Origin of the sequence: Agreia sp. Leaf283 (assembly GCF_001422485.1) — a bacterium.
Lineage (GTDB): Bacteria > Actinomycetota > Actinomycetes > Actinomycetales > Microbacteriaceae > Agreia.
The window spans coordinates 339,006-393,095 of the sequence record NZ_LMNF01000004.1; the positions used below are offsets into that span (position 1 = coordinate 339,006).

The following is a 54,090-nucleotide window of genomic DNA, read 5'->3' on the forward strand; positions in this document are numbered from 1 at the left end:
AGACATGCGCGTGAGACGTGCGGCGTTACGCCGCGATCAGCTCGGGCCGACCGGCCCACGATCCCGACGGGTTCTCCACGGGAGTCCCGTCCGGCTCGGTTCCGGTCTCGGGGTCGATCTCGTCGGGCTTCGGGGTGTGCTCGGGGCGAGGGTCACTCATCGTCTGCTCCTCCGCCCGATGCCGTGTCGGCACCATCCTGGGGCTCGCTGCCGTCTGATCCCGAGCCATCGGGAATCTCGTCGGCATCCGATTTCTTGGATTCGTTCGTCGTCATTCGTGCTCCTTTCCACACGCGACGTTACGCCTGCGCACTGACTCGGCGTCAGGGGTTGACGCTGTGGGCGCGAATCCGGCGTACGGTCGACGGGGCGCCCCGCGCTCAGCGACAGAAGCACTCAGCGCGACAGCAGCGCCCTCGCGCAGCGCCTCACGAGCGCGCGGTCTGTCGTCAGTGCGAACTCGTAGAGCCCCTCACGATGGCGGGTCGGGTCGATCTCCCGAGCGGTGAGTGCTGCGGCGTAGTCGGCGGTCAGCAGAATGACGTCCCACTCGGCGGCGAGCGGGTCGTCGTCTGCGACGACCACACTGCGGGCCGGATGCGGAAGACCCGCAGACGCACGAGTCGAGTAGGCCGTCAACAGGCATCCGGAACCGACCAGGGCCTCGTAGCGGATTCGAGTCGCGGGCGTGATGTTGTCTTCGGCCTGGAAGGTCGCGAGCAGCACGGCGGAATCGCCGCCGGCCCCGGCGCGCTCCTCGAGGAACGCGCTGACCTGCAGGAGCAATGCGCGGTCACCCAGCTTGACCGGAGCCGCCCCCGCCACCACCTCGAACGGGGTGGTGCCGCCCGGTTCGTCGACGACGTCGAGGGCGTGGCGCCCGCGCGCCGGACGGAGGCGGGTGACTCCGGGGGCCTCGTCTGTCGTCGCGGCCGCCTTGCCGTAGTGCCAGCCCTGGGCGAGGGATGCGCCGAAAGCACGCGCGCGGGTGATGTGCGCGGGCGTCTCGACACCCTCGGCCAGAATGATCGCGCCGCTTCTCTCGGCATAGCCCGCGATCGCGGTCATCGTCATCGCCGCCATACGGTCCGGCTGCCGACGGATGAGGTTCATGTCGAGCTTCACGATCTCGGGTGCGAGCAGTGGAAGAAGCGCGAGAGACGCGGGCTCTGCCCCCAGGTCGTCGATGGCGATGAGGTGCCCTGCGGCCCGCAGCGTCGCGGCGGCGGCCAGAAGGGACCCCGGGTCGGTGGTCAGCGCGCGCTCGGTGATCTCGACGACGAGCGGCGGGGCGCCGATGAGAGCCTGTGGCACGCGGCCGTGGGCCAGACTGGCAGGCTCCACGTTAACGAAGACGGAGTGCGGGGACTCGAGACCCTGGGTCTCGATGGCACGCAGCGCGGAATCGAGAAAGGCGGAGTCGAGCTCTGCCGCCGTGTCGTCTCGGTACGCATCGCGGAGCAGCCGATCCGGAGGCACGGGCGAGTCGTCGAAGAACGCGCGGCTCAGTGCCTCATAGGCCACGACGATCCCTGAATCGATGTCGACCACAGGCTGGAAGTTGGTCACGAGACGGTCGAAACCGAGAGTCTGCATGTGCCCATTAACGCAGTGAGGTGGCCCGGTGCCTAGTCGGGCTTGATATCTCGCGCTCTGAGCGAACGGTCGACACCGGCGCGCTCACCCGGTCGTAGGGTCTCAATCACTCCTCTTTTGAAAGGCTCAGACCATGGAACTGCTCTTCGCGCACGGCGCCCTCGTTCGCGACGGAGCCTGGTGGTGGCAGCCCGCAGCCGACCTGCTCGAGCGGCGCACGGGCATCCGGAGCCGCGCCGTGGCGCTGCCATCGTGCGGCGAAGGCACGGCCGATGGTCTCTCGGATGCCGCCGGCGGGCTCGTCGCCGACGCCGCCGCACTGCGCCGCGAGCTCGACACCGTCGACGAGGCGATCGTGGTGGGACACTCCTACGGCGGAACCGTGATCGCCGAGGCCGGATCGCATCCGGCCGTTCGTCACCTGCTCTACATCTCGTCGTACCTGCCCGACATCGGCCAGGCGCAGGGCATGATCATGAGCGGCGAGTCCGACCCCGTGTCGATCGGCGACAACGGCGACGGCACACTGAGCGTCTCGGGTTACGACGCGACGTCGTTCGGCGGGCGGTTCCTGCAGGATGCCGATGAAGAGACCCAGCGCGAGGCCTGGTCGCGCGTCACGGCTCAGGATGCGACGGCGTTCATGACTCCGACGACGGCGGCCGGATGGCAGGGAGTGGACTCGACGTACCTCGTGTGCGGCGAGGATCGCAGCACCTCGCTCGAGCTGCAGCGCTTCCATGCGGCGCGCGCCACCCGCTCGGTCGAGCTGCCGACGGGGCACCACCCGTTCATCACGCGCCCCGACCTGGTGGTCGACGCGTTGGCGGCGCTGCTCGCGTAGGCCGCCTGCCTCTCCCCTTCGACAAGCTCAGGGAACGGACCGTCGGGCCGTACGTTCAGGCAAGGCCGGGCGACCCGGCATCCAGCGCGTTCTTCAGTGCCTCATTCGCATCGAGCCACTCGGCGGAGTCTTCGTCGGCCCACAGCTCGCTCAATTCGCTCTCGGGCGACGTGGATGCGGCAAGCGCCTCGAGGGCGATGGCCACGAGGGCCGCGTCGGGGCGCCCGACCCGCTGAACGAAAACGCCCACCGATTCGGTGTAGGCGTCGGACTGGGTCGGACGACCAAGGCCGTGGGCGACCACCTCTGCCGCAGCGATCGCAACGACCGCGTCGTCGGAGTCGACCTCGGTCTGCCCGATGACGCGGGTCAGGGCATCACGCACAAAACCCCAGCCGGCCGCGTCGTCGAGGTCAAAGGCCCAGTCGCCGGCCGAGTCGCTTCCGAATGGTTGTCCGCTCCATGTCCCCATGGTTCCAAGATAGAGGCATGACGAACATTCTCGGGATCGATGTCGCCGCCGAACTGCAGCAGGTCGAGAAGCACTGGACTCCGCGGGTCATCGGGCGCGTGAACGACCAGTACATCAAAGTGGCGAAGCTGCTCGGCGAGCTGATGTGGCACGCGCACGACCAGGAGGACGAGATGTTTCTCGTGGTCTCGGGGCGGCTTCGCATCCAATTGGAGGGCGACGAGGAGGTCGTGCTCGACCCGGGGCAGTTCTACGTCGTTCCGCGCGGAGTGCGGCACAACCCCGTGGCCGAGGAGGAGGTCGAGATCGTGCTCATCGAGACGGTGACGACCGCGCATACGGGCGACGTCGTGTCGGAGAGGTCGGTTCCGATCGACCAGCAGCTCGGCACGTTCAGCTGAGGCGGGCTTGGGCTGATTGCGTAGGCCGCTCGCGGCCAGGCGACCGGCGCCAAAAGGGAGGAACCACGCGCATCCGACGCACATAGCGCGTCGATGTGCCAGATCTCCTCCCGTTTGACGTGGAATGGGCGGAGAACAGAGCATCCGAGCCGCATACGTCGCCGGTTGAACGGAACTCCGCCCATTCCGGCGCAACATCGCTTGGCCCTCCCTTCGACAGGCTCAGGGAACGAGGCGAAGCTGCGACGCGGCGCGTGAGGCGGGTACTCGCAGTGCCTCCCGCAGCGCGGCGCAGCGGGGTTAGCGTGGAGTCATGACCGACGCCCGAGACGAAGTGCGCGAGTTCCTCAGCTCGCGTCGCGCGCGCATCACGCCCGAGCAGGCCGGCCTCCCCGTCTACGGAGGCAACCGTCGGGTCAGCGGACTACGCCGCGAAGAGGTCGCCATGCTCACCGGGGTCTCGGTCGACTACTACGTGCGCCTCGAGCGCGGAAATCTCGCCGGCGCATCCGAAAGCGTTCTCGACTCGCTGGCCCGCACCCTGCAACTCGACGACGCCGAGCGCGACCACCTCTTCGACCTGGCCCGCAATGCCGGACCGTCGCGCAAGCCCCGCGCGGTGCCGGCCGAGGTGCGACCCGCCGTGCGGCAGGTGCTCGACGCGATGGCGGATGCCCCGGCCTGGGTCCGCAACGGACGTCACGACATCCTGGCCGCCAACCGCATGGGCCGCGCGCTCTACGCGCCGGTGTTCGACGACCCGCATCGGCCGGTGAACACCACGCGCTTCACCTACCTGAACCCGGCGGCGAAGGAGTTCTGGCGCGACTACGACAAGATCACCTTCGACGCCGCCGCGATGCTGCGCCTCGAGGCGGGGCGCGCCCCGCACGACGAGGCGCTCATCCGACTGATCGGCGAACTGTCGACGCAGAGCGAGCTGTTCCGGCAGCGCTGGGCGTCGCGCGACGTCATGTACCACCGCAGCGGAGTGAAGCGCCTGCACCACCCGATCGTCGGCGACCTCGACCTCAACTTCGAGTCGATGGAGCTGCCCAGCGAACCCGGCCTGGTCATGAACGTCTACACGGCCCCGGCGGGCTCGCCCACCGCCGAGCGCCTCACGCTGCTGGCCTCGTGGGCGGCGACGCAGGATGCGACGGACGCGTCGGCTGTCGACGCCACAATTCATCCCTTCGGATGAGTTCTCGGGAGGTCCTTGTCCTCCGTGTGGATAACACTGGAAGACGTCGGAACGAACGGCATCGGAAACGCTTGTCGTCGGTGATGCGCGGCTCCTAGCGTCTAGCTCTGTCGGCACGTGACGAGCTTCGTTCTTCTGACCTATCCGTCGTCAGCGTACGTCGGGTGCTGCCACTTCGGGTTAACCGAACCGGCAACACCCGACGCGCGGGTGGCGCTACGTGGCAACTCGCGAGGTGAGCAGGGTGCGTGACGTCACTCCTTGCGCGAAATGGTTGCCATCAGAACGTCACCATGACTTTGAGCGCCTCACGGGCATCCATCGCGGCGTAGCCGGCGGGCACCTCGTCGATCGCCACCCGGCGGTCGAAGACGCGGCCCGGGTCGATCTCGCCGTTCAGAACCTGTTGGATGGCGGGCTCGAGGTAGGCGCGAACGGGGGCGGGGCCGCCGGTGAGCGTGGCGTTCTTGCCGAACAGCGAGCCGAAGCCCACGGGCGCCTCCTCGTACTGCGGAACGCCGACGCGCGAGATGATGCCACCGGGGCGCACGATTCCGTACGCCTGCTCGTAGGCGGGCATGTGACCGACGGCCTCGAGCACGATGTGGCTGCCCTCGCCGTTCGTCAGCTGCATGACCTTCGCGATGCCCTCTTCGCCGCGCTCGGCGACGACGTCGGTGGCTCCGAACTCGATGCCGAGGTCGGTGCGCGAGGTGTGCCGGCCCATGAGGATGATGCGCTCGGCGCCCAGCTGCCGTGAGGCGAGAACGGCCGAGAGCCCGACGGCCCCGTCGCCGATCACGGTCACGGTCTTGCCCGCCTCGACACGGCCCATGTGTGCGGCGTGGTATCCGGTGAGGTAGACATCGGAGAGGGAGAGGAGCGAGGCAAGCAGGGCCTCGTCGGCGGTCGACGCATCCGCCCCTGCAACCTTCACGAGGCTGCCGTCGGCCTGCGGAACCCGGGCCAGCTCGGCCTGCAGTCCGGCGGTCTCGGCGGTGGCGTAGAAACCGCCGTGCACGCACGAGGTCTGCACGCCGTCGCGGCAGAATGCGCAGGTGTTGTCCTGGAAGGCGAAGGGCGCCACGACGAAGTCGCCGACCTTGACGAGTGCGACGGCCGAGCCGAGCTCCTCGACGATGCCGATCATCTCGTGGCCCATCGACTGGCCGCGCTCGGAGGCGGGCATGGAGTGATAGGGGTGCAGGTCCGATCCGCAGATGCAGGCTCTGACCACGCGAACGATGGCGTCGGTCGGCTGCTGGATGACGGGATCTGCGACGGTCTCGATGCGAACGTCGCCCGCTCCGTACATGAATGTGGCCTTCATGGGGCTCCTTCTGATCGGGGTCTGGGGGAGGCCCGGCGTCGGGCCCGAATACAGTCAACTCCTCGTTGTCTCGTGCGCGGGAGGGTCTGGTGAAACGGGTAATGGCAGACCCTCCCGCCCCGCATCCGGCCGGCGTAGCGTCGCCGACATGCAGATCGAACCCCAGAAGCCCAGCGTCAAGAATCCGCCCGAGCAGTTCGCCGGAGACGTGTGGCTCGACGTCGTCGCAGCACCGCACACCGACGACCAGCGGATGACCGTGGCGATCGTGAAGTTCGCCCCCGGTGCGCGAACGGCGTGGCATTCGCATGCCCGCGGACAGTACCTGCGCGTGACCCAGGGAATCGCACGCTTCGGCGACCGCGCGGGGAACATCCATGAGGTGCACCCCGGGCAGACGATCTACACGCCGCCGGGTGAGGAGCACTTCCACGCGTCATCGGGCGACACGTTCATGGAGCACATCGCGATGCTCGAGGCCGGCGACGACCCGGTAACCACGACGACGTGGCTAGAGCACATCACGGATGCGGAGTTCAACGGCACGAAGTAGTCAAGTATCCGCGCCCTTTCGGTGCATCCGCTGCCGGACGACCGGGCGCGGATGAGCCGAACAAGCGCGGATACGCGTCGCGCCCCTAGCTTGAGGTGAGCTCTGCGCGGAGGATGTCGGCGCCCGCCGCCAGCGCACTCATCTTGCCCAGAGCCACGTCCCTCGCCAGCGGTGCCATTCCGCAGTTCGTGCTGGGAATGAGCTTGTCCGCATCGACGAACGCGAGAGCCTTGCGCAGGGTGTCGGCGACCTCTTCGGGGGTTTCGACCTCCGAGCTCGCCACGTCGATCGCTCCGAGCATGACCTTCTTGCCGCGGATGAGCTCGATGAGGTCCATCGGCACGTGGGAGTGCTGGCATTCCAGCGAGACGATGTCGATCGACGACTGCTGCAGCAGCGGAAACGACTTCTCGTACTGTCGCCATTCGGCGCCGAGGGTCGCTTTCCAGTCGTTGTTCGCCTTGATGCCGTAGCCGTAACAGATGTGCACGGCCGTCTGTACGCGCAGTCCCTCGGCTGCTCTCTCCAGCGTGGCCACACCCCAGTCCTGAACCTCGTCGTGGAAGACGTTGAAGGCGGGCTCGTCGAATTGGATGATGTCGACTCCTGCCGCCTCGAGTTCTTTCGCCTCCTCGTTGAGGATCGTCGCGAACTCCCACGCCAGCTTCTCTCGGCTCCTGTAGTGGCGGTCGTAGAGGGTGTCGATCATGGTCATCGGGCCGGGAAGAGCCCACTTGATCGGCTGATCGGTCTGCTGGCGGAGGAAGCGGGCATCGTCGACGAACACCGGCTTCTCGCGGCTCACCGCCCCGACGACGGTGGGCACGCTGGCGTCGTAACGGTCGCGGATCCTCACCGTCTCGCGCTGGGAGAAGTCGACGCCACTCAGGTGTTCGATGAACGTCGTCACGAAGTGCTGGCGGGTCTGCTCGCCGTCGCTGACGATGTCGATGCCGCGCCGGAGCTGCTCGTGGAGTGCGACGTTCAGCGCATCTTGTTTGCCCTCGACCAGGCGGTCGCCCTGCAATGTCCAGGGAGACCAGAGGGTCTCCGGCTCAGCGAGCCAGGACGGCTTGGGGAGGCTGCCGGCGATCGTCGTGGGGAGGAGAGTGTTCATGGTCGTCGATTCGTCGTGGGTCATCGGGCGGGTGCGGGGTAGTTGGCGGCCCAGTGCTGCAGCACGCGTCCGTGCGGCTTCACGAAGTGCTCTTCGGTGAACCTGCCCTGCGTGACCGCGAGACGACTGCGCTCCTCGCGGTCGTAGTCGATCTCGGTGCGGGAGTAGTCCTGCTGATCGAGCGTCGGCCTGTAGATGCTCGCCGCGGAGGAGTTCGCGTTGTAGATCTCGGGTCGATAGATCTTCTGGAACGTCTCCATCGTGCTGATCGTGCCGATCAGCTGTAGAGCCGAGTAGTCGTTGAGCAGGTCGCCGCGGAAGTAGAACGCGAGCGGCGCCACGCTGCCCGGCGGCATGAAGTAGCGAACCGTCAGTCCCATGCGACCGAAGTAGTCGTCGGTCAGCGAGTAGTCGTTCTGCTGGTACTCGACGCCGAGGATCGGGTGGTGATTCTCGAGCCGGCGGTAGGTCTTGCTGGTCGAGACGCTGATGCAGATGACGGGCGGCTTGGGGAAGCGCTCCTGATAGGCGGCCGAGTCGAGAAAGTGCTGGAACAGCTTGCCGTGCAGGGTGCCGAACTCGTCGGGCAGGGTGAACTCCGTGGCGCCCTCGTTGGCCGCAGGCAGGAGCACGCTGAAGTCGAAGTCGCGCAGGTACGACGAGAAGTTGTTGCCGACGATGCCCTGGTGACGAACGCCGGTCTGTTGGTCGTTCACGTGGATGTCGAGCACCTCGAGCAGCGGGAACTCCCGGAACTCGCCTCCGTCGGTGAACTGCAACTCGACAGTCACGATCTCGAGCTCGACGATGTAGCGGTCTGCCGTGGGGTTGTCCCAGTGCGCGAGGTCGTTGAATCGGCGGTTGATCATCGTCAGAGCGTTGCGCAGGTTCTGCTGGCGGTGCTCGCCTCGGGCCAGATTGGCGAAGTTGGTCGTGGCCCGGGATTCCTCCGACGGCGTGTAGTCCTCGTCGAAGGGCGCGGTGGAGATGCTGAACGTGAACTCGTTCGCCATGAGTGGCCAATCCAGTGGGGGTGATCGGCCTGGTCGGCCGTGTGGAAGTCGTTGTGTTCATCGTGCACGCGTGAACGGGCTATCGGGTAATTCAAGAGTTTTATGCTGCCCTATAGGCTCTCCCTATGGCTCGACAAACAAGCGGCGTCACCCTCCAACAGCTCTACTACTTCATCGAGGTCGCCGCAGAGGGGTCGATCACTGCGGCGGCCGAGATCCTGTTCGTAGCCCAGCCGACCATGTCGGCGGCGATGAAAGATCTCGAGACCAGGGTGGGCCGCTCGCTGCTCCTCCGTTCCGCCCGCGGTGTCTCGCTCACCACCGATGGTGCGGAGTTCCTCGGCTACGCCCGCCAGGTGGTCGAGCAGGTCGCGCTCCTCGAACAGCGCTACCTCGGTCGGCCGCCCCTTCGGCGGCTGCTCGGTGTGTCGACCCAGCACTACTCGTTCGCGGTCGACGCGTTCGTGCGCATGGTCAGGGGCACCGAGGCGTCTGAATACGAGTTCTCCCTGCGCGAGACGCGCACCTGGGACATCATCGAAGACGTGCGCACGCTCCGCAGCGAGCTGGGCATCCTGTATCGCAACGACTTCAACCGCAACGTCATCGACAAACTTCTGCGGGATTCCGGGTTGATCTTCCGTCCGCTCTTCCTCGCCGAGCCGCACATCTTCATCTCTCGCAAGAATCCCCTTGCCAAGAAGCGCCGCGCGACCCTCGCCGATCTCGCCGACCTGCCGCGGCTGACCTTCGACCAGGGCAACAACAACTCCTTCTACTTCGCCGAGGAGATCCTGTCGACGCTATCGAGCAAGCGGGAGATCCGAGTGTCTGACCGTGCGACGATCTTCAATCTCATGATCGGACTCAACGGCTACACGATCTCGACAGGCATCATCAGCGACGACCTCGACCCGGAGATCGTCGCCGTGCCGCTCGACGTCGACGAACAGATCGAGATCGGCTGGATCGGCCACTCCGCGATCCCTCTGACGGAACAGGGGCAGCGCTACCTCTCCGAGGTGCGGGCCGTCGTCGCCGACTTCGGCGTGGAGCTGGTCGGCTAGCTGGGCGGAACCCATCCGCACCCCGTCGGCGCATCGGCTGCCGGACGGCCGGGCGCCGATGAGCCAAGCCGGCGCGGATGCTCACGGGAGCGCCGCGCGCACCGGCTGGCGCAGCACCGTCTTGAGCTTCTCGGGCCTGGTTCGACGGGCGTCGTTCAGGTAGATCTCGTGGTGCAGCCCGGCGAACGTCAGCCCGTTCTGCGGCATGTACTCGTCGTGCAGTCGCGCCAGGGTCGGGCCCTCCTCGTCGTACGACCCGACGTGCAGAATCTGGATGCTGCGCCCCTCGTCGAGCGTGATCAGTCGCGTCAGCGACAGGGCCGGGTTGGGCTTCTTGACCGCCGAGGCCTCGATGGCGGCGGCCACGTCGTCGTCGGTGATCCACTCGGGCTGGTTGATCAGCGCGGTCCACTGCCATGAGGTCTTGTCGCGCGAAACGAACGCGCTCGGATCGTCGGCGGTCCAGAGGGCCTCGAGCGGGGCGACCACGTAGTCGCGGCCCCGGGCCTTGCTTGCGAACTTCAGCGTGTACGAGGTGGAGAACAGCGCCTCGATGGCGGCCGCGTAGGCGGGAGCCGTGTTCGGGTCGCCGGCGCCCTCGACGGCGAGGTACTTCAGGGGCGGTACGACCACGTCGCTGAACGTCTTCGACGAGGGGGAGTAGAGGGCGGGGTGGTCCTTCTTCACGTCGTACTTCATACCTCGGAGGGTAGTCGCGCGTCGGTGATCTCGATACGCCGGCTCCTTCGTCGCGCGGCTACTCGATCGGCGCGGTAGGGGTAGGTCGCGCGGCTACTCGATGGGGGCACAGGCGACAGATGTCGGCCAAAAAGGTTAGGGTTGGTGAGGTTAGGCGTTCCTAACTTCGACTCATTCCACTCCACACCGCATTGGTTCTTCATGCCCACCACACGCGCCCTCAGCGGCGAGCAACTGGTGCTGCGCTACGGCAACGACGCGGTGATCGACGGGGTATCCATGACGCTCGAACCGGGTCGCGTGACCGCGCTCGTCGGGCCGAACGGAAGCGGCAAGTCGACACTCCTGCGCTCGCTCGCCCGGCTGCATCCGGTCGGCGAGGGCGACGTGACCCTGGGAGCCCGCGACGGGCATCCGGAACGTGCCGTCTCGATGCTGAGCGCCCGCCAGTTCGCTCGCGAAGTGACCCTCTTCTCGCAGTCGCGGCCCGCGCCGCAGGGGCTCTCGGTAGCCGAGGTCGTGGCCTTCGGCCGCCATCCGTATCGCCGCGGATTCGCCGGGCTCTCGCCCGCCGACCGCACGGCCATCGACCGCGCACTGCGGGCCACGGGCGTGCTCGACATGAAGGACCGCCCGGTCGGCGAGCTCTCCGGTGGTGAGGTGCAGCGCGTCTGGCTCGCGGCCTGCATCGCGCAGGAGACCGGCGTCGTGCTTCTCGACGAACCCACCAACCATCTCGACCTGCGCTATCAGATCGAGACCCTCGACCTCGTGCGAGACCTCGTCGACGACCACGGAGTGTCCGTGGGCGTCGTGCTGCACGACCTCGATCACGCGGCCCGCATCGCCGACACCCTCCTGCTCCTGTCGGCCGGGCGCATCCACGCCGCAGGCGACCCGCGCGAGGTGCTGACCACGCAGAACATCAGCGAGGTCTACGAGATCGCCGTCGAGGTCACGCTCGACGAACGCACGAACCGGCTGCGCATCGATCCCGTCGGCCGCCATGCGGCGCGCACCTCCTACCCAGCCCCGACCCCCACCCGAGAGGACCATTCATGATCCGCCCCCGTTCCATCGCGACAGCAGCCGCAACGCTCGCCATCGCCGCCCTCGCCCTCACCGGCTGCGGCACGACCACCGTCGACGACAGCGGCGCACCCGTTGCCGAAGCCACCTCCGACGCCTGCGCATCCGACACCACGACCACGTCGACCGGCCCGGTCTCGCTGACCGACGGCGTCGGCCGCACAGTCGAGCTCGACAAGCCCGCCGAGCGCATCGCCGTTCTCGAATGGCAGCAGATCGAGGATGCCCTCACCCTGTGCGTCGCGCCCGTCGCGGTCTCCGACTCGGCCGGGTACGCCACCTACGTGAGCGCCGAGACGCTGCCCGAGGGCGTCGTCGACCTGGGCACGCGAGGCGAGCCTGACCTCGACGCGCTGTACGCCACGAACCCCGACCTGATCATCATCGAGGCGTTCAGCGCCGACGACGAGCTGATCGGCACGCTCGAGGAGCGCGGCGTTCCCGTGCTGGCCACCATCGGAGCCGACGGGGCCGACCCGATCGGCAACATGAAGACCGTGTTCTCGATGATCGCCGAGGCCACCGGGCGCGAAGACCGCGCCGAGCAGGTGCTCGACGAGTTCGACGCGCACCTCGCCGACGCCAAGACCGAGGTCTCGTCCGTCGCCCTGCCGACCACCGACTTCCTCTTCTTCGACGGCTGGGTCGAGGGCGGCAACGTCGTCATCCGCCCCTACGGACAGGGCGCCCTCTTCACCGCTCTCGGCGAGCAGCTCGGCCTGACGTCGGCGTGGACCGACGAGATCGACGAGGCCTACGGCAGCGGAGGAGTCGACCCGGCCTACGGCCTCGGCCAGACCGACATCGAGGGCCTCACCGCCGTCGGCAACGCGAACCTCTTCTACTCGGCCGACGAGGGCGCAGACGGCTACGTGTCCGAGTTCGAGAAGAGCCCGATCTGGACCTCGCTGCCCGCCGTCACGGAGGGCCGCGCGCACGCGTTCCCGTCGGGCGTCTGGGGAGCCGGCGGCCCGCTGTCGAACCAGCAGGCCATCGACGCCTACGTCGACATCATCACGCAGCAGGGTTGAGCACCGCCGTCCGGGTAGCGCGCGCGAGACCCTCCGTCGGCCTGCGCGGCGCGGCGAGCGGGGCGGCCACACTGGCCGCCCTGCTGCTCGCCGTCGTGGTCGTCGGGCTCTGGCATGTCACGCAGGGAACCTCCGGCGTCGACATGTGGGGTCTCATGCGGCTGCTCGGCGGCGCACAGGAGACCGTGGGCGGTGTGCCGGTCGGCGACGTGCTGACCGGCTCCCGCCTGCCGCGCCTCTTCGCCGGGGTCGCGGTGGGCTTCGCCCTCGGCGTTGCCGGAGTGCTGTTGCAGGCGATCAGCCGCAATGCCCTCGCGTCGCCCGACACCCTCGCGGTCACGGCCGGCTCCTACTTCGCGCTCACCGCGGTCGCGGCCTTCGGCCTCTCCGTTCCCCTGTGGGCCTCGAGCGGAGTCGCCTTCATCGGGGGCCTGCTCGCCGCAGCCGTCGTGCTCGGCCTCGCCGGAACATCCGCCGGCACCGGCACCACCCGGCTGATTCTCGCCGGCTCGGCCATCGCGCTGGCCCTCGATGCGGCGACCGCCATGCTGCTCATTCTCTTCAAGGAGAACACCACAGGCCTCTACGCCTGGGGAAGCGGCTCGCTCGCGCAGCTCAACATCGATGCCTCTGTGCGGGCGGCCCCCGTGATCATCGTGGCGCTCGCGGCCGCGCTGCTGCTCTCGCGGCGCCTCGACGTGCTCGGCCTGGGCGATGACGCCGCGTCGTCGCTGGGTGTGCCCATCCGGTCGACCCGCGTCGTCGCGGTGCTCTGCGCGGTACTTCTCACGGCGATCTCAGTGACGTTGGCCGGCCCGATCGCTTTCGTGGGCCTCGGCGCCCCGGTGCTGGCCCGCCTGCTCGCCGCGCGCATCCGGGTGCTGAACCGTCACCTCTTTCTCATTCCCGCCACCGGGCTCGTCGGCGCGCTGCTGATTCTGCTGGCGGATGCGACGCTCCGCGCGATCCTCGGTGCCGAGGGCGCCGCGGCGATTCCGACCGGCGTGCCCACCGCCCTGCTCGGAGCCGTCGTGATCGTGGTGCTCGCGCGCCGTCTGCGCGACTCCGGGCCGATCCGCCTGCCCCCGCAGGCCAGGGCCGGGCTGCGCTCGCACCGCCGCTATATCGTCGCGCTCGTCGTGGCCGCGGTTCTGCTCGCGGTCGCCGTCGTCGTCGGCCTGCTCGCCGGCAGCCTGTGGCTGCGCACCGGCGACATCGGCCTCTGGCTGCAGGGCGTCGCCCCCGATCTCGTGGGCCGGGCGCTGGATGAGCGGCTTCCGCGCGTGGCCGCGGCGGTTCTGGCCGGTGCGGCCCTCGGGCTGGCCGGATGCGTGGTGCAGAGCACCGTGCGCAACCCGCTCGCCGAGCCGGGCATCCTGGGCATCACCGCCGGCGCCGGCCTCGGAGCGGTGATCGTGGTCACGTCTCTGGGTGGAAGCCGCCCCCTGCTCGTCGTGATGGCGGTCGTGCTCGGCCTCGCGACCTTCGCCCTGATCACGGCGCTCGCCTGGCGCGGCGGACTGCTGCCCGACCGCTTCGTGCTGATCGGCATCGGCTGCGGCTACGGAATCAGCGCACTCACGACGTTCCTGCTGCTTCGAGCCGACCCCTACAACACCCCGCGCATCCTGACCTGGTTGTCTGGAACGACCTACGGCCGCACCTTGCCGGATGTCGCGCCCGTGGCCGTGGCGCTCGTCATCGCGATTCCGCTGCTGCTCGGCATGCGGCGTCAGCTCGACCTGCTCGCCATCGACGAGGACACCCCGCGCATCCTCGGCGTACGGCTCGAGCGCACGCGGCTCGGGGTGCTCGCGCTCGCGGCGGTGCTCGCGGCGGTCAGTGTCGTCGCGATCGGCGCTGTCGGATTCGTCGGCCTGGTCGCGCCGCACCTCGCCCGTGCGCTCGTCGGTTCGCGGCACAGTCGGGTGATACCGGTGTCGGTGGTGCTCGGTGCTGTGCTCGTGTGCGTCGCCGACCTGCTCGGGCGCACGCTCATCGCGCCGGCGCAGGTTCCCGCCGGGCTCATGATCGCGCTGATCGGGGCGCCCTACTTCGTGTGGCTGCTGAGGCGCTCGCGCTGATCGGCGATTTGTCGTCTCGATCGACAAACGACCTGCAGTTGACATGCGCTCATTCACACCCCACACTCGTCATATGAAGCGCTTCATCGGCGTCTTCTGCCAATCACATGAAGCGCTTCATGCGCTCGTTTCAAGGAGGAAACATGATCACAGCACGAAGGGCTCGCAGGCGGAACCTTTCCATCGTCGCTGCAGTGGGAGTGGGCGTCATCGCCCTGACCGGCTGCTCGGGCGGCGGCGCATCCAGCTCGAAGGAATTCACCTACCTCGGGCAGACCCAGAACACGGCGATCTCGGGCACCCTCGACATCCTGGCGAAAGACCAGTGCGCGGCCGCCGAGAAGGCGGCCCCGCTGAAGGCGGATGCCATCGACGGAACGACCTGGGACCAGCAACTGCAGCTGCTCGCCGGCCAGGACGCGCTCTCCGACATGAGCATGGCTGGCGGCACGCCGTCGCTCATGCAGGAGTTCATCGACTCCGGAAAGGTGCTCAACCTCTCGGAGACGTTCGAGAAGGAGGGGCTCGAGGGCCGCGTTCTTCCGGCAGCCGAGTCGACGATCAAGGCGCTGTACGGGGGCGGCGACCTCTACGCGCTGCCGACCGAGTTCAACATCGAGGGCTTCTGGTACAACAAACAGCTTCTCGCCGACAATGGCATCGAAGCTCCGGTCACCTGGGACGACCTCGTCGACGCCGCGGCCACCCTCGACGCGAACGGCGTGCAGCCGTTCGTCGCCGCGGGCAAGGACGGTTGGCCGATCACCCGCCTCGTAGGGGACTACATCGCGCGTGACCTGGGCCCGGACGCCCTGCAGAAGGTCGCCGATGGCGACGCGTCGCTCACCGACCCCGAGTACGTGGCCGCAGCCGACGCCGTCGCGGAGCTCGGAACCGAGGGCTACTTCGGACCGGCCGCGGGATCGATCGACTACAACACCGCGCTCAATCAGTTCCTCACCGGCGGCGGAGCCTTCTTCTACATGGGCAGCTGGGCGCTCGCTGCCTTCAACGACCCGGAGCAGAACAAGATCGGGGTCGACAACATCGGCTTCGCTCCGTTCCCGGCCGTCGAGGGCGGCGCGGGCAGCATCGACCAGGTTCCCGCCAACGTGGGCATCCCGGTCATGTTCACCGAGAAGGGCTACGACGACGACGTCGCCCAGTGGCTCGACTGCGTGACCGCCAACTATGGAGACGTGGCACTGAACGAGTTCGGCCAGGTCACCGGCTTCGTCGTGAACAACCCGCCCGCCGACCAGCCGGCCCTCACGCAGGAGGTGCAGGACATCATCGCCGACGCTCCGAGCAGTGTGCTCTGGTTCGAGGCCGCGTTCACCCCTGAGGCGACGTCTGTCAGCCAGAAGAACGGCGGCGGGCTCGCATCGGGCACGCTCACCGGAGAGGCGTTCATGAAGCTCGTGCAGGACGCGAACAACTAACCCTCTTCACTCACCCGAAGCGAGGGTGGAGTCGCCGTCGACTCCACCCTCGCATCTTGGACAAAAGGCAGCACCACCCATGGAAAGACTCCTCGGCAACCCGCGTGCCGTACTCGTGCTTCTCGGCCCCGCACTGCTCGTGTACTCGCTTGTCATGCTCATCCCGATCGTGTGGTCGCTCGTCTACACGGTGTACGAGGGCAACGCGGTGAGCGGCTTCGAGTTCGTCGGCATCGACAACTTCGTGCGCTTCTTCAACGACCCCACCGCCCTCGAGGCCGTCGGGTTCACCATCCGGTACGCACTCATCCTCACCGTGCTCCAGGTCGTGGTCGGATACGCCCTCGCGCTGCTCTACGTCTTCTACCTGAAGAAGGCATCCTCACTGGTTCGCACCCTCGTCTTCTTCCCCGTCATCCTTCCGACCGTCGCCGTGGCGCTCCTGTTCCGCCGATTCTTCGAGGCTGCTCCGACCGAGGGGCCGATCAACTCCATCATGGAGTTCGTGGGCCTCAGCACCTTCGACTGGTTCGGCCAACCGGATGCCTCGTTCTGGGTCATCATCATGATGGATCTCTGGCGCTCGATGGGGTTCTATGCGGTTCTGCTCTATGCCGGAGTCGTCGAGATCCCCGAGGACATCATCGAGTCGGCCCGAATCGACGGCGCTGCCGGCTGGCGTCTTGTACGCCACATCATCCTGCCGCTGTCGCTTCCTGTTCTGCTGTCGGCAACGATCTTCAGCATCAACGGCACTCTCAAGGTCTTCGATTCGGTCGTGGCCCTGACGAACGGCGGCCCGGGCACGTCCACGACGCCACTGACCGTGTACATGTTCCAGACCTCCTTCAGTTTCGGCCAGTACGGCTACGGCAGCACGGTCGCCCTGATGCTCACGGTGATGTGCCTGCTGGTGACGATCTTCATCTTCCGCGCGTCGCGCCGTGACCTCACGAGGAACGAAAAATGACCACTCTCGCCGTCACTCCCTTTCACCGTCGGTTCCGCACCTTTGTGCGCCGCCTTCCTGTGTACATCGGCGTCGCCATCCTGCTCATCATCGTGGCGTATCCGTTGGTCTGGCTGCTGCTCGGGTCGTTCAAGCAGCAGGACGAGTTCCTCAGCGAACCCTTCTGGTCGCTGCCCCGCAGCTGGAGCTTCGACAACTACGTCGAAGCGTTCGTGGGAGGCGGTCTCGGCAAGTACATCCTCAACAGCGTCATCGCTGTCTTTCCCTCGATGTTCCTCATCCTGCTCCTCGGCACTGCTGCAGGTTTCGCACTCGAGGTCATGGTCTGGAAGGGCAGGGGTGCCGTTCTTCTCGTCTTCCTCGCGGGTGTGATGATCCCGCTGCAGATGATCCTGCTGCCGCTCTTCACCATCTACTTCAACCTGCACCTCACCGGTACTCTCTGGCCGCTGATCATCACCTACACCGCGACGGGCCTGCCCCTGACGGTGTTCATGATGGCCACCTTCTTCAGGGCGGTGCCGCGCGAGATCTTCGAGGCCGCCACCCTCGACGGCGCGAACATCTACCGCATCTTCTGGTCGGTCGGGATACCGCTCGTGCGCAATGCCCTCTTCACGGTCGCCCTGGTGCAGTTCTTCTTCATCTGGAACGACCTGTTGATCGCGCTGACGTTCACCAACAGCCAGGACCTGCGCACGATTCAGGCAGGCCTGCTCAACTTCACCGGCCAGTATGGCGCGGTCGACTACGGCCCGATGTTCGCCGGCATCGCCGTGAACGTCGTCGGAACCCTCGTGCTCTACCTCTTCCTCAACCAGAAGGTCATGAAGGGCCTGACGGCTGGATCGGTGAAGGGATGAGCGCCCGAGTGACACGGCTGCGCGCGGAGCACCGCCGCGAGGCCTCGGGCCTCGGAACCGCCACGCCGCGGCTGTCGTGGTGGGTGGATTCCGCGTCGGAAAGCTCCCTGCTCTGGACGGAGTTCGAGAAGACCACGGTCGACGGGCTCGTGAGTACGGCGCGTGTGGTGGGGGCGGAGCAGGTTCTCGTCGACTGGCCGTTCGCGCCCCTTGCCTCGCGGGAGATCGTCGACGTTCGAGCGCGCGTGGGCCTGCATGGCGGCACGGTCGGGGACTGGAGCGACTCGCTCCGCCTCGAGACGGGACTCCTGCGCCGTGAGGACTGGACGGTCCCATTCGTCGTGCCCTCGGCATCCGCACCCCGCACGGGGCCGCGGCCGGCGTGGATGCTGCGGGCCGAATTCGAGGTCGAGGTCGCGCCCGTGCGCGCCCGGCTCTACATGACAGCCCAGGGCATCTATCGTTCGGAGATCAACGGCGCCCGCGTCGGCGACGACGAACTGGCACCGGGCTGGACGAGCTACGACCACCGCCTTCGGGCACAGGCCTACGATGTGACCGCGCTGCTGCAGACCGGTGCGAACGCCATCGGCATCGAGCTCGCCGACGGCTGGTTCCGCGGAAACATCGGCTTCGACGGTGGCGTCTGGGATCTGTACGGTCCGCACATCGGTGTGGTCGCCCAGCTCGAACTGACAGGCAGCGACGGCGTCCACCGTCTCGTCGACCTGTCCGACTCGTGGCGGGCATCCGCAGGCCCGACCACGGCTGCGGGCCTCTACGAGGGCGAAGAGTACGACGCCCGGCGGCTCGACCCCGATTGGTCACGTGCCGGATGCGACGACTCGAGCTGGGCGCGCCCGGAGCTGCGTGGGCTCGCAACGGTGACGGCCCGCATCGAACACGCTGTCGCCGAACCCGTTCGGCAGGTCGAGGAGCTGCTTCCCGTATCGATCGAGTACAGGCGGAACGGGCGGATCCGCCTCGACTTCGGTCAGAACATCTCGGGCAGGCTGTCTGTGCATGCCGAGGCCGAAGCCGGCCACACCCTCCGTCTGCACCACGCAGAGGCCCTCGAGGATGACGAACTCGCGGTGCGCCCGCTCCGTCGTGCGACGAGCGTCGACAGCTATGTCTTCGGCGGTACGGGCGAAGAGTCCTGGCAGCCCCGGTTCACGATCCACGGCTTCCGTTATGCGGAGCTCGAGGGGTGGCCGGAGAGGACGGTGGCGCCGGGGGCGGTCCGGGCGGTCGTCGTGCACACCGACATGGAACGCACCGGCTGGTTCACCGTCGACGACCCGATGCTGCAGAAGCTGCATGACAACACCGTCTGGAGCATGCGCGACAACTTCGTCGACCTGCCCACCGACTGCCCGCAACGCGACGAGCGCATGGGCTGGACCGGCGACATCCAGGTCTTCGCGCCGGCCGCGTCGTACCTCTACCGCAGCGCGGGCGTGCTCGACACCTGGCTTCGCGACGTGGGCGATGAGCAGCATGCCGACGGCGCCGTGCCCAACTTCGTGCCATGGGTTCCCTGCGGATTCCCCGAGGCCTCATCGGCCGTATGGGGAGATGCCGCTGCGATCGTGCCGTGGACCATGTGGGAGCAACTGGGCGACCGAGGGATACTCGCGCAGCAGTTCGCGAGCATGCAGGGCTGGGTCGACCACCTCGCGGCGCGCGCAGACGACGACGGAGCGATCCGCACGGGCTTCGCGCTCGGCGACTGGCTCGACCCGATCGCGCCGCCGGAGGACCCCGGAGCCGCCCGAACCGACCGGTATCTCGTCACCACCGCGTACCTCGTGCGCTCCGCCCGCATCGTGGCCGATGTTGCAGGGATGCTCGGTGATGTGACGACGCAGGCCCGGTACGCGGGTCTCGCCGACCGTACGCTCGGCGCTTTCCGCCAGGAGTGGATCCTGTCGTCGGGCCGGATGGTGGGCGAGTCGCCCACGTCGCTCGCCCTGGCACTGGACTTCGACCTCTTCGAGAACGCCACCCAGCGCTCGGACGCCGGTGCCCGCCTCGCGGAACTCGTGGCCGAGGGCGACTTCCGAATACCGACGGGCTTCGTCGGCACCCCGATCATCTGCGGGGCGCTTGCCGACACGGGCCATGTCGAGTCCGCGTATGCGCTTCTGCAGCAGACGGAATGCCCGTCTTGGCTGTACCCGATCACCATGGGCGCGACGACGATCTGGGAACGCTGGGACAGCATGCTCCCCGACGGCAGGGTCAATCCGGGCGATATGACGTCGTTCAATCACTACGCGCTGGGTGCCGTGGTCGACTTCATGCACCGGACAGTGGCCGGTCTGGCGCCCATCGAGCCCGGGTACCGACGTATACGCATCGCGCCCAGGCCGGGAGGCACCGTGCACGCGGCCTCGACCCGCTTCGACAGCCCGTACGGCCCGATCGACGTGTCCTGGCGACTCCACGGGGAGCGCTTCGAGCTCACCGCCCGAGTTCCCTTCGGCGTGACCGCCGAAGTCGAATTGCCCGGCCGAGCCGACCGCCTGACCGTCGGCGCCGGTGCGCACGAGCTGCATTCAGACATCCGTACCCTCGAACTCAGAAAGACGACATGACCGACCAGCAGAACCTCATCTACCCCGGCCGAGTGTGGAACGACACCGACGGCAACCGCATCCAGGCGCACGGCGGATCGATCATCGCCGTAGACGGCACGTACTACTGGTACGGCGAGAACAAAGAGAAGTCCACACCCGGCAGCGGCATCTGGCACTGGGGAGTGCGCTGCTACTCGTCGACAGACCTGGTCAACTGGACCGACCGCGGACTGATCATTCCGCCGGAGCCCGACGACGAGGAATCGCCGCTGTATCCGTCAGCAGGGATGGATCGCCCGCACATCATCTATAACCCTCACACCCGAAAATACGTCTGCTGGCTGAAGGTGATGAGCAAGGGGTCGATCCAACGATCGACTGTGCTCGTCGCGGATGACGTGCTCGGGCCCTATACGACCGTCACGAAGTGGTTGCGACCACTGGGCATGAGCGCCGGCGACTTCGACCTCGTCGTCGACCCGCACGACGGCAAGGCGTACTACTACTTCGAGCGCGTGCACTCGGAGCTGATCGTCGCCGATCTGACAGACGACTACACGAACGTGACCGGGTACTACTCCACACATTTTCCGCAGCCGCAGCCGCCGTATGTGCGCGAGGCGCCGGCCTACTTCGCCCGCGATCGCAAGCACTACCTGATCACCTCGGGCACGACGGGGTACTACCCGAACCCGTCGGAGTCGGCGGTCGCCGCCAGCTATCACGGGCCGTACACGGTGCTCGGCGACCCGCATCCGACGGATGCGTCGCGCACGTCGTTCCACTCCCAGCTCTCGTCGATCTTCAAGCATCCGGGGAAACGCGACCTGTACATCGCCCTGGGCGACCGGTGGCTGCCGGGCTACCTCGACGACGGTGCCCGCGCATTCCAGGAGTTCGAGGCGCACTTCGCCCCGGGTCGCGACAGTGACGAGCCCATGGAGGAGTTCGCCCATGTCGACACATCGATCGCGGATTACGTGTGGCTGCCTCTTCGCTTCGACGGAGACACGCCCGTGATCGAATGGCACGACTCGTGGAGCCCCGACGACTACGAGGATGCCTAGCGGCCGATCGTGCTCTCGCGAGCCGTGAGGGTGGGATCGAGAGTGATGTGCTGGTGCTCGTGCTCGGCGCTGTCGGCGAGTTCTTCGAGCAGCAGGCGCATGCCTGTCGATCCCATCTTCTGGCCGGGCAGATCCACGGTCGAGATGGGCACGATGCTGTCATAGGCCGAGCGGTTGTCGTCGCAGGCGACGAGTGCGATGTCGTCGGGGAAGCGATACGACGATGACGAGGTGAGGGCCTGAACGATGCCCAGCGCCAGCAGATCGGCGGCCGCGACGATCCCGTCGGGGAGGGCATCCGCGTCGCGATGGGCAAGCAAGGCGCCGACCCGGCGTCCGTCGTGAACCTGCACCTCGTCGGTCGACATGTGTTCGAGGGTGGCCCCCTCGACGTCGGCCACCGCATCCTGAGCGCCCTGCAGGCGATCTGCCAGCGCACGTGATCGAGCTATCGGCCCGCCCGCGAAGACCAGCCTCCGCCGTCCGAGGCCGAGCAGGTGCTCCGCGGCGATGCGGCCGGCGGCCACGTTGTTCGTGCTGACCGCGCAGTGGGCGTGCGTCTGGCGGGCGGCATCGAGGATGACGAGGGGGCGTTGCCTGGCGATGTGGCCGTCCTCCGGAGGAATGACCCCGCCGAGGGGGGCGACGAGGATTCCCGAGACCTGCTCCTCGTCGAAGAAGGTGAGGTACGACCGCTGCTTCGCGATGTCGATATCGGAATTGCCGATCACCACGAACTTGCCGGCTTTCGATGCCGACTGCTCGGCGCCCCTCACCATGTCGGTGAAGTAGGAGTTGGCCAGGTCGGCGAGAACGACGCCTACGGTGTTGCTGACCCCGGCGGCGAGCTTGCTGGCGGCCCGGTTGCGCACGAAGCCGAGCTCGTCGATGGAGGCGAGGACGCGATCGCGAATGGACGGCGTCACCCCGTCGGGCCGGTTGAGCACATTGGAGACCGTGCCGATCGCGACGCCGGCATGGTGTGCGACGTCGAGCATCGTCACGGAGCCGTTCTTGCCACTGGCTGTCGGGACCGATGCCATGTTCACCACTGCTCTGCTCCTACTGCGCGAGGACTTTTCTCCACACTAGCGTCGGGGCCGCCGCGCCGATCGGAGTATCCGATGCGACGCGACGGCCCCGACGTGGTGCGGTGCTGCTAGTCGCGGACGGCGATCGCGTTGCGCGACCGCCGACGGCGGACCGCTGCGAGTCCTGCCCCCATCAGCAGAAGCACGCCGGCCACCAGCCCGAACGTCGTCGCCGTGCTGTTTCCTGTGGCCGCGAGTGTGTCCGAACCGGATGCGCCGGGCTGGGCGCCTGCGGGGTCGGTGCCCTGCGTCTCGCCCGGGTCGACCGAGGTCGGCGCGACCGCCACTGTCACCGTCGAGGACAGTTGGTCATCGACCGCGGATCGCGCGGCGACGAGCGGAACCGCGCCGGTCGGCGTGGCCCAGCGGTCCGCGTCAGTGTCCCAGTACGACAGCACACGGTTGTCGAGTTCGACGGTGACCCGCCGGGATTCGCCCGGCTCGAGGTCGACCTTGGCGAATCCGGCCAGCGCTCGATCGACGGTGTCGACGGAGTCCGTCGGCAACGCTCCGGTGTAGAACTGCACAACGTCGGACCCCGAGCGGTCTCCCGTGTTCGTGACGGTCACCGACGCTGTCGCAGGAGTCGTCGCTATCGAGGCGGCCGTCGATGGGCCGTCGACGGGCGAGGCCGGGATCACCAGCGGCGTCGTCGAGAGATCGGAGTAGGCGAAGTCGGTGTACGACTCCCCGTAGCCGAACGGGAAGAGCGGTGTCTCATCGTTCTGGTCGTACCACTTGTATCCGACGTAGATGCCTTCGTCGTAGGTGACGTCATTGCTGTCACGCACGAGTGCCGGGCCCTGATCGGTCGAAGCGGGGAAGGTCATCGGCAGGCGGCCCCCCGGGTCTGCATCGCCATAGAGCACGTTGGCGATACTGTCGCCCACTGCGGCTCCTTGATACCAGGCCTGGGTCACGGCGGCCACGTCGTCGAGCCACGGCATGAGCACCGGTCCCGGTGTGTGCAGAACCACGATCGTGTTCGGGTTCACGGCGGCCACCGCCTCGATGAGCGCGTTCTGGTCGCCGGGGAGCGAAAGCCCCACCCTGTCGACGGCTTCTCCCGTGAACTCGTTCGCGAACACGACTGCCACGTCGGAGTTGCGTGCAGCCTCGACGGCCGCGGGGATGAGGCTGTCGGGCTGCCATCCGAGTGTCAGACGGGGGCCGAAGAAACCGCCGCCCGTCGTCGAGTATTCGATCTCGATGTCAGCAGGAACTCCGGCTTCGAGTTCGACGACTCCGCCCAGCGTGTACTCCTGGCGTGCGAAGAAGAAGTCCCAGATGAAGCGTGTGCCGTCGAAGACGGTCTCGCCGTTCACCGTGACCTTCGCACTGCCCGACAGCAGCGACGACAGGCGGAGGATCCCGGTCGACGTGGGGGTGATCGTGCCCGAGAAGCGGGCAGACCACGTCGACGGCAGGCCCTGCACCGGGGCGCCCGAGAAGTCGACGTTCGGCACGGTGCCCGTCGAGATCGCCGGGCCGGAGAGGTCGCCAGTGCCGAAGTACTCGGCATCGAGGCCTGTTCCGAATGCGCTCGCAGGAGCCGTGGGCAGTGCGACGTCGCCAAGCGATCCCTGCGAGATCGTGGTCTCGCCGGCCTTGGCGGTGATCGCCTCGGCAGGGGTCACGAAGTCGCCCGGGTTCACGTACGACGACCCCTCGATCCCGGTGATCGCATCCGCGCCGGCCGGGCCGATGACGGCCACCGACGGTTCGGTGCTCAGGGGCAGGACGCCTGAGTTCTTGAGCAGGACGGTCGCCTCCTCGCCGGTCTCGACAGCGGTCGCCAGGTGCTCGTCGTTCGTCACGACGTCGGCTGCCGCGGCAGGCAGGGGCGCGTCGAAAGCGCCGGAGTCGAAGAGTGCCAGCAGGATCCGGTAGGCAGCGTCGTCGACGCGCTCGGCCGAGATGCGGCCGTCGGTGAACGGGGTGCGGTCTGTCCTGGCGAACAGCGATTGCGAGTCGACGCCCGCGTTTATGCCCGAGATCCACTCGGATCGGGGGTCGAAGTCTGTGGCGACATAACCGTCGAGCCCGAGATCGGTCTTCAGTGCAGAGAGCATGTCCGGGTTCTCGCAGGCGTACGTTCCGTTGACGCGCGGATATGCGCACATCACGGAGTCGGCTCCTCCATCGACCACTGCGGTCTCGAACGGCGGGTAGTAGAGCTCGCGGAGCGCGCGCTCCGGCACTGTGACGCCGAGGGTCTCGCGCGGCCCGCTCTCCTGGGCATAGGCGGCGAAGTGCTTCAGCATCGTGATGACACCTTCGCTCTCGACGCCCGCCGACACGGCGGCGCCCATCCGGCCGTTGACGAGCGTGTCCTCGCCGTAGCCCTCCGCGGCGCGTCCTGACAGGCCGTTGCGATCGATGTCGACGGTGGGGCCGAGCACGACGTTCCAGCGTTTGTCGTGGGCTTCCGCGCCGATAACCGCCCCGTACTCGGATGCGAGCTCGGTGTCGAACGTGGCGCCGAGGGCGTTCGGGGCCGGGAAAGCCGTGACGCCCGTGTCTCCCCGGAGCCCGCCCGAGGCATCCACTCGCCTCATCTCGGGGATGCCGAGGTAGGCCAGGGGCGCGAAGTCGGCGTCGTTCGTGGCGAGGATCAGCGTCACCTTCTCGTCGGCCGTCATGGCCGATAAGAGGGATTGCGCGCGCCACTCCGGCGCCTGCGATGCATCCCGCCAAGGCTGGTCAGGGGCCAGGGCCGCTCCTGTCAGCGCCGAAACGGCGATCAGCGCCGCCCCTGCCCCTGCCGCGATCCTCGAGATTCTCGTTCTCTGTGTCATTCAGTTCCTCCTTGAGCTGCAATGAAGCGCTTCATGAAGCGCTTCATCACCCAATCACACTGAGCGCCGCGGGGCAAGAGCGAAATGACTCCGAAGGGAGCGCGGGGGTGATGCGGTGACGCGGGTCACAGGTGATCAGTGCCGAGCGGCGAAGGCGCTGCGGCGACCATAGAGAGTGAGCGCGAGCGCGAAAACGCCGAGCACGGTCATGGCGGCCGGGAGAATCAGGCCGTCACTGACCGTCAACAGCAGGGCTCCCAGGATGCCTGCACCGAAGATGGCGAGGTTGAATGCCACGGGCAGGAACGAGTTGGCGATGTCGGCGTTGTCGCCGCCCGCGTGGGTCAAGGCGTTCTGCAGCTGCGGCGCGGTGCCACCGAAGCTGATGCCCCAGAGCGCCGCCGCGACGAGGATCGCCGGCGTCGACGCGTGACCGACGAGCAGTACGACGCCGGCGGCGGCGAACGTCGCGGCCGAGAGGTGCAGCAGTGCGCGGGGGTGGCGGTCGAGGAAGACGCCGACGAGAGCGACTCCGCCGAGGGAGGCGACGCCGTAGACGAGCAGCATCAGGTCGGGTGTGATGCCTGTGCCCGTCGCCCGCAGATACGGGGCTACGTAGGTGTAGATCGTGCTGTGGGCGAGCATCCACACCACGATCACGATCAGCACGATCGGCACGCCGCGCAGGGTGATGACCCTGCGGAGCGGCAACCGTGTGGCGGCGGGCAGCCCCGGAGCATCCGGCACGCAGCCGAGAATGATGACGCCCACGACCAGGCCCAGCAGGCTGAGGCCGGCGAATGACCAGCGCCAGTCGGTGAGGCCCCCGATGAAGGCGCCGAGGGGCGTTCCGAACGCGAATCCGAGCGGAGCGCCGATCGACATGATCGACAGCGCGAGCCCGGAGCGTGACGGAGGGCTGATGCGAATGGCGTAGGCCGCGAGCATCCCCCAGATGATGCCCGAGAACGAGCCGGCCACGAAGCGCGAGGCCAGCGAGAGAGCGACGTCGGGAGAGATCGCGGTGACGGCGTTCGCGACGACCAGCCCGGCGACGCTGAGCAGCAGCAGCGGTTTGCGGCGGAACCGACGCGTGAGTGAGATGGCGGGAACGGTGACGATGACGGTTCCGAGCGCGTAGGCGCTCACGAACAGGCCCACGATTCCCTCGCTGATCGCCATGCCCGATGCGATGTCGGGGAGCAGGCCCGCCGGCATCGTCTCCATCGCAAGCAGGATGAAACCGATCAACGCGAGCGAGACTAGGGCCAGCAGGGGCAGTCGCTTCTCGGCGGATGCCTCGGTCACCGGGGTGCCCGCCGTGACCGCGCTCATTCGGCGCCGCCCGCGGTGACTGTGCCGGCGAAGGCCGGTGCGTTCTGAACGGTTGCGACATCGTCGAAGGTGCCGAGCGGGATGATGCCGTCGTAGTAGCCGACCGAGTCGTAGTAGAGCACGAGGGCCTGGTCGGGCGCGTAGTAGCCGATGGTTCCGGGTTCGGCGCTGCCGCCCGAGGGCATACCGTCGAGAGCGAGCGGCATCGGGATGCCCGCGATCTTCTCCTGTCCGCCGTAGTCGCCGAACGACAGCTCGAGCGGCAGTTGCGCCAGCAGGGATGCCGATGCCGCGTTGTTCTGAAGCACCCCGGCGACCGGTGTGCCGTTCACAGTGATGGTGATGGCCGTTTGAGTGGGCACGTCGGGCTCCGGGTTCTCGGTGGCAGCGGGCGCGGCCGTCGGCATGACGGTCGAGGGTGGGGGTGAGGTCGGGCCTGCTTCGAAGGGAGTGTTCGATGGGGGCTGAGGATCGGAGGCGCATGCGGCAACGCCCATCACGGTCACGATGGCCAGCACGGCCGCCCGGAATCGTGATGTGGTCATGGCCCGATCTCCTCTGTCTGCTGGTTCGGTGGGGTGTTTTCAGTCAACGCGCCTTCCGAGGAGGTAGCGAGGGTACTGGCTAAACGGGTTGCGGCAGAACCTCCCTCCCGACTGGCCGAGACACCTAGCGTGGAGCCATGGACAACCGCAGTGAAGTACGCGAGTTTCTGGTCTCGCGCCGGGCGCGGATCAGCCCGGAGCAGGCCGGGGTGGAACCGTCGGGAGGACGTCGACGGGTTCCCGGGCTGCGCCGCGACGAGGTCGCCCGGCTCGCCGGACTGAGCGTCGACTACTACACCCGTGTCGAGCGCGGCAATCTGACGGGCGTCTCAGACAGTGTGCTCGATGCCGTCGCGCGCGCTCTCGATCTGGATCATGCCGAACGGGAGCACCTGCACGATCTCGCCCGCACCGCGAACCTCGGCAGTCGTCCCCGCGCGCCGAAGCCACCGGCGCACAGCCTTCGACCGGCGACGCAGCATCTCCTCGATTCGATCACCGGCGCCCCGGCCTTCGTGGGCAACAACCGCATGGATCTGGTGGCGGCGAACGAGCTCGGCTTCGCGCTGTATTCGGAGATGTTCCGAACGAGCGCCCGCCCGGCGAACCACTCACGGTTCATCTTCCTCGACCCCCGAGCGCGCGATCTCTATCCCGATTGGAACAGAGCGGCGAATGTCAATGTGCAGATCCTCCGCCGCGACGCCGGTCGAAGCCCGTTCGACAAGGAGCTCAGCGACCTCGTCGGCGAACTCTCGGTGCGAAGCGAGGAGTTCAGGACTCTCTGGGGAGCACACGACGTACGTCGCCACTACTCGGGGGCCAAGCAGTTCCAGCACCCCGTCGTCGGCGTACTCGAGCTGACCTATCACGTCATGGAACTCGAAGACGATCCCGGACACACCCTCACGGTGTACACCGCCGCCCCCGGAAGCCCATCCGAAGACGCGCTGCGCCTTCTCTCTACCTGGGCCGCAACCGAGCACATCGCCGAGATCGCCCGCGATCCGAGGGCCCGTCAGCAGGTGCAGGAGGGGGTCGCCGTTAAGGCAGAAAGTCGCCGATCACCCGGCTGATCAGCTCGGGCTGCTCGGCCAGCAGGCCGTGGGATGCCCCGGGCACGATGCAGAGGCGGGCGCTGGGGATCGAGGCGGCCATGAGCAGGCTGTGGTCGGGCCTGATCGAGTCGCGGTCGCCGGCCACGATGAGCGTCGGCGCCGCGATGCCCGCGAGTCGGGCGGGGTCGATATTCGGCGCGGTAGTCCAGAGGCGGAACAGCTTCTCGAGCACCACGTCGGCGTGCTGCGGGCCGTCGGGCGAGAGCCGCTCGTAGTGCTGGCGCTCGAGGTCGGGCTCGGCCTGGTCCTCGGATGCGCCGGGCCCGGTCGTCGGCGCCGCCTCGGGCGACAGCAGCAACCGTTCGTGTTCGCCCGATCGATCGAAGGCCGAGGGATCGAGGTTGCCGCTGATCGACACGACCGAGCGCACCCGTTCTGGGTGCTCGAGTGCGAGCAGCAGGGCGAGGATCGCGCCGTCGCTGTAGCCGACGACATGAACACTCTCGAGCCCCTGCGCATCGAGGTACGCGACCGCGTCGGCGAGCCCGCGCTCGTAGCTGTACTCCTCACCGATGTCGGCGGACCGCCCGTGGCCAGGGCGCTCGAACGCGTGCATCTCGTAGCGAGGCACGAGCGCATCCGACTGGGCCCGCAATGATTCAAGGGAGCAGAAGCCGCCATGCAACAGCAGCACGGGCTCGCCCTCGCCATCCACTTCGCTGTACAGCTCGACGCCGTTGATGGTCAGGTAGGTGGTCTGCTGCATCGAATCACAGTAGCTCTGTACGCTTCTCGGCATGATCCAGTTGCCCGCAGCACCCGCGTTGACCGTGCCATCGGCCGTCGTGAAGACCTCGTATCTCGTCGGCGAACAGGCCGATATGAAACACCGGGGATCGGACGCACAGTGGTTGAGTGCCGCGAGCCTCGACTTCGATGCCTTCGTGGCCGAGAGAACGGGCGTGCGCGAGCGCTGGGGTGTTCCGTCCGAACTCTTCTGGTTCACCTCGGGCGAGTACTACATCGGCTCGCTCGTCATCAGGCACGAGCTCACCGACGACGAGGGCGGCGGCCACATCGGCTATCACGTCGTGTACCCGTGGCAGAACCAGGGCCATGCGACCCGGATGCTCGGGGCCGCGTTGGTGAGATGCGCCGCGTTGGGCATCGACCGGGCCCTGTTGACCGTCGCGCCCGACAACGCCGCATCGATCGCCGTCGTGCGGCGCAATGGAGGCGTCGAAGAAGGCGGCTTGAACAGCGAGGGCGAACTGCAATTCTGGGTCGACACACCCTGACCCGGGTGGCTCCGTCCGATACGCTTTTCTGAACCGGGGGGTGGCACGTCGAGCGACTCTCGCTGTCTGAGAGGTCTCCGATGCACGAGCACAACACCCCGTCGCCATGGAGGAGCTTCTGGGAACGGGGCGGATGGTGGAAAGCGCTCATCCTCGTGCTCGTCTATTACGGCGTGTATCAGCTGGGCGGGCTGCTGCTCAATCTCATCTTCGGCGGGGCCTCGATAGAGCCGACCAGCGCCCTGGGCATCTTCGTCGGCACCGGTCTTCCGATCATTCTCGGATGCTTTCTGCTCGTGGTTCTCGCGTGGTCGGTCGGATGGCTGAAGGAGCTCTTCGGTCGCCAGGCCATCCGCGGTCGCGGCTGGATGTGGATCGCCGTCGCGGTCGTGCTGCTCACGAACATATTTCGGTTCATCGCCCTCGACTATGAGAAGACGGGCGCGGCGCTCCTGTTCTCCTGGCTGCTGACGGGCCTGTTCATCGGGTTCGCTGAGGAAGTGCTCACCCGCGGGTTCGTCGTGCAGCTCATGCGCAAGGCGGGCCACCCCGAGATCGCGGTGGCGCTCGTGTCGGCGGCGCTGTTCGCATTGCTGCACGCGGGCAATCTCTTCGGCGGCCAGGGTGTACTGGCGACGGTCGTGCAGGTGGGCTACACCTTCTTCTTCGGCCTGCTGATGTACCTGGCCTACCGGGTGACCGGCCGCCTGATCGTGCCGATTCTGCTGCACGCCAGCACCGACCCGAGCATCTTCCTGTTCTCGACCAATCCGTCCGCCTCGAGCCCGCTCGCTCCGCTGGCGGGCCCGGGCAACATCATCGTGATCTTCTTCGGCCTCATCCTGCTGATCGTGCTCATCTTCAGCGGCGGCAGAGACAGGGCGTTCGCGCGCGCCGGGCTGTCGGGAGGCGCCGTCCGCGCCTGACGCGCCGCCGGCATCCGGTGCCCGTCAGTTGCTGCTCGACGACGAGCGGTCGGGCAGGTAGGGCTCGATCGCGGCGGCGAGCTTCGCCGGGTTCATCGACTGCAGCCACACGTGCCCGGGGCCGTGCAGCTCGGCGAGGAACATGGAGTCGCCGAAGAACTTGTTCTTGATGCCCTTGATGCTCGCGAACTCCAGCGGCATCTCGGCTCGGAACATCGCCAGGTGGCCGGGGTGGATCAGCAACGACTCGCCGGCTTTCAGGTCGTACTCGGTGATCTCGCCGGCGAGCTGCACCCAGGCGGTGCCCGATCCGCTCAACTTCTGGAAGACGACGCCCGCGCCTCCGAAGATTCCCGCTCCGAGCTTCTTCTGCAGCGCGACGGAGACCTCGACCTGAGGAGTGCTGGCCGTGTACGCGCCGGCCTGAATCATGAACGTGTCAGACGGGTCGATCTGGATCTCGCGAATCGTTCCCGGCAGCTGAGCCGCGAACGCGACCATGCCTCCTGCCGGGGCCGTGTACTGGGTGAGGAACAGCTGCGCGCCACCGAGCACCCGTTTGAGGCCGCTCATGAATCCGCCTTGGCCGCCAGAGCCGTGGGCGGTCGAGGTGTCGAGCTGCATACCCGGCGTGAGCCAGGCGACGTCGCCACCTTCGGCCACGATGGCCTCTCCGGGGTCGAGCGTGATCTCGAGGATGGGCATGGTGGTTCCGGCGATGACTGGTCTCATGCGGCCACACTAATCTCGCTCAGTGGTCGTCGTCGAGCAGCATTCCCACCGACGTCGCGCAGGTGTCTCCGCGCCAGGCCTCGATGCCCTCACGAACGGCGAAGCCCACAATGACGAGGCCCGCGATCGCATCCGCCCACCACCAGCCAAGCAGGCTGTTCAGCACGAGGCCGACGAGCACGGCGGCCGACAGGTAGGTGCAGATCAGGGTCTGCTTGGAGTCGGCGACGGCGGTGGCCGATCCCAGTTCGCGGCCGGCGCGGCGCTCGGCCAACGACAGGAACGGCATGACGACGACGCTGAGCGCGGTGATGACGATGCCGAGGGTGGAATGCCGCACCTGCTCCTGGCTCGCCAGGGCGAAGACGGAGGACACCGTGACGTACGCGGCGAGAGCGAAGAACGCCACGGCGATGACCCTGAGCGTTCCCTTCTCCCAGCGTTCCGGATCGCGCCTCGTGAACTGCCAGGCGACCGCGGCCGCGGAGAGCACCTCGATCACGGAGTCGAGTCCGAATCCGATGAGCGCGGCCGACGACGCGATGGAGCCGGCGGTGATTGCCACGACGGCCTCGACCACGTTGTAGGCGATCGTCGCTCCGACGATCAACCGGATGCGGCGCTGTAGCAGCTGTCGTCTCTCGGGGGCCGGAGCCTGCGTCGCGGTCATGCGCACGAGCATCCATCGCCGTCGCAGCAGTCGGGTTCGACGCGGAGCGTCACCCGCAGCATCTCGTCGAGAGCGGCCGCGAGGTGTTCGTCGGCGAGCCGGTAGCCGGTGCGGCGGCCCTCGGGAATCGCCTCGACGAGGCCGCATCCGCGCAGGCAGGCGAGCTGATTCGACATGACCTGCCGCGAGACCCCCAGGTCGTCGGCGAGGTCGGACGGGTAGGCCGGTGCCTCGCGCAGTGCGAGCAGAACGCCGGCGCGCGTCGGATCGCCGAGGGCGTGGCCCAGGCGGGAGAGCGCGGCGGTATGCGAGAGCGTTGCGGTTGCGGAGGGCATGCCTCGACAGTACAGCAAAGCGTGTACTAAAGGAGAGGCGCGGTCCGCCCTCCGGTCCGCTGTGCGCTCGGGGTGCTCGTGTGTTGCCGGCGGCGACGAACGTTGCCGGGCGACCGACAACATCCGTCGTCGCCGGCAACGTTCGTGTGCCGACCTCAGTCGGTGCTCAGGAGGCGTGTCATCTCCTCGTAGAAGGGGGCCGGGTCGCCGGCGAGCGAGGCCTTGACCATGGCGGTCCAGTCGTCGACGATCACCTCGATCGAGCCGGCGGCGAGGCCGTCGAGCGAGAGGCGGGGCACGTCGCGCGGGTCGATCTTCTGGCCGTCGTAGGAGGCGCTGATGTCGGTGTCTGCGGCGCCGAGCAGCACGCCTTGCACGAGGGTGCCCTGGGCGGCGAGTTCGAGTCGCACGCCATTGGTCATGTTCCATTCGGCCGCCTTGGCTGCGGAGTACCCGCCGCTGCCCAGTGTGGCGAACCACGACAGGGCTGAGAGCACGTTCACGATCGCGCCGCCGCCGCCCAGCGCGAGCGTCGGGGCGAACTCCCGGATCACGTCGAGGGTGCCCCAGAAGTGCGTGTCGAACTCGCGGTGGAGCTCGCTCAGCTCGCCGGTCACGAGGGGTGCACCCGTCGAGATGCCGGCGTTGTTGACGAGGAGCGTGACGTCGTTCGCGGTGGCGGCCGCCTCGACCACAGACTGGTGATCGAGCAGGTCGAGTCGCAGGGGAACCACGCGCGCGTCGTCGAAGTCCATCGTTTCAGGGCGCCGTGCGGTGGCGTAGACCTTCGCGGCCCCGCGATCGAGCAGTTCGAGAACGAACTGGCGGCCGATGCCGCGGTTGGCTCCGGTGACGAGGGCTATCTGATCGGTGATGTTCATGCTGTGCCGTGCTTTCTGCTGATGAGTGTCTTGTCGCCGAGCGTTCGCGAGGCGGCATCGGCTACGCTAAATGTTGACGTTGACGTCAAGGGCAAGTCACGAGGCGAATTCATGGTTGTGGAGGCAGGACAGGATGCGAATAGGCGACGTCGCCCAACGAACGGGCGTCAGTACGAGGGCCCTCCGGTACTACGAGGAGCAGGGGCTGCTGGGGTCGGAGCGCACGTCGACAGGCCAGCGCACCTACACGGAGTCGGCGGTCGAGCGCGTAGAGCTCATTCAGCAGTTCTTCACCGCCGGCGTGCCGAGCCGCACCATTCTCCAGCTGCTTCCGTGCGTTGACAGCGGGCACGCTTCTCCCGAGGTCTTCGAAATCCTCGAGGAAGAGCGCAGGCGGATCACCGACGCGATGGCCGACCTCGCCGCCGCTCGCGACGCACTTGATCGCATGATCGACATCACCCGCAATCCCACGCCGGAGCACTGCCCCTCGCTTCGGTGAGCGCGCTCGGTGCTCCCCAGGGGCTCGCCGCGACTTCCCGCAGAACGCGCACTGACCGGCAGATCTGAGCACTCTCTGACAGCTCGACGAGAGCCAGCGTTCCCTGAGCTTGTCGAAGGGCAGCCCGCTCGACCGGTGCAGGATACTGTGGAGTCGGACGAGCTGCACCGGCAGCACGAAGACGCCCCCAATCCAAGGAGACGCCCATGTCGGTCGGCCTGCTCGCCGTCGTCGATGACATTCTGACCGCCGCCCTCAAGGCGAGCGCGAAGACCGCTGGCGTCGTGATCGACGACGCCGCCGTCACGCCGCAGTACGTTCAGGGGCTCACGCCCGCACGCGAACTGCCCGTCGTGTGGAAGATCGCGCTCGGAAGCCTCGTCAACAAGTTCGTCATCATCATTCCGATCGCGCTGCTGCTCAGCGCGTTCGCCCCCTGGGTTCTGCCCTTCCTGCTGATCATCGGCGGCACCTACCTCTGCTTCGAGGGCGCGGAAAAGGTCACCGAGTGGTTCGGCGTGCACCACGCAGAGGACGACGGGGAGCAGAAGACCGAGGGAAAGCTCGTGTTCGGCGCGATCCGCACCGACCTCATCCTGAGTACTGAGATCATGCTCATCGCACTCGACAGCCTCGATCCGGACTTCGGAATCTGGCTCACGCTCGGCGCCCTCGTCGTGATCGGCCTCGGCATGACCCTGCTCGTCTACGGTGCGGTGGCCCTGCTGGTGAAGATCGACGATATCGGCCTGCGTCTGATGAAGAACCCGGCCCGAGGCATCCGTCGTACCGGCGCGCGCATCGTGCGGGCGATGCCCGCCGTGTTCCGCGTGATCAGCATCGTGGGAACGGTGGCGATGCTCTGGGTCGGTGGCCACCTGGTGATCACAAACCTCGCCGAGACGTTCTGGCACGGCCCGTACGACCTGGTGCATGTGGTCACGCATGCCGTCGAGGCTGCGGGGCCGGTCGTGGTCTGGATCGCCGACACCGCCGTGTCGTTCGTGTTCGGGCTGGTGCTCGGAATGATCATCGTCGGCATCGTCATGGGCCTGTCGCGACTCCTGAAGCGGGACCGGTCGGCGGCAGTCTCGCACTGACCGGCAGACGGATGCGACGGCTCTCGGCATATTTCTGGCAGCGTGTTCTTCTGCGCCTGCTTGCCGCTGTCGGTATCTGGGGCGGGGCCCTGATGGTACTCAGCTTTGCGAAGTCGCCCGCGTTCTGGCCGCAGACCGTGGGCATCCCTGTGTTCGTCGTCGGTGTGGTCGGAACGCTGGTTGTGTTTGCTCCAATGGCCTGGAGCCGGAACGCCGAAGAGCTCGACGGGTTCACCACGCTGAACGGGTACGCCCGCAATCTCGAGCAGCGCGATCCCTACAGTGGATCGGTGATCCGAGAGGCGGGTGCGCCCTTTCTCGATTCGGCGACCTTCAAGGCGCTCATCGCCGAGAGCAAGAAGGCCGTCAGGGGTGCTCGATGACCAAGGTGAGTCATGCTGTCTGAGAAGCTCTCTCTGCTCATCGGCACGGTGGCTATCGCCGCGCCGCTCGTTCTGCTCGTGCGCCTCGGGATGTCGCAGCAGGCGAAGCGATCGAGAGCAGCCCTGCTCGCCAGGGGCGGACAGCTGGGCGTTCTGATCGCCGAGACCAACAAGTCGCTTACGCAGGGCCTTCGATCCGCCTTTCCGGAGTACCGGTCCGGGTCGACTGCGCAGCTCGTGCCCTGGCGGTTTCTTCTCAGCTGGAATCACGACGGCGTCCAGTTCTGGGAGGTCATAGGCAGGCCGTCGAAGCCGCTCGTCGAGCTGGGCTGGAACCAGATCGCGCTGTCGGTGACGCGCGTTCGACTCGAAAAATCCATGCGCGTCACCCTCGATGTGCAGCTCTCAGACGGACCGATCCATCTTCAGATGGCCCTGAGGCACGATCGACGGGGTCTGCCGTACTACTCCATCGACGAGACGAACGCTCTCGTTGCCGAACTCGATGCGGTTGCCGCTCGCGCTGCCTGATACTGATCGCTTCGGCTGGAATGCGCGTATGCTCGCGACCATGTCACAGACGACGGATGCGATCGGCGGCAAGGATGCCCCCGTCGCGTTGACCACGGCGCCCGGCTCCTCCGCCTACACGATGCATCGCGACGGAGAAACTCTCGTCTGCACGGTCGGCTCCACGATCCTCACGTATCGGCTCAGCGCGGTGGACGACCTCCATCGCTGGCTGCTCGAGCAGAACGACTGGGTCGCCCTCGGCGGCGCCGACGAGAAAAAGCCTGCAGTGCCCGGCACCGTCGAGGGCTTCGGGCGAGACGAGGCGAATCCGGTCGGCGGCTGGTACGGGCTTCGAAAGGGATACCGCGGACGCTTCGGCGTGTACCTGCCACCCCTGCTCGAGCATCTCGGTCTCGTCGAACTCGAACACGGAGCCCGGAACAACCGCGTACGCGCGAGGTAGCCACCGCGACGGCACACATGGTCTGACGCGCGCGTGCTATTCCGCCGCCGCCGAGCGCTGTCGCTGTGACGCGCAGGCGGCAAGGGGGTTACGCGAGCTCCTCAGGTCGTGCTTGGGTATGCGACGGAGGCAGGGATGAAACGCATCACCATCACGGTCAGTGACACGCAGTACCCGCTCGCCCAAGGTCAGGATGTCGGGGCGATCGAAGCGGCCGCGCTTGTCGCGGTACGAGCGGGCGGCGATATTGTGAAAGTCACCCTCTACGGCAATCGCGAACTCGCGATCCTCGTGTCGCCCGGTGTACCCATCACCTTCGAGATCGCGGATGTGCCCGACGAGCCGCGCGACGATGGTGACCTGAGCAGCCCCTTCGAGCCGTTTTCGTCTGTCGACGAGTTGTCGGTGTTCGACGACCTCTGATCGACCGTCTTGCGTATTTCGCAAGAACTCATGTCGCACGGCCAAGAAGGCTCTAGCGTGGAGACCATGACGCAGCCGCACACGCACGCACATCACTCGCACCACGATCGACCCGGCCACGGCCCCGCGCCCGAGCACGACACCGGCCTCGCCGAGATCCTCGACCTCGACGCCGTTCTCGGCGCACCCGTTCTCGACGCCGCCCTCGACGCCGCATCCGGTGCACTGGATGCCGAGCCGACCACGATCGTCGACCTCGGCTCGGGCACGGGGACGGGCACCCTCGCCCTCGCCCGTCGCTTCGACCGGGCCCGCGTGCACAGCCTCGACGCCTCGCCCGCGATGGTCGAGCGGCTGCGCGCCTCAGCCGCCGAGGCGAACCTCGCCGATCGGGTGCAGCCGCAGCTCGTCGACCTCGACGGCGACTGGCCGAGCGCGGTGCCGGCCCCGATCGACCTCGCGTGGGCCGCGCTCTCGCTGCACCACGTGACCGACCCGGCCGAAGTTCTGAGCCAGGCCTTCGACGCCCTGCGCCCGGGCGGGGTGCTCGTGGTCATCGAGATGACCGCTGCGACGAGCTACCGGCCGACCGACCTCGGCACCGGTATCGCAGGCCTCGGCGACCGTGTCGTCTCGGCGCTCGCCGAACGGGGCTACCCCGTGACCGCGGAGTGGACCCAGGCGCTGCGGCAGGCCGGCTTCGTCGACGTCGAACGTCGGGAGGCCGCCTTCGCCGCATCGACCGACACGTCGGAGGGCACCCGCTACCTCGCCCTGCACCTGACCAGGAACCGCGACGTCATCGGCGACGACCTCTCGGCCGACGAGCTCGCCGGCCTGGACTCCGCGATCGCCGAGCTCGAGCAGGGCGCGGCAGAGCTGGCGTTCGAATCGACCCGCTTCATCTGGACAGCCACCCGACCGGCGGAGGAGCAGCGATGACCGCCAGCGCAGAAACGACCGCCAGCGCAGCGATGGCCGCCGAGTTGCAGGCCGATGTCGTGGTCGTCGGGGGAGGGGCCGCCGGCCTCGCCGCCGCCGTCGCCCTGGGCAGATCGCGCCGCAGCGTGATCGTCGTCGACGCGGGGCAGCCTCGCAACGCTCCGGCCCACGGCGCCCACAACATGCTCGGGCAGGAGGGCATCTCGCCGCTCGAACTGCTCGCCCGGGGCCGAGCCGAGGCGGAGGGCTACGGCGTGCGCATCCTCAGCGGCGTCGTGACCGGCGCATCCGGTGTCGCCGATGCCTTCACGATCGAGGTCGACGGCGGCGCATCCATCGTCACCGCCCGCCGCGTTGTGCTCGCGACGGGCCTCGTCGACGAGCTGCCTGACGTTCCCGGAGTGCGCGAGGCGTGGGGTCGCACCGTGCTGCACTGTCCCTACTGCCACGGCTGGGAGGTGCGAGACCAGCGCATCGCCGTGCTCGGCCGCACCGAGGGCGCCCTGCACCAGGTGATGCTGTTCAGGCAGCTCAGCGACGACGTCACCCTCTTTCTGCACGACGCGCCCGAGCCGAGCGATGAGCAGTGGAAGGAGCTCGCCGCGCTCGGCGTGAGCGTCGTGACTCCGCGGGTGCAGCGCCTCGTCGTCGACGGCGACCAGGTGCGCGCCGTCGAGATCGAGGGAGGCCGGTCGTTCGAGGTGGATGCCGTCGTGGTCGCGCCTCGCTTCGTCGCCCGCACCGAGCTCTACGAGGCGCTCGGTGGCGAGCGCACCCTCACGCCCTTCGGCGAGCAGGTCGTGGCGGATGCGCGCGGCTTGACCGCGGTGCCCGGCGTCTCCGTGGCCGGAAACACGGCGGAGCCGATGGCGATGGTGTCTGTCGCCGCCGGATCGGGCGTGATGGCGGGTGCCGCAGTGAACGGCGACCTCGCAGCGGCCGACCTCGCGAGGGCGGTTGCGGCCGCCTAGATAGGTCGACTGCGCATCGATCCGTCACAGAATGCCCACTCCCGGGCTCGCGATGAACGTTTTCTGACGGATCGATGCGCCATATCCGCGTTCACTCTTCTCCGCAAGCGCCTCCCTTCGCGTTTCGTTAGGGAGGCCGCTGCTGAGAGCATGGAGGACGTGGACGACGCTGGAGGAGACAAGGGGCAGGGGCCCGACGGTCGCACCCTCCACTACGGCGAGTTCTACGGGCTGGGCGGGTCGGGTGTCGAGCCGGATGCGTCCGCGGGCGTCGCCGTCGTCATGGGCAACTGCCAAGCCGAGTCGCTGCGCGTCATGCTGCATGGAGCCGGGCTCCACACGGTGCGGGTGCCACCCGTGCACGAGCTCGTCGCGGCGGACATCCCCTACCTCGATCGACTGCTCGAGCGCACCTCGCTGCTGGTCTCGCAGCCCGTGCGCGACGACTATCACGAGCTGCCGCTCGGCGTGCGGCAGCTGGCCGCGCGCGTTCCGGATGCCGGGCGCACGGTTCTCGTGCCGGTCATCCGTTTCGCAGGCCTCTACCCGACCCACGCGATCATCCGGCCACCGAGCGATCTCTCGCTCACGCCGCCGATCGCGGCCTATCACGACCTGCGCACGCTGGTCGAGGCATCCGGCGGCGAGCGCATCGCCACCACGGTGACGCCCGCGATGGTTCGCGCGCTCGCGGCCGACTCGATCGGCGAGCTCACCCGCCGCGAGGAGGCCTTCGACACGGTGCGCATCTCCGATCTCTTCGCGACGCCCGGCTTCTCGCTGATGCGCACGCTCAACCACCCCGGCAACGCGGTGTTCGCCGCTCTCGCCGAACGGGTGCGCGCCCGTGCCGGACTCGCTGAGCACTCGGTGGAGTTCGACCGCCCGCTGCTGGATTCGGTGCATGCGCCGCGGTCGGCCGCGGTCATCGAGACCTACGGGCTCGACGAGGAACCCCGAACCGACTGGATCATCGGCGGAGTCACGGTCTCCGACGACGTCGTGAAGCGGGCGCACCTCGAGTGGTACGCCGAGCATCCGGATGCCGTCGAAGCCGGCCTCGTGCGGCACCGCCGCGCCCTCGAGATTCTGGCTGCGGCGTGATCGTGGCGCGGGTGCCGGCCCTCATCGTGACCCCGGATGCTCAGCACGGCGTGACGCAGTACTCCTCGGTCGTCGCGTCGGCCGTCGAGCGGCTGACCGGCGCGAGCCTGCGGCTGTCGAGCAGTGCACTACTCGGAGCGAGCGTTCCCGCGCGAAGCCACCTGCACTTCACCGACCGCCTCTGGGGCTCGTCGCCCGAAGACGCGGCCGACCGCATCGAGGCGCTTGCGAAGCGAATGGCCTTCACCGTCACCTTTCACGATGTGCCGCAGGCGTCCGACGGCGCGGTGAACTTCGCCCGCCGCAGCGACTGTTATCGGCGAGTGCTCGCCGCCTCGCACGGAGCGGTCTTCAACAGCCTGCACGAGGTCGACGTACTGCGCGATTTCACCGACCCCACCGGCCGGGCCCACGTGATTCCGCTGCCCATCGACACCGAGGTTCCGCCGGCCGAGCGGCCCGAGCCCGACGGAAACGTGGCCGTTCTCGGCTTCTACTACCCGGGCAAGGGGCACCTCGAGGTGCTGCGCGCGGTGGCCCGCATCGCCGACACGACAGACTTGCGGCCGGGGCTGACCTTTCTCGGGCGTCCGTCTGCCGGACACGAACGCGACCTCGAGCAGCTCGCGGGGCTCGCCCACGACCTCGGCGTGACGCTGGATGTGACGGGGTACCTCGAAGACGCCGAGCTCACGACGCGCGCACGGCGGGCTTCGGTCGGCGTCGCCGCGCACCAGCATTTCTCGGCGTCGGGCAGCATCAACAGCTGGATAGCGGCCGGCCGGCGCCCCCTCGTTGTCGACGGCCGGTACGTTCGCGAGATCGCCGAGCGGCGCCCCGGCACGGTGAGCGTGGTCGACGGAACCCGCGACCTCGCGGCCGGCATCGCCGACGCCCTGCGGAATCCGGGGTCGACCTGGCTGCACGACGACGCCGTGATCGGTCCCAATGTGTCCGACGTCGCATCCGCGTATCTGGCGTGGTGGGACGCCGTGGAATGGTGACGGGCGGGGGCGAGCCTCCGTTCGGCACTGGCCTGCGCGGCAATCGCTGGGATGTGCTCGACGGTCGCGTTCCGGTCGAGCTGCCGACCGTGTCGGTGATCGTGGTGCACTACGAGCAGCAGGGCGAGCTCGATCGCACGCTCGCCGCCCTTGCCCGCCAGACGTACCCCTCCGAGCTGCTCGAGGTGATCGTCGTCGACGACGGATCGGCGGCGGCTCCGCGCATGTCGCACGGCGCCCGGCTGGTGCGGCAGGAGGATCGGGGCTTTCGCCTCAGCGCCGCCCGCAACCTCGGGGCGGCCTCGTCGACGGGGCGCATCCTGTGCTTTCTCGATGCCGACACCGCGCCCGAACCCGACTACGTGAGCGCGCTCACCCGCATGCCCGCGCTCGCGCCCGAGGCGGTCACGGTGGGGCGGCGGCGGCACACGCTGTTCGAGCGTTTCACCGACGACGACCCCATCGAGGTCGCGGCTCCGCTGGCCGCGCTCGACGAGCCGCAGTGGCTCGCCGACGCCTACGCCGCCTCGCGCGACCTGCTCGACGGCGACGACCGCTCGTACCGCTTCGTGATCGGTGCCGTCATCGCGTGCTCGCGCTGGTTCTTCGACGAGATCGGCGGCTTCGACGAGTCGTTCACGCAGTACGGCGGCGAGGACTGGGAGTGGGCTCACCGCGCGTGGCTCGGCGGCGCGGTGTTCGCCCATGTTCCCTCAGCGGTGGCCTGGCACAACGGGCCCGACTGGGGTGGGCGCAGCGAGGGCGATGCGGCGGATGCCGATGCGCACGCGGCTCTCGACGCGCGCCAGCGTCGCAAGAATGCGGAGACCCTGCAGCTGGCGCAGTCGATCGCGGTTGCCGGATCGGCGCCGSGAGCCGTACTGGGCGCACAGGCCGATGTGCTGATTCGCGTCGCGTCCGCCATCTCGGATGCTGCTGTTTTCATCTGCGTGGACTCGCTTCTCGCTGCGATGCCGCGGGCCAGGGTCGAGGTGTCGGGGCCGCTGCCCGAGGTGCTTCGGGGCGATCCGCGAGTCGTTTCGGCGAGCTCTGCGAGTTCCGTGAGCTCTCAGGCCGACCCCGTCGTCGCCGCGACCGGCGTCGAGCGCGTGCGCATCGACATCCCGAACGCCGTGGCCGTGCGACTGCCGGATGCGCCGCGCGACAACAGGCTCGCCTGGGCCGTCGAGGCGGTCGGCGTGGGCGAGCTGGGCGAGGTCGTGTTCACCGACGAGAACGGCGAGCCCCTCATGACGGTCACATCGCGCCGGGCCGCGCTGCGGCGTGCGCGCTGGAGGGACGACTCCCTCTTCGACACGCTCGTGGAGCGCGCTCCCTGGCTCGCGCCGATCACAACGGAGCCGAGCGTCGCCGCCTACCTGGGCGGCTGGGGCTAGCGCGTCCGCACCCGCGCCCCCGGGGAGCATCCGCTGCTCGTCGGCCGGCGGCGGATGCGCCGATCGGGCGCGGACGAGGCCGCCGACTGCGAGACTGAGCACATGCGTCATATCGTCACAGCGTCCGAGGCCGTCGAGATCGTCAGGCCGGGGCTGCGCATCCATGCCTACTCGCCTGAGGATGCGTTCGCGAGCGCATCGACGATCGCGGTCGACGGAGAGCACCACCGCATTCACAGCACCCACTCCGACAGGATCTACCTGGTGCAGTCCGGATCAGGATGGTTCGAGATCGATGGGGTGACGAAGCGGGTCGGTGCTGACGACGTCGTCTTCCTTCCGCGCGAGACCGGATACTCGTATGGCGGAAAGATGAACCTCTTTCTCGTTCACGCGCCCGGATTCCTCGACGGAACCGACGTCGAGCTCCCTGCGATCGACGAGTCCTGAGCCGCCTGGCTGGTTGTTCGCCATACCGCGGAGTCGGCGACTGACCTAGGTTGGAGTCATGCCAGACACCTTCGAACAGGCCCAGGCGCGCGTTCTCGCGCTCAACAGCGACGAGCTTCCTTTCGTCTACCAGGCGGCGCCCTACGGCATTCAGGCCGTGTGGAAGTACGCCGACGTGAAGTGGGCGGCGATCACCGCGGCCGGAACGATCGACGCCTCGTACGAGCTGCGGGTCACGCTCGACCCGGCCGAATCCCAGTGGGAGTTCGACGAGACCGACACGCAGAGCGAGTCGCGCATCCGCAGCACGGGCGGCGGCGGGTTCAGCATCGGCGGCTCGACCTCGACCTTCAAAGGCCGTGAGAACCGCAAGACCTTCTCGTTCGGAGTCGGGTCTGCAGCGAGCACGACCGACCGCCAGGGAACTCACGACGGCTTCACCTACGGCTATGCGTTCACCACTGACGAGATCAAGCAGCCGTTGATCGCGGCGCTCGAACAGGGCGGCTGGGAGCCGAAGAAGAAGGGCTTCTTCGGAAAGCTCTTCGGCGGCTGATCGGGCCCGCTCAGCCCCGTGACGCGGTGAGACCCATGAAGCGCAGCTTGTCGGCTGCGTCGCTGTTCTCGTCGGGATAGTAGAGCACCAGAATCAGATCGCCGAGAGGCAGCTTCTCGCGGTGCAGGCGCATCGTGCCGACCGTCGGATGGTTCACGGTCGTGCTGCCGCCCTCGAGCGGGCGCACGTCCTGCCGGGCCCAGAGGGTGCGGAACCGATCACTGGCCAGGCTGAGCTCGCCGATGAGTTCGACTGCGCGTGGGTCGGTGACATCGTCGCCGAGGGTCTGTCGCACGAGGGCCACGAACGACGCCACGGATGTCTCCCAATCGTGGTGGAACTCCCGCTCCTCTGGATCGAGGAGCAGCGAGCGCAGGCGGTTCTGGCCGGGAACGAGGCGCGGCGACAAGGCGACTGCGAGTGCGTTCGATGCCAGCACGTCGAAGTATCGACCCTCGATGAACGCGGGAACGTCAAGCGCCGCGAGCAGGTGGTGCACGCGCCCGGGCACCCGCTCGACGCGGCGCTGCCGACGGACGCGCGGGCGCTCCGCTCCGAGCCCCATGAGATACGCGGACTCGACCTCGTCGAGCTGAAGGACCCGTGCCAGTGACTCGAGTACCTGCAGCGACGGATGGCTGTCGCGCCCGCGTTCGAGTCGCAGGTAGTAGTCGGCGCTGATGCCCGCCAGCAGGGCTACCTCCTCGCGGCGGAGGCCCGGAACTCTTCGATGGGAGCCAGCAGGCAAGCCGAGCTGCTCGGGGGTGACCAGCCCGCGCCGGGCGCGCAGGTACTCGCCAAGCCGGTTCGAGCGGTCGTCACCATCCATGGGTGTCACGATACCGAGCGCCGAAGCGACGAGAGGGGGTCCTGCCACTCCCCGGATCAGCGGAGGACTGCCTGGCCGTGGAGATCGCGACGAACATCGAGCTGTAGCCGGGCTCGCTGCGAGCTCGCCAGAAGGAGACATCTCATGGATATCAGCAATCGAACGGTCCTTATCGTGGGCGGCACCTCCGGTATCGGGCTCGGTCTCGCCCGCCGGTTCGCCGCCGCGGGCAGCACGGTGATCGTGGGCGGACGCGACACGAGCAGGGTCGACGACCTCGAGTCGGTTCGCATCGACGTCACCGACGCCGCCTCTGTTCTCACGGCCCGCGACCACGTGCTCGCCGCTCACCCCGACCTTGACGTCGTGGTCACCATGTCGGGGGTGCTTCTGCAGGAGGATCTGCGCGACCCGGCCCACGTCGGCGTTGCCGAGACCACGATCGCGGTCAACCTGCTCGGAACGATCCGGGTGATCGACGCATTCACCCCGTACCTCGTGACCCGCGGCGCAGGCGACATCATCACGGTGACGTCCGGAATCGGATTCCTCCCGTTCCCGCTGATGCCCACTTATGGGGCATCCAAAGCCGGCGTGCATGCGTACACCGAGGCGCTTCGTGCGCAGCTGTCGGGCACCGGTGTCACGGTGACCGAGCTCATCCCGCCGGCCGTTGCCACCGCCGGCCAAGAGAAGGTCAACCCGGCCGCGCTGCCGCTCGATGGCTTCCTCGACGAGGTCGTCGGCCTGCTGACCCAGACGCCGACGCCGAACGAGATCGTGGTGCAGGCGGCGCAGCGCCTGCGATGGGCCGAACGCGACGGCACCTATGCCGAGCTCCTGGCGGCCCGCTCCCAGTCGCTGGCCGCGCTGCCGGGCCGGTGATCCGCGCCCGCTCGGCGCATCCGCTGCCCGCCGACCGGCGGCGGATGCACCCACGGGGTGCGGATGCCGCGCGCCGCGCTCAGCGGTAGCGGCGCGGCACCGTCCAGTGGCTGCCGAACTCGGCGTCGAAGGACTGCGGCTCGAAGGGGCTGTCGCCTCCGGCCGGGTAGCTCGTGAGCTCGCCGAACACGATGCGGTCGGGCAGCGCGTACAGGTCGACGCGCACGAAATCCGTCTCGGCGCCGAGCCTCTCTGCGATCGAGATCATCTCGTCGAGACGCTCGGGCCGCTCGCGCTCCGGCGAGATCCACGCCGGGCCGCCGCTCATTGGCAGGTGCTTCCAGTCGGCGCCGTAGAAGTCCTGGGTACGGCCGCCGAAGCGACCGGCATCCACCTGGACGTACCGGCACCGCCCGTGGAACACGAAGAACTTGTAGTCGTCGGGGATGCCTCCCGGAGCGACGAGCATCTCCTCCACGATCACCGCAGGTTCGACCTCGCCGTAAGCCCACTCGCGGTTCGGCCCTTGCCCGTAGAGCTTGGTCATCCAGACCCGCGCGATGTCGATCAGCGCGTCGACCGACACGGCGGATGGCCGCACGTGCCGGTACACCCAGCCCCAGACGGCCGGCGGCAGGGTCTGGTCTTCGGATGCCTGCGGCGACACCACGATCGCCGCGCCACTGCCGTGGGTCGGCTTCACGACATAGGCCTCGGGCAGCTCGAGCTCACGCAATCCTTCGGGATCGCGCAGGATGGCGTACGCCTCGGGCAGATACTCCTCGCCGACGCGTGACGCCACGTACTCGCGAACCGCGGCCTTGTCGGCGAACGTGACCAGCAGCATCCGGTGGTCGCGCAGCATCTTGTAGCGCACCTTCTCGGTGAAGGTCTGCGGCCTACGGGTGCGCAGCAGCCGCACGGCGCGAACGAGTCGACTGCGCTGGCGCCAGCGCACATGAGGGGAGGGCACGCTACAGACTAACCGCGCCCGCTCGGCGCATCCGCTGCCGGTCGACCGGGCGCGGGTGCGCCGCAAGGGCGCGGATGCGCGCAGCTAGGCGCGAGCGAGCGTCGGGAGGGCGTCGACCAGCGGAGCGAGCTCGGGCATGTCCCGGGCGGCAGCCAGGGCGCGCTCGAGAGTCTCGTCGTGCACAGGGCGCGCCTCGGTGAGCAGCTTCTGCCCCGACGCGGTGAGCTCGGTGTAGATGCCGCGCCGATCGTCGGCGCACAGCACGCGCGTGAGCAGTCCGCGCTCTTCGAGCCGGTTCACAAGGCGGGTCGTGGCGCTGGCGCTGAGGGCCGTGGCGCGGCCGAGCTGCTGCATGCGCATGTGCCAGCCGTGCTGGCGGCTGAGTGCATCCAGAACCGTGTATTCGACGACCGACAGGGCGACGCTCGAGGTGAGCGCGCGCTCGAGCTCGGTCTCGATGAGCCCGTGCAGCGCGGCCAGCGTGCGCCAGCCCTGCGAGCGGATCTCGACTGCGTCGTCTGCGATGCCCATGGTTCCTCCGTGTGTCGAACATGTCGCCTGCGCGGTCGCCGAAGACGGCGTCGAGCAAAGTAGTTGCTTGCGCGGTATAACTGCGTGTGCAATGATTTATCCCGCGCCTGCAACTACTAGCGTACGCGCTCTACCCGAGCACGCCAAGCATCCATCGAATCCCACACGGAGACACGCATGCCCCTCGGACTACTCGCCCTCGCCATCGGAGGCTTCGGGATCGGACTCACGGAGTTCGTCATCATGGGCCTCCTGCCCGACGTGGCCGCCGACTTCGGCGTGACCGAGGCCGCGGCCGGCTGGCTCATCACCGGCTACGCCCTCAGCGTGGTCGTCGGGGCTCTCACGGTTCCCGCGCTCGTCACCCGGCTGCCGCGCAAGAACGTGCTCATGGGCCTGCTCGTGCTCTTCATCGCGGGCAACCTCATCTCGGCCCTCGCGCCCAGCTACGAGCTGATGCTCGCCGGCCGGGTCGTGGCGGCCCTCTGCCACGGGGCCTTCTTCGGCATCGGCTCCGTCGTCGCCGCCGGCCTCGTCGCCGCGAACAAGAAGGCCAGCGCGATCGCCATCATGTTCACCGGGCTCACCGCGGCGAACGTGCTCGGCGTTCCGTTCGGCACGTTCCTCGGCCAGGCATTCGGATGGCGCTCCACGTTCTGGGCCATCACCATCATCGGCGTCATTGCCCTCGCCGGAATCCTCACCCTCGTGCCGCGCTCCGCCGGCGCCGCCGAAGGAACTCCGAGCCTGCGCGCCGAGCTGAGCGCCTTCCGCGCACCCCAGGTGTGGCTGTCGATCGCGGTCACCGTGCTCGGCTACGGCGGAATGTTCGGCGCCTTCACCTACATCGCCTACGTGTTCACCGATGTCTCGGGCTTCGCCTCGTCGGCGGTTCCGTGGTTGCTCATGCTGTTCGGCGTCGGCCTGTTCCTCGGCAATTTCGTGGGAGGCAAGGCCGCAGACAAGGCTCTGGATGCGACGCTCATCGTCGCGCTCGCGGCCCTCGCGATCGTGCTGGTCGCCTTCGCCCTGACGGCTCAGAGCCAGCTCGGCACGATCATCGCCCTCTTCTTCATGGGCGGCTTCGGGTTCGCCACCGTTCCCGGGCTGCAGATGCGCGTGATGCGCTCGGCAGGCTCCGGCGCCGCCACCCTCGTCTCGGGGGCGAACATCGGCGCCTTCAACCTGGGCAACGCACTCGGCGCCTGGCTCGGCGGGGTCACGATCGCCGCGGGCCTCGGCTACACCTCGCCGATCTGGGCAGGAGCGGGGCTCACTGTGCTGGCGCTCGCGGTGATCGTCCCGGCGGCCGCCGCCGCGAAGCGCGGGGCGGCGCGAGGCCCAGTCGACGACGTCCCCTCCGGGGCGCCGGCCGCCCCGGAGCCCGCACGCGCATCCTGAGCCCGTGTCCGCGCCCGCTCGGCGCATCCGCCGCCGCTCGACCGGCAGCGCATGCGCCTGCGGGGCGCGGACGTCGTTTGGGCTAGCGGCGGCGCTTCGGGGCCGGCGGCGCGGTGGGCACCACGTCGTGGGTGCGGATGTGCTCGTAGACGACGGATGTGCGCACGTCGGCGACCTCGCGGCGTTGCGTGAGCCGGTCGATCACGAAGGCATAGAGGTCGTCGTTGTGGCGAACGCCGACGTGGATGATGAAGTCCTCGTTGCCCGTCGTGACGAACACGCCGAGGGTCTCGGGCAGCGCGCTCACCCAGTCGCGGAACGCCTCGATGACCTCGCGCGAGGGCGGCCGGATGCGCACGGCGACGAGGGCCTGTACGCCGCGGCCGATCGAGGCGAGGTCGATGTCGAGGCTCGCGCCCGTGATGACTCCCCGGGCGCGAAGGCTGCGCGTGCGTTCGAGCGCGGTCGTGGCCGAGACCCCGACGGCGACGGCGAGGTCGCGATTCGTCATCCGTGCATCTGCCTGCAGCTGCCGCAGAATCGCGGTGTCTATCTCGTCCATGACGCCCATTCTGGCCCGTCAGCCGGATTAAGTACGGACTTCGGGTGGGCCGCTCGCCGAAAATCGTAGCCTGTGTCGGTATTACTGATCATCCGACGAACGGAACCACTCGATGAACACCACCCCGCCCGCGATCGGCTTCGCTGCCGACGAGATCGACCTCTCGACTCCCACCCGGGCGGCTCGCCTGAAGTGGGTCATCGTGGTGAACGACTCGATTCCCGCGGGCCGGGCCGTGAACGCGGCCGTCTGCGTGGCGAGCGCCACGACCCGGGCCGTCTCCGGCATCCTCGGACCGGATGTGACCGACGCCGCCGGCGAGACGCACGCCGGTCTGCCGTGGGCGGGATGCACGATCCTCTCCGCATCCGCAGACGCACTGAAGGCCATCAGGGCGAAGGGCGTCGCGCACGAGGCCACGTTCGTCGCCGATATGCCGGCGGTCGCCCAGGCCATTCGGGTCTACGACGAGTACATCGAGACCATGGGATCGGCGGATGCGGAGGAGATGGAGTACCTCGCCGTGAGCCTGGTCGGCCCGAAGAATCGCATCGACAAGGTCGTGGGAGGACTGTCGCTGATGCCGTGAGCGGCCAGTGATGACGGCGGCGAGTCACCGACGCGTCACCGGCGTCTGTTATGGTCGTGCCCGATAGCGCCTAGGGTTCCGGAGCAGAAGTGCTCGCCTGGTCCGAGCGGCGCCACGGTCACCGCCCAGTCGGCGGCCGTCATCTGACAGGACAAAAGCCCGGAGGACCCTGCTTCGTCGCGCCCGCGGCATGCAGAAGGGTCCGTCGTGTCATCGTTCGCTGTCCTCCTCGTTCTCGCCGCCGCTGTCTGCCACGCCACCTGGAACATCCTCGCGCATGGCGTGAGCCGCATCGGGCTGCCGTTCCTCTGGTGGGCGGCGGTGTTCAGCACGGTTCTGTGGGCCGGGGTCATTCCGCTCACCGGCGGGCTCGGAACCTCGGACGTCGGAGCCTTCCTGCTGGGCATCGGGGTCTCGGGGCTCGTGCACGTGGCATACATGCTGGTGCTGCAGCGGGGGTACGCTGTGGGGCGCCTCTCCACCGTGTATACGACGGCTCGCGGCACGGGCCCCACCATCAGCGTCATCGTCGCGGTCCTGCTCCTGGGGGAGCGCCCCTCGATCGTTGCGCTGCTGGGTGTCGTGGCCATCCTCGTGGGTGTGGTCACCGTCGGCCTGGCCGACCGCGACCCCGGCGCTACGAGAATGCCGGGCGATCGCCGACGGATCGACGCCGGCATCCTGTTCGGTCTGCTCACGGGGGTGGCGATCGCCGTCTACACGATCTGGGACGCGCATGCAGTGCGGGAGTGGGAGCTCTCGCCCGTAGCCTTCATGGTCGGCTGCACTCTCGTCGAGATTCCGATGTATACGGCCGCACTCGGTGGACGGCGACATGAGCTCGCGACCGTGATCCGGCAGCACTGGCCGCGGCTTCTCGCATTCGGGGTGCTCTCGCCGCTGTCGTACATCCTCGTGCTGGTGGCGATCACGATGGCTCCGGTCGCCCTGGTAGCGCCGATGCGGGAGATCAGCGTCATTCTGGTGAGTCTCTTCGGCGTCGTGGTGCTGCGAGAGGGGAGAGCGGGATGGCGGATCGCCGCGTCGCTCGTCGTGGTCGCCGGAGTCGTGCTCCTCGCCTCGTAACCTCTGCGATCCGAACAAGATAGGCATACAACAAGTGAACTTAAGCTGAACTGAGCCAAGTTAGGTATATTTGTGGTGGATGGCGTGACAGCATTCTGACGTCCCGTTCTCACCGAAAGGCCGTCATGAAAATTCGTCGTTCACCGCTTGCGACCGCCCTTGCCGGCGTCGTTCTGCTCACAGCCGCACTCGCGGGCTGTGCATCGCCCGCAGCTTCGTCCACCTCCTCGACCGAGGCTGCCGCGTCGGGCTCAGGAACCTACGCTGTCGACGAGAACACCCTCGTGTTCGGCGTCGTGCCCGACTCGGTCGACACCGAGACCAACTACCAGCCGCTGATGGACTACATCGCGAAGGAGACCGGCAAGACGGTCGAGTACCACGAGTCGACCGACTACGCCGCGCTCATCGAGGCTGCCATCGCCGGCCAGATCGACGTCGCGTCGTTCTCGGGCTTCACTTACGTGACCGCGTCGAACAACGGGGCTCAGCTCACGCCGATCTCGTCGATCATCACCAAGGAGGGCCAGGAGCCCGGCTACTACTCGCAGGCGATCGTGCCGACGGGCAGCGACATCACCGACCTCGCCGGATTCGCCGGCAAGAAGGTCTGCTTCGTCGACCCGTCGTCGACGTCGGGCTACCTGTTCCCGAGCTACAACCTGCTCGAGGCTGGCGTCGACCCCGAGACCGGCGTCACCCCGGTGTTCGCCGGCAAGCACGACGTGAGCGTCACCAAGGTGGGCGAGGGCGTCGAGTGCGAGGCCGGATTCGCCGAAGACAGCGAGGTCGCAAAGTCCGACAAGGTGAAGGTCATCGACGAGACGATGGTTCCCGGCGCCCCGATCGTGATGTCGACGACGCTGCCGGACGACGTCAAGACCCAGCTCACCGACATCCTCAGCGAGGTCACCATCGACGAGATCATCGCCGACGGAATCGACAGCGCAGACACCGACGGGTTCCGCAGCGTGTTCTACGCGACCAAGCCGGTCGACGATGCCTACTACGACACCATCCGCGACATCTGCGAGAAGACCAACGCGACCCAATGCCAGGGCTGAGCGAGCCGCACGTAGACACCCATCGATGTGACTGACGACCCGACCCGGAGAATCCCATGACGAACCACGAGAAACCCGCCGAGGCAGTGGTGCAGCTGACTCGCGTGACGAAGCGCTTCGGCGCGACGACGGCCCTCGACGGCGCCTCCCTCACGGTGAGGCGCGGAGAGATCGTTGTTCTGCTGGGCCTCTCCGGGTCGGGCAAATCCACCCTGCTGCGACACGTCGACGGTCTCGAGCTGCCGACCGAAGGGGCCGTCGAGGTGCTGGGGCAGAACGTGCCCGAGCTCGACGGCCGGCGACTGCGATCGCTTCGCAGCAAGGTCGGATTCATCTTCCAGCAGTTCGAACTCGTTCCGTCGTTGAGCGTGCTCGAGAACGTTCTCACCGGGTCGCTGGCGACCGCACGTGGCCCCCGCCTCGGCCTGTGGTCGTACGGCCGATCGGCAAAGCTGGCGGCGCTCGGCCACCTCGACCGGGTCGGGCTGCTCGATCGCGCCTACCAGCGAGCGGACACCCTGTCGGGTGGACAGCAGCAGCGCGTCGCCATTGCGCGGGCCCTCATGCAGAACCCCGAGATCCTGCTCGCCGACGAGCCCGTGGCATCTCTCGACCCCGAGTCGAGCGACCAGGTCATGGCGCTCATCCGCGAGATCGCGCTCGACCGTGGATTGACGGTGCTGTGCAGCCTGCATCAGGTCGATCTCGCGCTCTCCTGGGCCGACCGCATCGTCGGTCTCAGGCACGGTGAGGTCGTGCTCGACACCGAGACCCAGGGACTCACCAAGAGTCAGGTGATGGAGATCTACGGCCGGGTCGCCACCAGCACAAGGCAGCTGGCGGCCATCGAGGTCGAGCTTCTCACCGACGCTGCCACGGACTCTGTGCGATGAGCACAGTCACCCGAACCCCCGCCAGACCCGGTGCACCGACCACCGCAGGCTCTGACACCGAGGCGGAGAAGGCGGAACAGGAAGCCCTCGCCGCACGAGCGCCGAGGCGCCGGATCTCGCCCGAGCGCATCGCGGCCGCCCTCACCATCGTCGCCCTCCTCGTCGCCTCAGTCTTCGCCCTCGCGGGCATCGGCATCAACCCGGCCAAGATGGCGCAGAGCTGGTCGAACGCCGAACGCTTCTTCGGCCGAGTCGGCGCGATCTCGTTCCCCGAACCCGGCGAGCTGCTCTATCTCACCGGTCTCACCCTCGGTCTGGTGATCTGCGGCACGCTCCTCGCCGCCGTCATCTCGGTTCCTGTCGCGTACCTGGCCGCATCGAACACCACACCGGGCAACGCGTGGCGTGCCGCCGCTCGCTTCGTCGGCGTGCTCACCCGTGCCATCCCCGACGTCGTCTTCGCCATGGTCTTCGTACTGATCTTCTCTCTCGGAACCCTGCCCGGTATCCTCGCCATCGGCATCCATTCGATCGGCATGATCTCGAAGCTGTTCGCCGACGCGATCGAACAGATCGACGAGGGACCCCGCCTGGCCGTGCGCGCCGCCGGCGGCAGCAGGATGCAGGAGTTCACGGCCGGCGTCCTGCCCCAGGTGCTTCCCTCGTGGATCGCGACCGTGCTGCACCGCAACGACATCAACCTGCGCGGCTCCGTGATTCTCGGGTACGTGGGCGTCGTCGGGCTCGGCATGCAGATGTCGTTCGCCTTCAAGTCGCTCGACTACGGGCTCGGCCTCGGCTACGCCGTCGTCATCTTCATTCTCTGCGTGATCATGGAACTCGTCTCGAGCGCCGTGCGGGCCGCCATGCTGGGCATCGCCCCCACCGGGCGCGGGCTGGGCGACCGGATGCTGCGCGGCATCCGTCGTGGCCGGCCCGTCCGTGCAGGCGCACAGACGGGCGCGGGGCGCCCCGCACCCACGGCCACTCCCGCTGCGGCCCTCGAGGCCGCGCTCCGACGTCCGTGGAGCAGGGGTCGCATACGCACCGCCGTGTGGGGCTGGCTGGCCGTCGCCGTCGTGATCGGAAGCATCCTGATCTGCGACATCGCATGGGGCGACCTCGCGACCGTCTGGGCCAAGATCCCCGCGATCGCTGTGCAGTTCTGGCCGCCGTCGTTCGGCAGCTATGACGTCGAAACGATGCTCGGAGCCATGGGTGAGACCATCGCGATCGCGCTCGCTGCGACGCTGCTCACTCTGATCGTCTCGATCGTCGTCGGATCGCTCGCCGCCCGCAACGTCGCGCCGAGCCCCGGGGTGCGCGCCGGAACGCGCTTTCTGCTCGTCGTCGTGCGAGGCATTCCCGAGATCATCCTCGCCATCATGCTGATCGTCATCTCGGGCCTCGGTACCCAGGCCGGCACCATCGCCCTCGCCATCGGCGGTGTCGGACTCCTGGGCAAGCTGCTCGCCGACTCGTTCGAGGAGGTGAAGGCGGGGCCGGAGAGGGCGCTGACCGCGACCGGCGCCTCCCGGCTCCAGGTCTATGCGGGCGCCACTCTTCCGCAGGGCACACGTGCCCTGATCGGCAACACCTTCTACATGCTCGACACGAACATCCGCTGCGCCACCCTGCTCGGCATCGTCGGAGCCGGTGGCGTGGGCTACTACCTGCTGAACGCCAGCCAGGGCTCGAACTACGGAACGGTCACCGCCATCGTGCTCATGATCCTGGTGACGGTCTTGATCGTCGAGGGTCTCGCCATGTGGATGCGCCGGGTGTTCCGATGAGCGCCGAGCGTTTTGACGTGGTCGTCGTGGGGTCGGGCATCGTGGGTCTCGGCGCGGCACTCGCCGCCGCCGACCGTGGATGCTCGGTGCTGGTGATCGACAGGGCGTCCGAAATCTCCGGGGCCAGCATCCGCAATTTCGGCCACCTCTGCTTCACCCCGCAGTCGGGGATCGCCCGCGACTACGCGCTCACCGCTCGAGAGCTGTGGCTGCGGCTTGCGCGTGAGGCCGGGTTCTGGATAGACGGTGCCGGAACCCTCGTCGCGGCCCGCCACGACGACGAGTTGCAGCTGCTGCGCGAACTGGCCGAGCAGCGGGAGCCCCGCACATCCGCCGACCTCGTCGAGGTCGAGATCCTTGATGCGCACGAGATCGAGTCGCTCGCCGCCCTGCCCGCCGGATCGACGGTCGGCGGAGCGAGGCTTCCCCTCGATCTGCAGGTGAATCCGCGCGAGGCGGCGCAGGCGATCCGTGATCACCTCGCGTCGCGTGGTGTCGAATTCCGGATGCGCACGGCCGCTGGGCGGATCGAGAGCGGGCGGGTCGAGACGAGCAGAGGGTCTGTCGACGCCGGTCTTGTGGT

At 67.9% G+C, this 54,090-nt stretch carries 59 protein-coding genes (2 of these 59 running past the window's edge); 37 read left to right on the forward strand and 22 right to left on the reverse strand.

The window, feature by feature from the left end:
• The 4 genes from ASF51_RS17805 to ASF51_RS17810 all read right to left on the reverse strand — a co-directional run.
• A protein-coding gene (locus tag ASF51_RS17805; protein ID WP_055933175.1) for a hypothetical protein crosses the window boundary here: on the reverse strand, positions 1 to 6 show its beginning. 318 nt of this gene lie to the left of the window's left edge; only the first 6 of its 324 coding nucleotides appear in the window; the start codon lies at positions 4 to 6; its stop codon lies off the left edge, out of view.
• Positions 7 to 25: 19 nt separating this feature from the next.
• Entirely contained in the window at positions 26 to 160 is a 135-nt protein-coding gene (locus ASF51_RS19655) for a hypothetical protein (protein ID WP_255354454.1), read from the reverse strand.
• On the reverse strand, positions 153 to 275 hold the full coding sequence (locus ASF51_RS19660) for a hypothetical protein (RefSeq protein WP_255354455.1): 123 nt from the start codon (positions 273 to 275) through the stop codon (positions 153 to 155). Before ASF51_RS19660 ends, ASF51_RS19655 begins: the two co-directional genes overlap by 8 nt.
• 121 nt (positions 276 to 396) lie before the next feature.
• On the reverse strand, positions 397 to 1,596 hold the full coding sequence (locus ASF51_RS17810; protein WP_055933178.1) for an EAL domain-containing protein: 1,200 nt from the start codon (positions 1,594 to 1,596) through the stop codon (positions 397 to 399).
• 133 nt (positions 1,597 to 1,729) lie between these two features.
• Between ASF51_RS17810 and ASF51_RS17815 the strand changes: the two genes are divergently transcribed.
• On the forward strand, positions 1,730 to 2,440 hold the full coding sequence (locus tag ASF51_RS17815; protein ID WP_055933181.1) for an alpha/beta hydrolase: 711 nt from the start codon (positions 1,730 to 1,732) through the stop codon (positions 2,438 to 2,440).
• Positions 2,441 to 2,495: 55 nt separating this feature from the next.
• Here the strand turns inward: ASF51_RS17815 and ASF51_RS17820 are convergent, their stop codons facing one another.
• A complete protein-coding gene (locus ASF51_RS17820) occupies positions 2,496 to 2,912 on the reverse strand; it encodes a DUF4259 domain-containing protein (RefSeq protein ID WP_055933184.1) in 417 nt (138 codons plus the stop codon).
• A gap of 17 nt (positions 2,913 to 2,929) precedes the next feature.
• On the opposite strand from ASF51_RS17820, the gene ASF51_RS17825 reads away from it, so the two are divergent.
• Complete coding sequence (locus ASF51_RS17825) at positions 2,930 to 3,313, forward strand: cupin domain-containing protein (RefSeq protein ID WP_055933187.1); 384 nt, start codon at positions 2,930 to 2,932, stop codon at positions 3,311 to 3,313.
• A gap of 313 nt (positions 3,314 to 3,626) precedes the next feature.
• Positions 3,627 to 4,517: a helix-turn-helix transcriptional regulator gene (locus tag ASF51_RS17830; protein ID WP_055933190.1), complete on the forward strand. Its 891-nt coding sequence runs from the start codon at positions 3,627 to 3,629 to the stop codon at positions 4,515 to 4,517.
• Between the two features lie 280 nt (positions 4,518 to 4,797).
• Here the strand turns inward: ASF51_RS17830 and ASF51_RS17835 are convergent, their stop codons facing one another.
• Positions 4,798 to 5,847: an alcohol dehydrogenase catalytic domain-containing protein gene (locus ASF51_RS17835; RefSeq protein WP_200926161.1), complete on the reverse strand. Its 1,050-nt coding sequence runs from the start codon at positions 5,845 to 5,847 to the stop codon at positions 4,798 to 4,800.
• A gap of 148 nt (positions 5,848 to 5,995) precedes the next feature.
• Between ASF51_RS17835 and ASF51_RS17840 the strand changes: the two genes are divergently transcribed.
• The gene (locus ASF51_RS17840) at positions 5,996 to 6,400 is read left to right on the forward strand and encodes a cupin domain-containing protein (RefSeq protein WP_055933192.1); all 405 of its coding nucleotides are present in this window, start codon (positions 5,996 to 5,998) and stop codon (positions 6,398 to 6,400) included.
• An 85-nt stretch (positions 6,401 to 6,485) separates the two neighbouring features.
• On the opposite strand, the gene ASF51_RS17845 is transcribed toward ASF51_RS17840, so the two are convergent.
• On the reverse strand, positions 6,486 to 7,517 hold the full coding sequence (locus ASF51_RS17845; protein ID WP_055933195.1) for a methionine synthase: 1,032 nt from the start codon (positions 7,515 to 7,517) through the stop codon (positions 6,486 to 6,488).
• Between the two features lie 20 nt (positions 7,518 to 7,537).
• Positions 7,538 to 8,530, reverse strand: coding sequence for a putative oxygenase MesX (locus ASF51_RS17850; RefSeq protein WP_055933197.1), 993 nt, complete (start codon positions 8,528 to 8,530; stop codon positions 7,538 to 7,540).
• Between the two features lie 125 nt (positions 8,531 to 8,655).
• Here ASF51_RS17850 and ASF51_RS17855 point away from each other — a divergent pair, with 125 nt between their 5' ends.
• A complete protein-coding gene (locus ASF51_RS17855) occupies positions 8,656 to 9,597 on the forward strand; it encodes a LysR family transcriptional regulator (protein WP_055933200.1) in 942 nt (313 codons plus the stop codon).
• Positions 9,598 to 9,678: 81 nt separating this feature from the next.
• Here the strand turns inward: ASF51_RS17855 and ASF51_RS17860 are convergent, their stop codons facing one another.
• Positions 9,679 to 10,296, reverse strand: coding sequence for a GyrI-like domain-containing protein (locus ASF51_RS17860; RefSeq protein WP_055933203.1), 618 nt, complete (start codon positions 10,294 to 10,296; stop codon positions 9,679 to 9,681).
• A gap of 201 nt (positions 10,297 to 10,497) precedes the next feature.
• Here ASF51_RS17860 and ASF51_RS17865 point away from each other — a divergent pair, with 201 nt between their 5' ends.
• From ASF51_RS17865 to ASF51_RS17900, 8 genes are all read left to right on the forward strand, one after another.
• Positions 10,498 to 11,358, forward strand: a complete 861-nt coding sequence (locus ASF51_RS17865) for an ABC transporter ATP-binding protein (protein ID WP_055933206.1) — start codon at positions 10,498 to 10,500, stop codon at positions 11,356 to 11,358.
• Positions 11,355 to 12,416 (forward strand): iron-siderophore ABC transporter substrate-binding protein, encoded by a 1,062-nt coding sequence (locus ASF51_RS17870; RefSeq protein ID WP_055933208.1) that lies wholly within the window; start codon positions 11,355 to 11,357, stop codon positions 12,414 to 12,416. Before ASF51_RS17865 ends, ASF51_RS17870 begins: the two co-directional genes overlap by 4 nt.
• Complete coding sequence (locus tag ASF51_RS17875; protein WP_055933210.1) at positions 12,413 to 14,500, forward strand: iron ABC transporter permease; 2,088 nt, start codon at positions 12,413 to 12,415, stop codon at positions 14,498 to 14,500. Before ASF51_RS17870 ends, ASF51_RS17875 begins: the two co-directional genes overlap by 4 nt.
• A 143-nt stretch (positions 14,501 to 14,643) precedes the next feature.
• Positions 14,644 to 15,942: an ABC transporter substrate-binding protein gene (locus ASF51_RS17880; protein ID WP_055933620.1), complete on the forward strand. Its 1,299-nt coding sequence runs from the start codon at positions 14,644 to 14,646 to the stop codon at positions 15,940 to 15,942.
• Between the two features lie 79 nt (positions 15,943 to 16,021).
• The gene (locus tag ASF51_RS17885) at positions 16,022 to 16,912 is read left to right on the forward strand and encodes a carbohydrate ABC transporter permease (protein ID WP_055933213.1); all 891 of its coding nucleotides are present in this window, start codon (positions 16,022 to 16,024) and stop codon (positions 16,910 to 16,912) included.
• On the forward strand, positions 16,909 to 17,775 hold the full coding sequence (locus ASF51_RS17890; RefSeq protein ID WP_055933216.1) for a carbohydrate ABC transporter permease: 867 nt from the start codon (positions 16,909 to 16,911) through the stop codon (positions 17,773 to 17,775). Before ASF51_RS17885 ends, ASF51_RS17890 begins: the two co-directional genes overlap by 4 nt.
• The gene (locus ASF51_RS17895) at positions 17,772 to 20,375 is read left to right on the forward strand and encodes a family 78 glycoside hydrolase catalytic domain (protein WP_055933219.1); all 2,604 of its coding nucleotides are present in this window, start codon (positions 17,772 to 17,774) and stop codon (positions 20,373 to 20,375) included. Before ASF51_RS17890 ends, ASF51_RS17895 begins: the two co-directional genes overlap by 4 nt.
• Positions 20,372 to 21,424 carry a family 43 glycosylhydrolase gene (locus tag ASF51_RS17900; protein WP_055933222.1) on the forward strand — a complete coding sequence of 351 codons (1,053 nt, stop codon included), beginning with the start codon at positions 20,372 to 20,374 and terminating at the stop codon, positions 21,422 to 21,424. Before ASF51_RS17895 ends, ASF51_RS17900 begins: the two co-directional genes overlap by 4 nt.
• Here ASF51_RS17900 and ASF51_RS17905 read toward each other — a convergent pair.
• The 4 genes from ASF51_RS17905 to ASF51_RS17925 all read right to left on the reverse strand — a co-directional run bounded on the left by ASF51_RS17905 (position 21,421) and on the right by ASF51_RS17925 (position 27,193).
• Positions 21,421 to 22,467 (reverse strand): LacI family DNA-binding transcriptional regulator, encoded by a 1,047-nt coding sequence (locus tag ASF51_RS17905; RefSeq protein WP_157412220.1) that lies wholly within the window; start codon positions 22,465 to 22,467, stop codon positions 21,421 to 21,423. The two genes, ASF51_RS17900 and ASF51_RS17905, sit on opposite strands and share 4 nt — an antisense overlap.
• A gap of 116 nt (positions 22,468 to 22,583) precedes the next feature.
• Positions 22,584 to 25,313, reverse strand: coding sequence for a glycoside hydrolase family 3 C-terminal domain-containing protein (locus tag ASF51_RS17910; protein ID WP_082480572.1), 2,730 nt, complete (start codon positions 25,311 to 25,313; stop codon positions 22,584 to 22,586).
• A 135-nt stretch (positions 25,314 to 25,448) separates the two neighbouring features.
• Positions 25,449 to 26,648 carry an MFS transporter gene (locus tag ASF51_RS17920; RefSeq protein WP_055933234.1) on the reverse strand — a complete coding sequence of 400 codons (1,200 nt, stop codon included), beginning with the start codon at positions 26,646 to 26,648 and terminating at the stop codon, positions 25,449 to 25,451.
• Positions 26,645 to 27,193, reverse strand: coding sequence for a cyclophilin-like fold protein (locus ASF51_RS17925; RefSeq protein ID WP_055933237.1), 549 nt, complete (start codon positions 27,191 to 27,193; stop codon positions 26,645 to 26,647). Before ASF51_RS17925 ends, ASF51_RS17920 begins: the two co-directional genes overlap by 4 nt.
• A 137-nt stretch (positions 27,194 to 27,330) precedes the next feature.
• On the opposite strand from ASF51_RS17925, the gene ASF51_RS17930 reads away from it, so the two are divergent.
• Entirely contained in the window at positions 27,331 to 28,269 is a 939-nt protein-coding gene (locus tag ASF51_RS17930) for a helix-turn-helix transcriptional regulator (protein WP_055933240.1), read from the forward strand.
• Here ASF51_RS17930 and ASF51_RS17935 read toward each other — a convergent pair.
• A complete protein-coding gene (locus ASF51_RS17935) occupies positions 28,238 to 29,017 on the reverse strand; it encodes an alpha/beta fold hydrolase (RefSeq protein ID WP_055933243.1) in 780 nt (259 codons plus the stop codon). The genes ASF51_RS17930 and ASF51_RS17935 overlap by 32 nt on opposite strands.
• 31 nt (positions 29,018 to 29,048) lie before the next feature.
• Between ASF51_RS17935 and ASF51_RS17940 the strand changes: the two genes are divergently transcribed.
• Positions 29,049 to 29,549, forward strand: coding sequence for a GNAT family N-acetyltransferase (locus tag ASF51_RS17940; RefSeq protein WP_055933245.1), 501 nt, complete (start codon positions 29,049 to 29,051; stop codon positions 29,547 to 29,549).
• Positions 29,550 to 29,629: 80 nt separating this feature from the next.
• Positions 29,630 to 30,475, forward strand: coding sequence for a CPBP family intramembrane glutamic endopeptidase (locus ASF51_RS17945; RefSeq protein WP_082480574.1), 846 nt, complete (start codon positions 29,630 to 29,632; stop codon positions 30,473 to 30,475).
• Between the two features lie 24 nt (positions 30,476 to 30,499).
• Here ASF51_RS17945 and ASF51_RS17950 read toward each other — a convergent pair whose 3' ends face one another.
• The 4 genes from ASF51_RS17950 to ASF51_RS17965 all read right to left on the reverse strand — a co-directional run bounded on the left by ASF51_RS17950 (position 30,500) and on the right by ASF51_RS17965 (position 33,093).
• A complete protein-coding gene (locus ASF51_RS17950) occupies positions 30,500 to 31,207 on the reverse strand; it encodes a TIGR00266 family protein (RefSeq protein WP_055933248.1) in 708 nt (235 codons plus the stop codon).
• A 19-nt stretch (positions 31,208 to 31,226) separates the two neighbouring features.
• A complete protein-coding gene (locus ASF51_RS17955; RefSeq protein ID WP_055933623.1) occupies positions 31,227 to 31,877 on the reverse strand; it encodes a cation diffusion facilitator family transporter in 651 nt (216 codons plus the stop codon).
• Positions 31,874 to 32,212, reverse strand: a complete 339-nt coding sequence (locus ASF51_RS17960; RefSeq protein WP_055933251.1) for a helix-turn-helix transcriptional regulator — start codon at positions 32,210 to 32,212, stop codon at positions 31,874 to 31,876. Before ASF51_RS17960 ends, ASF51_RS17955 begins: the two co-directional genes overlap by 4 nt.
• Before the next feature lie 155 nt (positions 32,213 to 32,367).
• Positions 32,368 to 33,093, reverse strand: coding sequence for an SDR family oxidoreductase (locus ASF51_RS17965; RefSeq protein WP_055933254.1), 726 nt, complete (start codon positions 33,091 to 33,093; stop codon positions 32,368 to 32,370).
• A gap of 133 nt (positions 33,094 to 33,226) precedes the next feature.
• On the opposite strand from ASF51_RS17965, the gene ASF51_RS17970 reads away from it, so the two are divergent.
• The 13 genes from ASF51_RS17970 to ASF51_RS18030 all read left to right on the forward strand — a co-directional run bounded on the left by ASF51_RS17970 (position 33,227) and on the right by ASF51_RS18030 (position 42,901).
• Complete coding sequence (locus tag ASF51_RS17970) at positions 33,227 to 33,595, forward strand: MerR family transcriptional regulator (protein ID WP_055933257.1); 369 nt, start codon at positions 33,227 to 33,229, stop codon at positions 33,593 to 33,595.
• A 206-nt stretch (positions 33,596 to 33,801) separates the two neighbouring features.
• The gene (locus ASF51_RS17975) at positions 33,802 to 34,695 is read left to right on the forward strand and encodes a DUF808 domain-containing protein (protein WP_055933260.1); all 894 of its coding nucleotides are present in this window, start codon (positions 33,802 to 33,804) and stop codon (positions 34,693 to 34,695) included.
• A gap of 92 nt (positions 34,696 to 34,787) precedes the next feature.
• Positions 34,788 to 35,078, forward strand: coding sequence for a hypothetical protein (locus ASF51_RS17980; RefSeq protein ID WP_157412221.1), 291 nt, complete (start codon positions 34,788 to 34,790; stop codon positions 35,076 to 35,078).
• Between the two features lie 12 nt (positions 35,079 to 35,090).
• Entirely contained in the window at positions 35,091 to 35,609 is a 519-nt protein-coding gene (locus ASF51_RS17985) for a hypothetical protein (protein ID WP_055933266.1), read from the forward strand.
• A 40-nt stretch (positions 35,610 to 35,649) separates the two neighbouring features.
• Positions 35,650 to 36,054, forward strand: a complete 405-nt coding sequence (locus ASF51_RS17990) for a DUF6855 family protein (RefSeq protein WP_055933626.1) — start codon at positions 35,650 to 35,652, stop codon at positions 36,052 to 36,054.
• Between the two features lie 135 nt (positions 36,055 to 36,189).
• Complete coding sequence (locus ASF51_RS17995; RefSeq protein ID WP_055933269.1) at positions 36,190 to 36,477, forward strand: hypothetical protein; 288 nt, start codon at positions 36,190 to 36,192, stop codon at positions 36,475 to 36,477.
• Positions 36,478 to 36,543: 66 nt separating this feature from the next.
• A complete protein-coding gene (locus ASF51_RS18000; protein ID WP_162236975.1) occupies positions 36,544 to 37,419 on the forward strand; it encodes a class I SAM-dependent methyltransferase in 876 nt (291 codons plus the stop codon).
• Complete coding sequence (locus ASF51_RS18005; protein ID WP_235497312.1) at positions 37,416 to 38,390, forward strand: NAD(P)/FAD-dependent oxidoreductase; 975 nt, start codon at positions 37,416 to 37,418, stop codon at positions 38,388 to 38,390. Before ASF51_RS18000 ends, ASF51_RS18005 begins: the two co-directional genes overlap by 4 nt.
• Before the next feature lie 159 nt (positions 38,391 to 38,549).
• Positions 38,550 to 39,494, forward strand: a complete 945-nt coding sequence (locus tag ASF51_RS18010; protein ID WP_055933276.1) for a WcbI family polysaccharide biosynthesis putative acetyltransferase — start codon at positions 38,550 to 38,552, stop codon at positions 39,492 to 39,494.
• A gap of 2 nt (positions 39,495 to 39,496) precedes the next feature.
• Positions 39,497 to 40,498: a hypothetical protein gene (locus tag ASF51_RS18015; RefSeq protein ID WP_157412222.1), complete on the forward strand. Its 1,002-nt coding sequence runs from the start codon at positions 39,497 to 39,499 to the stop codon at positions 40,496 to 40,498.
• The gene (locus tag ASF51_RS18020; RefSeq protein WP_235497313.1) at positions 40,474 to 41,895 is read left to right on the forward strand and encodes a glycosyltransferase family 2 protein; all 1,422 of its coding nucleotides are present in this window, start codon (positions 40,474 to 40,476) and stop codon (positions 41,893 to 41,895) included. Before ASF51_RS18015 ends, ASF51_RS18020 begins: the two co-directional genes overlap by 25 nt.
• Positions 41,896 to 41,997: 102 nt before the next feature.
• Complete coding sequence (locus ASF51_RS18025) at positions 41,998 to 42,345, forward strand: hypothetical protein (RefSeq protein WP_157412223.1); 348 nt, start codon at positions 41,998 to 42,000, stop codon at positions 42,343 to 42,345.
• A 58-nt stretch (positions 42,346 to 42,403) separates the two neighbouring features.
• Positions 42,404 to 42,901, forward strand: a complete 498-nt coding sequence (locus ASF51_RS18030; protein ID WP_055933288.1) for a hypothetical protein — start codon at positions 42,404 to 42,406, stop codon at positions 42,899 to 42,901.
• Positions 42,902 to 42,911: 10 nt separating this feature from the next.
• Here ASF51_RS18030 and ASF51_RS18035 read toward each other — a convergent pair whose 3' ends face one another.
• A complete protein-coding gene (locus ASF51_RS18035; protein ID WP_055933292.1) occupies positions 42,912 to 43,730 on the reverse strand; it encodes a helix-turn-helix transcriptional regulator in 819 nt (272 codons plus the stop codon).
• 144 nt (positions 43,731 to 43,874) lie between these two features.
• Between ASF51_RS18035 and ASF51_RS18040 the strand changes: the two genes are divergently transcribed.
• Positions 43,875 to 44,615: an SDR family oxidoreductase gene (locus ASF51_RS18040; protein ID WP_055933295.1), complete on the forward strand. Its 741-nt coding sequence runs from the start codon at positions 43,875 to 43,877 to the stop codon at positions 44,613 to 44,615.
• Between the two features lie 79 nt (positions 44,616 to 44,694).
• On the opposite strand, the gene ASF51_RS18045 is transcribed toward ASF51_RS18040, so the two are convergent.
• Together ASF51_RS18045 and ASF51_RS18050 are read right to left on the reverse strand one after the other, a co-directional pair.
• Positions 44,695 to 45,588, reverse strand: coding sequence for an ATP-grasp fold amidoligase family protein (locus tag ASF51_RS18045; protein WP_082480577.1), 894 nt, complete (start codon positions 45,586 to 45,588; stop codon positions 44,695 to 44,697).
• Positions 45,589 to 45,672: 84 nt separating this feature from the next.
• Positions 45,673 to 46,119 carry a MarR family winged helix-turn-helix transcriptional regulator gene (locus ASF51_RS18050; protein WP_055933297.1) on the reverse strand — a complete coding sequence of 149 codons (447 nt, stop codon included), beginning with the start codon at positions 46,117 to 46,119 and terminating at the stop codon, positions 45,673 to 45,675.
• Positions 46,120 to 46,296: 177 nt separating this feature from the next.
• On the opposite strand from ASF51_RS18050, the gene ASF51_RS18055 reads away from it, so the two are divergent.
• Positions 46,297 to 47,520, forward strand: coding sequence for an MFS transporter (locus ASF51_RS18055; RefSeq protein ID WP_055933300.1), 1,224 nt, complete (start codon positions 46,297 to 46,299; stop codon positions 47,518 to 47,520).
• A gap of 82 nt (positions 47,521 to 47,602) precedes the next feature.
• On the opposite strand, the gene ASF51_RS18060 is transcribed toward ASF51_RS18055, so the two are convergent.
• Positions 47,603 to 48,082 (reverse strand): Lrp/AsnC family transcriptional regulator, encoded by a 480-nt coding sequence (locus tag ASF51_RS18060; protein ID WP_055933635.1) that lies wholly within the window; start codon positions 48,080 to 48,082, stop codon positions 47,603 to 47,605.
• Positions 48,083 to 48,194: 112 nt separating this feature from the next.
• Here ASF51_RS18060 and ASF51_RS18065 point away from each other — a divergent pair, with 112 nt between their 5' ends.
• From ASF51_RS18065 to ASF51_RS18090, 6 genes are all read left to right on the forward strand, one after another.
• The gene (locus ASF51_RS18065) at positions 48,195 to 48,671 is read left to right on the forward strand and encodes a DUF2000 domain-containing protein (protein WP_055933303.1); all 477 of its coding nucleotides are present in this window, start codon (positions 48,195 to 48,197) and stop codon (positions 48,669 to 48,671) included.
• 207 nt (positions 48,672 to 48,878) lie between these two features.
• The gene (locus ASF51_RS18070) at positions 48,879 to 49,757 is read left to right on the forward strand and encodes an EamA family transporter (RefSeq protein ID WP_055933307.1); all 879 of its coding nucleotides are present in this window, start codon (positions 48,879 to 48,881) and stop codon (positions 49,755 to 49,757) included.
• 125 nt (positions 49,758 to 49,882) lie between these two features.
• A complete protein-coding gene (locus tag ASF51_RS18075) occupies positions 49,883 to 50,821 on the forward strand; it encodes a phosphate/phosphite/phosphonate ABC transporter substrate-binding protein (protein WP_055933310.1) in 939 nt (312 codons plus the stop codon).
• A gap of 56 nt (positions 50,822 to 50,877) precedes the next feature.
• Entirely contained in the window at positions 50,878 to 51,714 is an 837-nt protein-coding gene (phnC, locus tag ASF51_RS18080; RefSeq protein ID WP_055933313.1) for a phosphonate ABC transporter ATP-binding protein, read from the forward strand.
• A complete protein-coding gene (locus ASF51_RS18085; RefSeq protein WP_082480579.1) occupies positions 51,711 to 53,507 on the forward strand; it encodes an ABC transporter permease in 1,797 nt (598 codons plus the stop codon). Before phnC ends, ASF51_RS18085 begins: the two co-directional genes overlap by 4 nt.
• Positions 53,504 to 54,090, forward strand: the 5' portion of a protein-coding gene (locus ASF51_RS18090; protein WP_055933641.1) for a TIGR03364 family FAD-dependent oxidoreductase. 580 nt of this gene lie beyond the right edge of the window; 587 of the gene's 1,167 nt are visible here — the first part of the coding sequence; the start codon lies at positions 53,504 to 53,506; the stop codon falls past the right edge of the window. The genes ASF51_RS18085 and ASF51_RS18090 overlap by 4 nt, the downstream gene beginning before the upstream one ends.

What these genes read in the sequence shown, in the direction of transcription:
- ASF51_RS17900 (WP_055933222.1), top strand. Translation starts at nt 20,372, where the DNA reads ATGACCGACCAGCAGAACCTCATCTACCCCGGCCGAGTGTGGAACGAC.
- ASF51_RS17935 (WP_055933243.1), bottom strand. Translation starts at nt 29,017, where the DNA reads ATGCAGCAGACCACCTACCTGACCATCAACGGCGTCGAGCTGTACAGC.
- ASF51_RS17855 (WP_055933200.1), top strand. Translation starts at nt 8,656, where the DNA reads ATGGCTCGACAAACAAGCGGCGTCACCCTCCAACAGCTCTACTACTTC.
- ASF51_RS19655 (WP_255354454.1), bottom strand. Translation starts at nt 160, where the DNA reads ATGAGTGACCCTCGCCCCGAGCACACCCCGAAGCCCGACGAGATCGAC.
- ASF51_RS17825 (WP_055933187.1), top strand. Translation starts at nt 2,930, where the DNA reads ATGACGAACATTCTCGGGATCGATGTCGCCGCCGAACTGCAGCAGGTC.
- ASF51_RS17890 (WP_055933216.1), top strand. Translation starts at nt 16,909, where the DNA reads ATGACCACTCTCGCCGTCACTCCCTTTCACCGTCGGTTCCGCACCTTT.
- ASF51_RS17925 (WP_055933237.1), bottom strand. Translation starts at nt 27,193, where the DNA reads ATGACCACATCACGATTCCGGGCGGCCGTGCTGGCCATCGTGACCGTG.
- ASF51_RS17955 (WP_055933623.1), bottom strand. Translation starts at nt 31,877, where the DNA reads ATGACCGCGACGCAGGCTCCGGCCCCCGAGAGACGACAGCTGCTACAG.
- ASF51_RS17845 (WP_055933195.1), bottom strand. Translation starts at nt 7,517, where the DNA reads ATGAACACTCTCCTCCCCACGACGATCGCCGGCAGCCTCCCCAAGCCG.
- ASF51_RS17880 (WP_055933620.1), top strand. Translation starts at nt 14,644, where the DNA reads ATGATCACAGCACGAAGGGCTCGCAGGCGGAACCTTTCCATCGTCGCT.
- ASF51_RS17860 (WP_055933203.1), bottom strand. Translation starts at nt 10,296, where the DNA reads ATGAAGTACGACGTGAAGAAGGACCACCCCGCCCTCTACTCCCCCTCG.
- ASF51_RS17905 (WP_157412220.1), bottom strand. Translation starts at nt 22,467, where the DNA reads ATGGCATCGGTCCCGACAGCCAGTGGCAAGAACGGCTCCGTGACGATG.
- ASF51_RS17815 (WP_055933181.1), top strand. Translation starts at nt 1,730, where the DNA reads ATGGAACTGCTCTTCGCGCACGGCGCCCTCGTTCGCGACGGAGCCTGG.
- ASF51_RS17990 (WP_055933626.1), top strand. Translation starts at nt 35,650, where the DNA reads ATGTCACAGACGACGGATGCGATCGGCGGCAAGGATGCCCCCGTCGCG.
- ASF51_RS18025 (WP_157412223.1), top strand. Translation starts at nt 41,998, where the DNA reads ATGCGTCATATCGTCACAGCGTCCGAGGCCGTCGAGATCGTCAGGCCG.
- phnC (WP_055933313.1), top strand. Translation starts at nt 50,878, where the DNA reads ATGACGAACCACGAGAAACCCGCCGAGGCAGTGGTGCAGCTGACTCGC.
- ASF51_RS17920 (WP_055933234.1), bottom strand. Translation starts at nt 26,648, where the DNA reads ATGAGCGCGGTCACGGCGGGCACCCCGGTGACCGAGGCATCCGCCGAG.
- ASF51_RS18060 (WP_055933635.1), bottom strand. Translation starts at nt 48,082, where the DNA reads ATGGACGAGATAGACACCGCGATTCTGCGGCAGCTGCAGGCAGATGCA.
- ASF51_RS18035 (WP_055933292.1), bottom strand. Translation starts at nt 43,730, where the DNA reads ATGGATGGTGACGACCGCTCGAACCGGCTTGGCGAGTACCTGCGCGCC.
- ASF51_RS18085 (WP_082480579.1), top strand. Translation starts at nt 51,711, where the DNA reads ATGAGCACAGTCACCCGAACCCCCGCCAGACCCGGTGCACCGACCACC.
- ASF51_RS17940 (WP_055933245.1), top strand. Translation starts at nt 29,049, where the DNA reads ATGATCCAGTTGCCCGCAGCACCCGCGTTGACCGTGCCATCGGCCGTC.
- ASF51_RS17895 (WP_055933219.1), top strand. Translation starts at nt 17,772, where the DNA reads ATGAGCGCCCGAGTGACACGGCTGCGCGCGGAGCACCGCCGCGAGGCC.
- ASF51_RS17950 (WP_055933248.1), bottom strand. Translation starts at nt 31,207, where the DNA reads ATGAGACCAGTCATCGCCGGAACCACCATGCCCATCCTCGAGATCACG.
- ASF51_RS17820 (WP_055933184.1), bottom strand. Translation starts at nt 2,912, where the DNA reads ATGGGGACATGGAGCGGACAACCATTCGGAAGCGACTCGGCCGGCGAC.
- ASF51_RS17835 (WP_200926161.1), bottom strand. Translation starts at nt 5,847, where the DNA reads ATGAAGGCCACATTCATGTACGGAGCGGGCGACGTTCGCATCGAGACC.
- ASF51_RS18005 (WP_235497312.1), top strand. Translation starts at nt 37,416, where the DNA reads ATGACCGCCAGCGCAGAAACGACCGCCAGCGCAGCGATGGCCGCCGAG.
- ASF51_RS17810 (WP_055933178.1), bottom strand. Translation starts at nt 1,596, where the DNA reads ATGCAGACTCTCGGTTTCGACCGTCTCGTGACCAACTTCCAGCCTGTG.
- ASF51_RS17840 (WP_055933192.1), top strand. Translation starts at nt 5,996, where the DNA reads ATGCAGATCGAACCCCAGAAGCCCAGCGTCAAGAATCCGCCCGAGCAG.
- ASF51_RS19660 (WP_255354455.1), bottom strand. Translation starts at nt 275, where the DNA reads ATGACGACGAACGAATCCAAGAAATCGGATGCCGACGAGATTCCCGAT.
- ASF51_RS17910 (WP_082480572.1), bottom strand. Translation starts at nt 25,313, where the DNA reads ATGACACAGAGAACGAGAATCTCGAGGATCGCGGCAGGGGCAGGGGCG.
- ASF51_RS17970 (WP_055933257.1), top strand. Translation starts at nt 33,227, where the DNA reads ATGCGAATAGGCGACGTCGCCCAACGAACGGGCGTCAGTACGAGGGCC.
- ASF51_RS17980 (WP_157412221.1), top strand. Translation starts at nt 34,788, where the DNA reads ATGGTACTCAGCTTTGCGAAGTCGCCCGCGTTCTGGCCGCAGACCGTG.
- ASF51_RS18055 (WP_055933300.1), top strand. Translation starts at nt 46,297, where the DNA reads ATGCCCCTCGGACTACTCGCCCTCGCCATCGGAGGCTTCGGGATCGGA.
- ASF51_RS17830 (WP_055933190.1), top strand. Translation starts at nt 3,627, where the DNA reads ATGACCGACGCCCGAGACGAAGTGCGCGAGTTCCTCAGCTCGCGTCGC.
- ASF51_RS17870 (WP_055933208.1), top strand. Translation starts at nt 11,355, where the DNA reads ATGATCCGCCCCCGTTCCATCGCGACAGCAGCCGCAACGCTCGCCATC.
- ASF51_RS18075 (WP_055933310.1), top strand. Translation starts at nt 49,883, where the DNA reads ATGAAAATTCGTCGTTCACCGCTTGCGACCGCCCTTGCCGGCGTCGTT.
- ASF51_RS17945 (WP_082480574.1), top strand. Translation starts at nt 29,630, where the DNA reads ATGCACGAGCACAACACCCCGTCGCCATGGAGGAGCTTCTGGGAACGG.
- ASF51_RS17995 (WP_055933269.1), top strand. Translation starts at nt 36,190, where the DNA reads ATGAAACGCATCACCATCACGGTCAGTGACACGCAGTACCCGCTCGCC.
- ASF51_RS18000 (WP_162236975.1), top strand. Translation starts at nt 36,544, where the DNA reads ATGACGCAGCCGCACACGCACGCACATCACTCGCACCACGATCGACCC.
- ASF51_RS17985 (WP_055933266.1), top strand. Translation starts at nt 35,091, where the DNA reads ATGCTGTCTGAGAAGCTCTCTCTGCTCATCGGCACGGTGGCTATCGCC.
- ASF51_RS17930 (WP_055933240.1), top strand. Translation starts at nt 27,331, where the DNA reads ATGGACAACCGCAGTGAAGTACGCGAGTTTCTGGTCTCGCGCCGGGCG.
- ASF51_RS17885 (WP_055933213.1), top strand. Translation starts at nt 16,022, where the DNA reads ATGGAAAGACTCCTCGGCAACCCGCGTGCCGTACTCGTGCTTCTCGGC.
- ASF51_RS17960 (WP_055933251.1), bottom strand. Translation starts at nt 32,212, where the DNA reads ATGCCCTCCGCAACCGCAACGCTCTCGCATACCGCCGCGCTCTCCCGC.
- ASF51_RS18030 (WP_055933288.1), top strand. Translation starts at nt 42,404, where the DNA reads ATGCCAGACACCTTCGAACAGGCCCAGGCGCGCGTTCTCGCGCTCAAC.
- ASF51_RS18050 (WP_055933297.1), bottom strand. Translation starts at nt 46,119, where the DNA reads ATGGGCATCGCAGACGACGCAGTCGAGATCCGCTCGCAGGGCTGGCGC.
- ASF51_RS17850 (WP_055933197.1), bottom strand. Translation starts at nt 8,530, where the DNA reads ATGGCGAACGAGTTCACGTTCAGCATCTCCACCGCGCCCTTCGACGAG.
- ASF51_RS18065 (WP_055933303.1), top strand. Translation starts at nt 48,195, where the DNA reads ATGAACACCACCCCGCCCGCGATCGGCTTCGCTGCCGACGAGATCGAC.
- ASF51_RS17865 (WP_055933206.1), top strand. Translation starts at nt 10,498, where the DNA reads ATGCCCACCACACGCGCCCTCAGCGGCGAGCAACTGGTGCTGCGCTAC.
- ASF51_RS17965 (WP_055933254.1), bottom strand. Translation starts at nt 33,093, where the DNA reads ATGAACATCACCGATCAGATAGCCCTCGTCACCGGAGCCAACCGCGGC.
- ASF51_RS17975 (WP_055933260.1), top strand. Translation starts at nt 33,802, where the DNA reads ATGTCGGTCGGCCTGCTCGCCGTCGTCGATGACATTCTGACCGCCGCC.
- ASF51_RS18040 (WP_055933295.1), top strand. Translation starts at nt 43,875, where the DNA reads ATGGATATCAGCAATCGAACGGTCCTTATCGTGGGCGGCACCTCCGGT.